Annotated in this window: 60 protein-coding genes and 3 tRNA genes (1 of these 63 running past the window's edge); 44 read left to right on the top strand and 19 right to left on the bottom strand. The window is 73.7% G+C overall.

Annotated features, from left to right (window positions below):
• A protein-coding gene (gene gdhA / locus G3T38_RS17980; protein ID WP_174268167.1) for an NADP-specific glutamate dehydrogenase crosses the window boundary here: on the bottom strand, window positions 1–63 show its 5' portion. Its footprint begins 1269 nt before the window's first position; only the first 63 of its 1332 coding nucleotides appear in the window; it begins with the start codon at window positions 61–63; the stop codon falls past the left edge of the window.
• Between the two features lie 166 nt (window positions 64–229).
• On the opposite strand from gdhA, the gene ilvD reads away from it, so the two are divergent.
• On the top strand, window positions 230–1951 hold the full coding sequence (gene ilvD, locus G3T38_RS17975) for a dihydroxy-acid dehydratase (protein WP_163773840.1): 1722 nt from the start codon (window positions 230–232) through the stop codon (window positions 1949–1951).
• Between the two features lie 552 nt (window positions 1952–2503).
• Here ilvD and G3T38_RS17970 read toward each other — a convergent pair.
• The 4 genes from G3T38_RS17970 to G3T38_RS17955 all read right to left on the bottom strand — a co-directional run bounded on the left by G3T38_RS17970 (window position 2504) and on the right by G3T38_RS17955 (window position 5979).
• A complete protein-coding gene (locus tag G3T38_RS17970; RefSeq protein ID WP_338037749.1) occupies window positions 2504–4021 on the bottom strand; it encodes a DHA2 family efflux MFS transporter permease subunit in 1518 nt (505 codons plus the stop codon).
• Window positions 4009–4566 carry a PadR family transcriptional regulator gene (locus G3T38_RS17965; RefSeq protein WP_338037748.1) on the bottom strand — a complete coding sequence of 186 codons (558 nt, stop codon included), beginning with the start codon at window positions 4564–4566 and terminating at the stop codon, window positions 4009–4011. The genes G3T38_RS17970 and G3T38_RS17965 overlap by 13 nt, the downstream gene beginning before the upstream one ends.
• 77 nt (window positions 4567–4643) lie before the next feature.
• Window positions 4644–5270, bottom strand: a complete 627-nt coding sequence (locus tag G3T38_RS17960) for a class F sortase (RefSeq protein ID WP_163773837.1) — start codon at window positions 5268–5270, stop codon at window positions 4644–4646.
• A complete protein-coding gene (locus tag G3T38_RS17955; protein WP_163773835.1) occupies window positions 5263–5979 on the bottom strand; it encodes a CHRD domain-containing protein in 717 nt (238 codons plus the stop codon). The genes G3T38_RS17960 and G3T38_RS17955 overlap by 8 nt, the downstream gene beginning before the upstream one ends.
• Window positions 5980–6141: 162 nt before the next feature.
• Between G3T38_RS17955 and G3T38_RS17950 the strand changes: the two genes are divergently transcribed.
• Both G3T38_RS17950 and G3T38_RS17945 read left to right on the top strand, forming a co-directional pair.
• Entirely contained in the window at window positions 6142–6663 is a 522-nt protein-coding gene (locus tag G3T38_RS17950) for an RNA polymerase sigma factor (RefSeq protein ID WP_206675923.1), read from the top strand.
• On the top strand, window positions 6660–7331 hold the full coding sequence (locus G3T38_RS17945; protein ID WP_163773831.1) for an anti-sigma factor: 672 nt from the start codon (window positions 6660–6662) through the stop codon (window positions 7329–7331). Before G3T38_RS17950 ends, G3T38_RS17945 begins: the two co-directional genes overlap by 4 nt.
• A 105-nt stretch (window positions 7332–7436) precedes the next feature.
• Here G3T38_RS17945 and G3T38_RS17940 read toward each other — a convergent pair whose 3' ends face one another.
• The gene (locus G3T38_RS17940) at window positions 7437–10619 is read right to left on the bottom strand and encodes a S8 family peptidase (RefSeq protein WP_163773828.1); all 3183 of its coding nucleotides are present in this window, start codon (window positions 10617–10619) and stop codon (window positions 7437–7439) included.
• Between the two features lie 247 nt (window positions 10620–10866).
• Here G3T38_RS17940 and G3T38_RS17935 point away from each other — a divergent pair, with 247 nt between their 5' ends.
• From G3T38_RS17935 to ilvC, 4 genes are all read left to right on the top strand, one after another.
• Window positions 10867–11565, top strand: a complete 699-nt coding sequence (locus G3T38_RS17935; protein ID WP_163773826.1) for a VOC family protein — start codon at window positions 10867–10869, stop codon at window positions 11563–11565.
• A gap of 325 nt (window positions 11566–11890) precedes the next feature.
• A complete protein-coding gene (locus tag G3T38_RS17930) occupies window positions 11891–13657 on the top strand; it encodes an acetolactate synthase large subunit (RefSeq protein WP_163773824.1) in 1767 nt (588 codons plus the stop codon).
• A complete protein-coding gene (ilvN, locus tag G3T38_RS17925) occupies window positions 13657–14196 on the top strand; it encodes an acetolactate synthase small subunit (protein ID WP_163773823.1) in 540 nt (179 codons plus the stop codon). Before G3T38_RS17930 ends, ilvN begins: the two co-directional genes overlap by 1 nt.
• Before the next feature lie 84 nt (window positions 14197–14280).
• The gene (gene ilvC, locus G3T38_RS17920; RefSeq protein WP_163773822.1) at window positions 14281–15306 is read left to right on the top strand and encodes a ketol-acid reductoisomerase; all 1026 of its coding nucleotides are present in this window, start codon (window positions 14281–14283) and stop codon (window positions 15304–15306) included.
• Window positions 15307–15387: 81 nt separating this feature from the next.
• Here the strand turns inward: ilvC and G3T38_RS17915 are convergent, their stop codons facing one another.
• Entirely contained in the window at window positions 15388–16254 is an 867-nt protein-coding gene (locus G3T38_RS17915) for an ABC transporter permease subunit (protein ID WP_163773821.1), read from the bottom strand.
• Window positions 16251–17180: an ABC transporter ATP-binding protein gene (locus tag G3T38_RS17910; RefSeq protein WP_163773820.1), complete on the bottom strand. Its 930-nt coding sequence runs from the start codon at window positions 17178–17180 to the stop codon at window positions 16251–16253. The genes G3T38_RS17915 and G3T38_RS17910 overlap by 4 nt, the downstream gene beginning before the upstream one ends.
• Before the next feature lie 131 nt (window positions 17181–17311).
• On the opposite strand from G3T38_RS17910, the gene G3T38_RS17905 reads away from it, so the two are divergent.
• Window positions 17312–18022 carry a DsbA family protein gene (locus G3T38_RS17905; RefSeq protein ID WP_163773819.1) on the top strand — a complete coding sequence of 237 codons (711 nt, stop codon included), beginning with the start codon at window positions 17312–17314 and terminating at the stop codon, window positions 18020–18022.
• Between the two features lie 21 nt (window positions 18023–18043).
• Here G3T38_RS17905 and G3T38_RS17900 read toward each other — a convergent pair whose 3' ends face one another.
• Window positions 18044–18883, bottom strand: coding sequence for a glycosyltransferase (locus tag G3T38_RS17900; protein WP_163773818.1), 840 nt, complete (start codon window positions 18881–18883; stop codon window positions 18044–18046).
• Window positions 18884–18918: 35 nt separating this feature from the next.
• Window positions 18919–19239 (bottom strand): DUF6907 domain-containing protein, encoded by a 321-nt coding sequence (locus G3T38_RS17895; RefSeq protein WP_163773817.1) that lies wholly within the window; start codon window positions 19237–19239, stop codon window positions 18919–18921.
• A 158-nt stretch (window positions 19240–19397) separates the two neighbouring features.
• Here G3T38_RS17895 and G3T38_RS17890 point away from each other — a divergent pair, with 158 nt between their 5' ends.
• The 7 genes from G3T38_RS17890 (at window position 19398) to G3T38_RS17860 (ending at window position 25689) form a co-directional block, all read left to right on the top strand.
• A complete protein-coding gene (locus tag G3T38_RS17890) occupies window positions 19398–19652 on the top strand; it encodes a helix-turn-helix domain-containing protein (protein ID WP_163773816.1) in 255 nt (84 codons plus the stop codon).
• Window positions 19653–19893: 241 nt separating this feature from the next.
• On the top strand, window positions 19894–20772 hold the full coding sequence (gene efeU / locus G3T38_RS17885) for an iron uptake transporter permease EfeU (protein WP_163773814.1): 879 nt from the start codon (window positions 19894–19896) through the stop codon (window positions 20770–20772).
• Entirely contained in the window at window positions 20769–21959 is a 1191-nt protein-coding gene (gene efeO / locus G3T38_RS21235) for an iron uptake system protein EfeO (RefSeq protein ID WP_163773812.1), read from the top strand. Before efeU ends, efeO begins: the two co-directional genes overlap by 4 nt.
• Window positions 21956–23221: an iron uptake transporter deferrochelatase/peroxidase subunit gene (efeB, locus tag G3T38_RS17875; RefSeq protein WP_163773810.1), complete on the top strand. Its 1266-nt coding sequence runs from the start codon at window positions 21956–21958 to the stop codon at window positions 23219–23221. Before efeO ends, efeB begins: the two co-directional genes overlap by 4 nt.
• Window positions 23222–23861: 640 nt before the next feature.
• Window positions 23862–24308 carry a hypothetical protein gene (locus tag G3T38_RS17870; protein ID WP_163773809.1) on the top strand — a complete coding sequence of 149 codons (447 nt, stop codon included), beginning with the start codon at window positions 23862–23864 and terminating at the stop codon, window positions 24306–24308.
• Window positions 24305–24835, top strand: a complete 531-nt coding sequence (locus G3T38_RS17865; RefSeq protein ID WP_163773807.1) for a hypothetical protein — start codon at window positions 24305–24307, stop codon at window positions 24833–24835. Before G3T38_RS17870 ends, G3T38_RS17865 begins: the two co-directional genes overlap by 4 nt.
• Window positions 24832–25689 carry a hypothetical protein gene (locus G3T38_RS17860; RefSeq protein ID WP_163773805.1) on the top strand — a complete coding sequence of 286 codons (858 nt, stop codon included), beginning with the start codon at window positions 24832–24834 and terminating at the stop codon, window positions 25687–25689. Before G3T38_RS17865 ends, G3T38_RS17860 begins: the two co-directional genes overlap by 4 nt.
• A 55-nt stretch (window positions 25690–25744) precedes the next feature.
• Here G3T38_RS17860 and yczR read toward each other — a convergent pair whose 3' ends face one another.
• Window positions 25745–27241, bottom strand: coding sequence for a MocR-like transcription factor YczR (gene yczR / locus G3T38_RS17855; RefSeq protein WP_338037747.1), 1497 nt, complete (start codon window positions 27239–27241; stop codon window positions 25745–25747).
• A gap of 74 nt (window positions 27242–27315) precedes the next feature.
• Here yczR and yczE point away from each other — a divergent pair, with 74 nt between their 5' ends.
• Window positions 27316–28014 carry a membrane protein YczE gene (gene yczE, locus G3T38_RS17850; RefSeq protein WP_163773801.1) on the top strand — a complete coding sequence of 233 codons (699 nt, stop codon included), beginning with the start codon at window positions 27316–27318 and terminating at the stop codon, window positions 28012–28014.
• On the opposite strand, the gene G3T38_RS17845 is transcribed toward yczE, so the two are convergent.
• Complete coding sequence (locus G3T38_RS17845) at window positions 27988–28554, bottom strand: class I SAM-dependent methyltransferase (protein WP_163773798.1); 567 nt, start codon at window positions 28552–28554, stop codon at window positions 27988–27990. The two genes, yczE and G3T38_RS17845, sit on opposite strands and share 27 nt — an antisense overlap.
• A 444-nt stretch (window positions 28555–28998) precedes the next feature.
• Between G3T38_RS17845 and G3T38_RS22380 the strand changes: the two genes are divergently transcribed.
• The 8 genes from G3T38_RS22380 to G3T38_RS17810 all read left to right on the top strand — a co-directional run bounded on the left by G3T38_RS22380 (window position 28999) and on the right by G3T38_RS17810 (window position 37734).
• Window positions 28999–29124, top strand: a complete 126-nt coding sequence (locus G3T38_RS22380) for a hypothetical protein (protein WP_275940957.1) — start codon at window positions 28999–29001, stop codon at window positions 29122–29124.
• Between the two features lie 11 nt (window positions 29125–29135).
• A complete protein-coding gene (locus tag G3T38_RS17840; protein WP_163773796.1) occupies window positions 29136–30218 on the top strand; it encodes a 3-isopropylmalate dehydrogenase in 1083 nt (360 codons plus the stop codon).
• A 132-nt stretch (window positions 30219–30350) separates the two neighbouring features.
• Complete coding sequence (locus tag G3T38_RS17835; RefSeq protein WP_163773794.1) at window positions 30351–31436, top strand: branched-chain amino acid aminotransferase; 1086 nt, start codon at window positions 30351–30353, stop codon at window positions 31434–31436.
• 11 nt (window positions 31437–31447) lie between these two features.
• Complete coding sequence (locus G3T38_RS17830) at window positions 31448–32980, top strand: M16 family metallopeptidase (RefSeq protein ID WP_163773792.1); 1533 nt, start codon at window positions 31448–31450, stop codon at window positions 32978–32980.
• Window positions 32980–33381 (top strand): MmcQ/YjbR family DNA-binding protein, encoded by a 402-nt coding sequence (locus G3T38_RS17825; RefSeq protein ID WP_163773790.1) that lies wholly within the window; start codon window positions 32980–32982, stop codon window positions 33379–33381. The genes G3T38_RS17830 and G3T38_RS17825 overlap by 1 nt, the downstream gene beginning before the upstream one ends.
• Before the next feature lie 37 nt (window positions 33382–33418).
• Window positions 33419–35233 carry a protein kinase domain-containing protein gene (locus tag G3T38_RS17820; RefSeq protein WP_163773788.1) on the top strand — a complete coding sequence of 605 codons (1815 nt, stop codon included), beginning with the start codon at window positions 33419–33421 and terminating at the stop codon, window positions 35231–35233.
• 223 nt (window positions 35234–35456) lie between these two features.
• Window positions 35457–37082 (top strand): citramalate synthase, encoded by a 1626-nt coding sequence (gene cimA / locus G3T38_RS17815; protein WP_163773786.1) that lies wholly within the window; start codon window positions 35457–35459, stop codon window positions 37080–37082.
• 64 nt (window positions 37083–37146) lie between these two features.
• Window positions 37147–37734, top strand: coding sequence for an NUDIX hydrolase family protein (locus G3T38_RS17810; protein ID WP_163773784.1), 588 nt, complete (start codon window positions 37147–37149; stop codon window positions 37732–37734).
• On the opposite strand, the gene G3T38_RS17805 is transcribed toward G3T38_RS17810, so the two are convergent.
• Window positions 37718–38350 (bottom strand): TetR/AcrR family transcriptional regulator, encoded by a 633-nt coding sequence (locus tag G3T38_RS17805; RefSeq protein WP_338037746.1) that lies wholly within the window; start codon window positions 38348–38350, stop codon window positions 37718–37720. The two genes, G3T38_RS17810 and G3T38_RS17805, sit on opposite strands and share 17 nt — an antisense overlap.
• 117 nt (window positions 38351–38467) lie before the next feature.
• On the opposite strand from G3T38_RS17805, the gene G3T38_RS17800 reads away from it, so the two are divergent.
• Window positions 38468–39016 (top strand): NADPH-dependent FMN reductase, encoded by a 549-nt coding sequence (locus tag G3T38_RS17800; RefSeq protein ID WP_163773782.1) that lies wholly within the window; start codon window positions 38468–38470, stop codon window positions 39014–39016.
• Window positions 39017–39031: 15 nt separating this feature from the next.
• Here G3T38_RS17800 and G3T38_RS17795 read toward each other — a convergent pair whose 3' ends face one another.
• Genes G3T38_RS17795 through G3T38_RS17785 form a run of 3 tightly spaced genes read right to left on the bottom strand, consistent with a single transcriptional unit; the run spans window position 39032 to window position 41026 of the window.
• The gene (locus G3T38_RS17795; protein WP_163773780.1) at window positions 39032–39643 is read right to left on the bottom strand and encodes a CbiQ family ECF transporter T component; all 612 of its coding nucleotides are present in this window, start codon (window positions 39641–39643) and stop codon (window positions 39032–39034) included.
• Entirely contained in the window at window positions 39640–40368 is a 729-nt protein-coding gene (locus G3T38_RS17790; RefSeq protein ID WP_163773778.1) for an ATP-binding cassette domain-containing protein, read from the bottom strand. Before G3T38_RS17790 ends, G3T38_RS17795 begins: the two co-directional genes overlap by 4 nt.
• Window positions 40369–40408: 40 nt before the next feature.
• Window positions 40409–41026 carry a biotin transporter BioY gene (locus G3T38_RS17785; protein WP_163773776.1) on the bottom strand — a complete coding sequence of 206 codons (618 nt, stop codon included), beginning with the start codon at window positions 41024–41026 and terminating at the stop codon, window positions 40409–40411.
• Window positions 41027–41118: 92 nt separating this feature from the next.
• Here G3T38_RS17785 and G3T38_RS17780 point away from each other — a divergent pair, with 92 nt between their 5' ends.
• The 7 genes from G3T38_RS17780 to G3T38_RS17750 all read left to right on the top strand — a co-directional run bounded on the left by G3T38_RS17780 (window position 41119) and on the right by G3T38_RS17750 (window position 44291).
• Window positions 41119–41691, top strand: coding sequence for a TetR family transcriptional regulator (locus G3T38_RS17780; protein ID WP_174268156.1), 573 nt, complete (start codon window positions 41119–41121; stop codon window positions 41689–41691).
• Between the two features lie 146 nt (window positions 41692–41837).
• A tRNA-Thr gene (locus tag G3T38_RS17775) sits at window positions 41838–41910 on the top strand.
• A gap of 56 nt (window positions 41911–41966) precedes the next feature.
• Window positions 41967–42043 (top strand) — tRNA-Met (locus tag G3T38_RS17770).
• Between the two features lie 35 nt (window positions 42044–42078).
• On the top strand, window positions 42079–42249 hold the full coding sequence (gene rpmG / locus G3T38_RS21915) for a 50S ribosomal protein L33 (RefSeq protein ID WP_163773774.1): 171 nt from the start codon (window positions 42079–42081) through the stop codon (window positions 42247–42249).
• Window positions 42250–42395: 146 nt separating this feature from the next.
• The gene (locus tag G3T38_RS17760) at window positions 42396–42800 is read left to right on the top strand and encodes an FAS1-like dehydratase domain-containing protein (protein WP_163773772.1); all 405 of its coding nucleotides are present in this window, start codon (window positions 42396–42398) and stop codon (window positions 42798–42800) included.
• 2 nt (window positions 42801–42802) lie between these two features.
• The gene (locus G3T38_RS17755) at window positions 42803–43225 is read left to right on the top strand and encodes a MaoC/PaaZ C-terminal domain-containing protein (RefSeq protein ID WP_460785318.1); all 423 of its coding nucleotides are present in this window, start codon (window positions 42803–42805) and stop codon (window positions 43223–43225) included.
• Window positions 43218–44291 carry a UDP-N-acetylmuramate dehydrogenase gene (locus G3T38_RS17750; protein WP_420846832.1) on the top strand — a complete coding sequence of 358 codons (1074 nt, stop codon included), beginning with the start codon at window positions 43218–43220 and terminating at the stop codon, window positions 44289–44291. The genes G3T38_RS17755 and G3T38_RS17750 overlap by 8 nt, the downstream gene beginning before the upstream one ends.
• A 25-nt stretch (window positions 44292–44316) precedes the next feature.
• Here the strand turns inward: G3T38_RS17750 and G3T38_RS21230 are convergent, their stop codons facing one another.
• Window positions 44317–44868, bottom strand: coding sequence for a hypothetical protein (locus tag G3T38_RS21230; protein WP_206675922.1), 552 nt, complete (start codon window positions 44866–44868; stop codon window positions 44317–44319).
• Window positions 44865–45911: an adenosine deaminase gene (locus tag G3T38_RS17740; protein WP_163773768.1), complete on the bottom strand. Its 1047-nt coding sequence runs from the start codon at window positions 45909–45911 to the stop codon at window positions 44865–44867. The genes G3T38_RS21230 and G3T38_RS17740 overlap by 4 nt, the downstream gene beginning before the upstream one ends.
• A 157-nt stretch (window positions 45912–46068) precedes the next feature.
• Here G3T38_RS17740 and G3T38_RS17735 point away from each other — a divergent pair.
• The 9 genes from G3T38_RS17735 (at window position 46069) to G3T38_RS22375 (ending at window position 51928) form a co-directional block, all read left to right on the top strand.
• Window positions 46069–46141 (top strand) — tRNA-Trp (locus G3T38_RS17735).
• 68 nt (window positions 46142–46209) lie between these two features.
• A complete protein-coding gene (secE, locus tag G3T38_RS17730) occupies window positions 46210–46476 on the top strand; it encodes a preprotein translocase subunit SecE (RefSeq protein ID WP_163773766.1) in 267 nt (88 codons plus the stop codon).
• Between the two features lie 41 nt (window positions 46477–46517).
• Complete coding sequence (gene nusG, locus G3T38_RS17725) at window positions 46518–47351, top strand: transcription termination/antitermination protein NusG (protein ID WP_163773869.1); 834 nt, start codon at window positions 46518–46520, stop codon at window positions 47349–47351.
• Between the two features lie 111 nt (window positions 47352–47462).
• Window positions 47463–47891 (top strand): 50S ribosomal protein L11, encoded by a 429-nt coding sequence (rplK, locus tag G3T38_RS17720; protein WP_163773764.1) that lies wholly within the window; start codon window positions 47463–47465, stop codon window positions 47889–47891.
• A 104-nt stretch (window positions 47892–47995) separates the two neighbouring features.
• The gene (gene rplA, locus G3T38_RS17715; protein ID WP_163773761.1) at window positions 47996–48709 is read left to right on the top strand and encodes a 50S ribosomal protein L1; all 714 of its coding nucleotides are present in this window, start codon (window positions 47996–47998) and stop codon (window positions 48707–48709) included.
• A 172-nt stretch (window positions 48710–48881) separates the two neighbouring features.
• Window positions 48882–49319, top strand: a complete 438-nt coding sequence (locus G3T38_RS17710; RefSeq protein WP_163773759.1) for a hypothetical protein — start codon at window positions 48882–48884, stop codon at window positions 49317–49319.
• Between the two features lie 7 nt (window positions 49320–49326).
• Entirely contained in the window at window positions 49327–50079 is a 753-nt protein-coding gene (locus G3T38_RS17705; protein ID WP_163773757.1) for an ATP-binding cassette domain-containing protein, read from the top strand.
• Window positions 50076–51368 (top strand): hypothetical protein, encoded by a 1293-nt coding sequence (locus tag G3T38_RS17700; protein WP_163773755.1) that lies wholly within the window; start codon window positions 50076–50078, stop codon window positions 51366–51368. The genes G3T38_RS17705 and G3T38_RS17700 overlap by 4 nt, the downstream gene beginning before the upstream one ends.
• Window positions 51365–51928: a hypothetical protein gene (locus tag G3T38_RS22375; RefSeq protein ID WP_163773752.1), complete on the top strand. Its 564-nt coding sequence runs from the start codon at window positions 51365–51367 to the stop codon at window positions 51926–51928. The genes G3T38_RS17700 and G3T38_RS22375 overlap by 4 nt, the downstream gene beginning before the upstream one ends.
• Window positions 51929–51968: 40 nt before the next feature.
• On the opposite strand, the gene G3T38_RS17690 is transcribed toward G3T38_RS22375, so the two are convergent.
• On the bottom strand, window positions 51969–53297 hold the full coding sequence (locus G3T38_RS17690; RefSeq protein ID WP_206675921.1) for a heparan-alpha-glucosaminide N-acetyltransferase domain-containing protein: 1329 nt from the start codon (window positions 53295–53297) through the stop codon (window positions 51969–51971).
• Between the two features lie 287 nt (window positions 53298–53584).
• Between G3T38_RS17690 and rplJ the strand changes: the two genes are divergently transcribed.
• From rplJ to G3T38_RS22810, 3 genes are all read left to right on the top strand, one after another.
• Entirely contained in the window at window positions 53585–54199 is a 615-nt protein-coding gene (gene rplJ, locus G3T38_RS17685; protein ID WP_163773750.1) for a 50S ribosomal protein L10, read from the top strand.
• 89 nt (window positions 54200–54288) lie between these two features.
• Complete coding sequence (gene rplL / locus G3T38_RS17680; RefSeq protein WP_163773747.1) at window positions 54289–54675, top strand: 50S ribosomal protein L7/L12; 387 nt, start codon at window positions 54289–54291, stop codon at window positions 54673–54675.
• Window positions 54676–54846: 171 nt separating this feature from the next.
• Window positions 54847–54989 (top strand): ATP-binding cassette domain-containing protein (locus tag G3T38_RS22810; protein WP_338037754.1); only part of this gene is annotated, 143 nt, incomplete at its 3' end.

Genomic DNA, 54989 nt, shown 5'->3' with positions numbered 1-54989 from the left:
CTCGAGCTCGCCGGGGTTGCGGCGCAGCACCTCGGTGTAGGCGTCCTGCAGGTGCGGGTCCAGCTCGTCCGTCACGGTTCGTCCTGTCGCTCGTCGTCGCTCGTCGTCGCTCGTCCGGGGTTCGGATCGGGCGTGACGCTAGCGAAACCGCGAAACGACGGTTTCAGCGGGGCGGTCGTCGCGCGGGATGGCCGTACGGCGCGGGAGCGGCCCGGTCTACCCTTGCGCCATGACCGGTGGCACGCCCTCGACCCCCGCCGCGCCTGCGGCGTCCAGCACCCCTGACATCAAGCCGCGTTCCCGCGACGTGACGGACGGGCTCCAGGCGACCGCCGCGCGGGGCATGCTCCGTGCGGTCGGGATGGGGGACGAGGACTGGGTCAAGCCCCAGATCGGCGTCGCGTCGTCCTGGAACGAGATCACGCCCTGCAACCTGCCGCTCGACCGCCTCGCGAAGGCCGTCAAGAACGGCGTGCACGCGGCCGGCGGGTACCCGCTCGAGTTCGGCACCATCTCGGTGTCCGACGGCATCTCGATGGGCCACGAGGGCATGCACTTCTCGCTGGTCTCCCGCGAGGTCATCGCCGACTCGGTGGAGACCGTGATGATGGCCGAGCGCCTCGACGGCTCCGTGCTGCTCGCGGGCTGCGACAAGTCGCTGCCCGGCATGCTCATGGCGGCCGCGCGCCTCGACCTCGCGAGCGTGTTCCTGTACGCCGGCTCGATCATGCCGGGCAAGGTCGACGGGCGCGACGTCACGATCATCGACGCCTTCGAGGCCGTCGGCGCCTGCCTCGCCGGCAAGATCTCCCGCGAGGAGGTCGACAAGGTCGAGCGCGCCATCTGCCCCGGCGAGGGCGCGTGCGGCGGCATGTACACGGCCAACACCATGGCCGCCGTCGCCGAGGCCCTCGGCATGTCGATCCCGGGCTCGGCCGCCCCGCCGGCCGTCGACCGTCGCCGCGACGGGTTCGCCCACAAGTCGGGCGAGGCGGTCGTCGAGATGCTGCGGCGCGGCATCACCGCCCGTCAGATCATGACGAAGGAGGCGTTCGAGAACGCCATCACCGTCGTCATGGCGCTCGGCGGTTCCACCAACGCCGTGCTCCACCTCCTCGCCATCGCCCGCGAGGCCGAGGTCGACCTGACGCTCGACGACTTCAACCGCGTCGGCGACAAGGTCCCGCACCTCGGCGACCTCAAGCCGTTCGGCAAGTACGTGATGTACGACGTCGACCAGAAGGGCGGCATCCCCATGGTGATGAAGGCCCTGCTCGACGCGGGCCTCCTCCACGGCGACTGCCTGACCGTGACCGGCAAGACGATGGCGGAGAACCTGGCCGACATCGCGCCCCCGCAGGTCGACGACGACGTCATCCGCACGATCGACCGCCCGATCCACGCGACCGGCGGCCTGACGATCCTCCACGGCACGCTCGCGCCCGAGGGCGCCGTCGTGAAGTCGGCCGGCTTCGACGAGTCGGTCTTCGAGGGCACCGCCCGGGTGTTCGACGGCGAGAAGGCCGCGATGGCGGCGCTCGCCGCGGGCGAGCTGAAGTCGCGCGACGTCGTCGTCATCCGCTACGAGGGCCCCAAGGGCGGCCCGGGCATGCGCGAGATGCTCGCCATCACCGGCGCCATCAAGGGAGCCGGTCTCGGCAAGGACGTCCTGCTCCTCACCGACGGCCGGTTCTCCGGCGGCACGACCGGCCTCTGCGTCGGCCACGTCGCGCCCGAGGCCGTGGACGGCGGCCCCATCGCCTTCGTCCGCGACGGCGACCCGATCACGCTCGACGTGGCCAACCGCCGCCTCGACGTCGCCATCGACGACGAGGAGCTCGAGCGTCGCAAGGTGGGCTGGGAGCCGCTGCCGCCGAAGTACACGCGCGGCGTCCTGGGCAAGTACGCCCGCACCGTCGGCTCGGCCGCCCACGGCGCGGTCACGGGCTGATCCGCTGCCGACCCGCTCGGCCGCCCCGGAGGAGCACCCCCCGTCCGCGGCCGAGCTCGACGCGCGGCACCCGCTCGCGGCGCACCACGTCCACCACGTGGGCGCCGCGGGCACGCTGGTCCGTCTCGGTGTCGACGCGCTCTGCCGGCCGCCTCCGCGCCCGCCCGCCCGGCTGGCCCGGCCCCTGGCGGCGCCCCGGCCCGGCGGGGTGAGGGGCGGGTGGCACTTTCCCCGGTCGACCGGGGAACACGCCGCTTTGACCATCAACGTTGATGGTCAAAGCGGTCGGTTCGGTGCACGCCGTTCGCTCGGTGGACGCCGTGTCCGCTGAGCGAACGCGCTCGACGGCCTCGTCCGCGAGGCCCCGACATCTGAACCCGGCGGAAGAAAACGCGGATCGGACGCGGCCCGGACGAGGAAAACGCGGACGTCTCAGCGCCCCCGGTCCGCGTTTTCCTCACCCGGGCGGCCGGCCCCGGGCGGCCGCCCCCGGCCGGCCCCGGCCGGCCCCGGACCAGCCGGGGGCCAGCCGGCCGGGCCGGGCACGTCGGACTACCGGGCAGCGCGCTCCGGCGCCGCACCCTCCCGCGCGAACGCCGGCCGCGCGAAGAACAGCACGATCACGATCCCGACGGCCATCGCACCCGCGGGGAGCAGCACGGCCTGGGCCATGGCGTCGGAGAACCGTGCCGCGACCTCGGGCGGCATGGCGCCCGTGCCCGTTCGGATCTCCTCGACCGAGCCGCCGGCGCCGGGGAGGTTCGCCGCGATCCGCGCCTGGATGAGTGCGGCGACGGCGGCGCTGCCCAGGACGGCGCCGATCTGCCGCGTCGTGTTGTAGACGCCCGACCCGGCGCCCGCCGACGACAGTGGCAGGTTGCGGGTGGCGGTGGCCGAGAGGGGTGCCCAGAGGAACGCGCTCCCCGCGCCGAAGAGCGCGAGGGGCAGCAGCACCTGCCACACCGGGCTGTCCGGCGACATCACGCGGCTGAGCCAGGCGAGCGCGACGGCCGAGAACAGGAACCCGACCACGGTGATGGCGCGGGGGTGGACACGGTCGACGAGCCGCCCCACGACCGGGGCGAGGAAGCCCGTCGCGAGGGCCATCGGCACGAGCAGCAGCCCGGTCTCGGTCGGTGACCAGCCGCGGGCGGCCTGTGCCCACAGCGTCACCGGGAAGCTGAACGCCGTCACCGCGAACGAGACGAGGGTGATGCCGCCGTTCGCCAGCGAGAAGTTGCGGTCGCGGAAGAGCCCGAGCGGCACCAGCGGCTCACGCTCGATGCGCGCCTGCCAGACGAGGAAGACGGCGAGCACGACGAGTCCGGCGACGATGAGGAGCGGCACCGAGAGGACGCCGGTGATGGTCCCCCAGTCGTACTTCTCGCCCTCCTGGATCCCGAACACCAGCAGGAACATGCCGACCGCGCTGAGCGCCACCCCGACCCAGTCGAAGGTGTGCGCGTGGGTCGGCAGCGCGGGCACGAGGCGCAGGGCGAGCACGAAGGCGACGATCCCGACCGGCACGTTGATGAAGAAGATCCACTCCCAGCCGGGGCCGTCGACGAGCACCCCGCCGAGGATCGGCCCGACGAGCGTGGCCACGCCGGCGGTCGCGCCCCACAGCGCCATGGCCGGGCCGCGCCGGGTCGCCGGGAAGGTGCGGGTGATGACGGCCATCGTCTGCGGCGTCATCATCGAGGCACCGAAGCCCTGCAGCACCCGCGCGACGATCAGGCCCTCGACGCTCGACGTCAGCCCGCACCACAGCGAGGCGAGCGTGAAGACGCTGAGCCCGACGAGGTAGATGCGCTTGGGCCCGACCCGGTCGCCGAGGCGGCCCGTCACGAGCAGCGGCACGGCGTACGCCAGCAGGTACGCGCTCGTCACCCAGATGACGCTGTTCACGTCGGTGTCGAGGCCGGTCATGATCGCGGGCGTCGCCACCGACACGATCGTCGTGTCCACGAGGATCATGAAGAAGCCGATGACCATCGCCCACAGTGCGGGCCAGGGGTTGGTCTCGGGGGTGTCCGTCGTCGGGGCGGGGGAGGCGGTCACGTCGGCCACGGCAGGTCTCCGTCGGTGAGTCGGGTGATGAGGGTGTCGAGCCAGGCGATCTCGGCGCGGCGCAGGTGGAGCGCCCGGTCGGCCTCGATCCAGTAGGCCTCCCACACGTCGCGCTCCCGCACGGAGGCGATGAGGCCCTCCAGCTCGGCGGCGTCCGTGCGGAGGATGGCGCGCTGGTGGGACAGGTCGGCGACCACGTCGGCGCGCGGCAGGTTGTGCGCCTCGGCGAGGCCGAGCGCGGCCTCGGGGTACGCCGCGGCCGGCGCCCGCAGCAGCTCCCGGAGGCGCGTAGTGAGGGCGCCGCGGCCCGCGTCGGTGATCCGGTACGTCGTGCGCTCGGGTCGGTTGCCGTCGCGCTCGGTGCCCGCGGCCTCTGCGAGCCCGGCGCCCGCGAGGCGCTCGACGGCGTGGTAGAGCGAGCCCGGTCGTACCTTGACGACGCGGTCCTCGTGGCGGTCCAGCAGCGTCTGGAACATCTCGTAGGGGTGCATCGGCCGCTCCGCCAGCAGGGCGAGCGCCGCGACGGCGATCGGTGTGAGCGCCACCGGACCTCCCGTTGTTCCGCACCGAATATTCCGTGCGGAACAATAGGCCGACGGGGTCGAGCGATCAAGCCGTGCGTTCAGGGGCGGGCGAACACCACGTGGTTCTGGGTGTAGCGGCCGGCGGCCCGGTCGTACGGCCCGGTGCACGTGATCAGCCGCAGCTCGTCGCCCGCGGTCGCCCCGAACACGAGCTCGGTCGGGAACCGGTCCTGCGCGACGGCCTCGGCCCGCTCGACGACGTAGGACACGGCCCGGCCGTCGGCGCGGTGGACGACGACGGTGTCGCCGACCTCGAGCGTCGCGAGGTCCGCGAACACCGCTGGCCCGTCGACCCCGTCGACGTGGCCGACGACCACCGTGGGTCCCCGCTCCCCGGGGCGGCCTCCGCCGACGTACCAGCCCACGTCGTCCGGGTCGACCGGCACCTCGAGCTCGCCGTCACCGCCGATGCCCAGGTCGACCGGCGCGGCGTCGACCCCGATCGCCGGGATCTCGACGCGCACCGGGCGCGCGTCGTCCTCCGTGGAGGACGACGGGACCGACGAGGTCGTCGCGTCCGACGAGGGTGCTGCGGACGGGGCCGCGGAGGTCACCGAGGACGGGGCCGAGGACGGGGCAGCGCCCCCGCCCCCGCCGCAGCCGGCGAGGGCCAGCGCGGCGAGGACGAGGGCGAGCGACCGGTACGGCGCGGCGCGCTCAGGCACGCCGGCGTGCGACCACGAGCCCCCCGCCCGCGGCCGCGACGGCGATGCCCGCGAGCCCGGCGACGGCCAGCGCCGTACCGGTCCCGTCGGTCCCGGCCTCCGCCACCGTGCCCCCCAGGCCGGTGTCGACGCCGCCGACGGGGATCTCCTGCAGCTGACCGCGCACGGCGCCCGCCGTGAACGCGGCCGTGTGGGTGTCGGCCGAGAACGACGTCGGGTCGGCCTCGAGGTCGGCCAGCGTGAAGCCGGTGCCCGTGTCGTTGCCGTCGTCGCCCTCGATGCCGGTCGTGAACGGCCCCTGCAGGCAGCCGCTGGACGTCCGGGTGTCGCCCTCGCCCTCCGGGTTCGGGAACGCGATCCGCGGAGGCCCGCCCTGCCCGGCCGGCGCGGCGTGGATGTGCGTCGCCGTGCGGGCGGGGCTCTGGTACTCGCCCGTCACGCCCGTGAGCGTGATGTCGTAGCAGATGACGTCCTCGTCGGAGTTCACCATGAAGGTGAAGGTGCCGGTCGCCCCCTCCTCGCCCGGGACGGACGCCCCCTCGGGGTCGATGATCGTGTCCGGGGTGGCCATCACGGTGTAGGCGCTCGTGAACGACGCGGGCCGGGGCACCTCCTCGTCGGCGGCTGCGGGCGCGGCAGCCGCGGCCAGTCCCAGCGGGGCAGCCACGGCGAGGGCGGCGAGACGGATGGGCGTGCGGGTCGTGCTCATGCGTGCTCCTTCGTCGGGGGCGCCCACGCAGCGCCCGTCACGAGGGGGTACGTCGCCCGGCCCGGCCCCGTTCACCGGCATCGAGAATTTCTCGGTACGGCGCTGAACGGGCCCCGCTCGCGCGTCGTACCCCCTGTCATGACCACGGCTAGGGTCGGTGCGATGTCCGACCTCGACCTCGCGGAGGCGCACCGGCTGCACGCGGGCGAGCTGCTGGGCTTCGCCGTCAACGCGCTGCGCGACCGCGGCGCGGCGGAGGAGTGCGTGCAGGACACGTTCACGCGGGCCTGGCAGGCGCGCGCCACCTACGACGCCACGCGCGCCTCCCTCCGCACCTGGCTGTTCGCGATCGCCCGGAACGCGGTGGTCGACCACCTGCGCGTCCGGGAGCGGCGCCAGCGCCGGGCCGCGGCGGCGGCTGCGGAGGCGGGGCTCGAGGCGCGGGTGGTGCCGCTCCACCGGGCGCCGGAGTCGGCGGTCGTCGAGGACCGTCTCGAGCTGGCCTGGGCGCTCGCCCAGCTCAGCCCCGCGCACCGCCGCGTCGTGGTCGCGGTCCGGTTGGAGGGGCTCACCTACGATGCCCTGTCCGCCCGGGACGGGGTGCCGGTCGCGACGCTGCGGACGCGGATGTACCACGCCCTGCGCGCGCTCCGCGCGCTGCTGGAACCGGAGGGGGAGCAATGAGCACATCGTCCGAGCGCCGCGCCGAGCTGGTCGCCGGTGCGGTCACCGGTCACCTCGACGAGGCGGAGCAGGCGGAGCTGGACGCGCTGGTCCGCGACGACCCGTCGGTCGCGCTCGAGATCGAGGAGCTGCGGGCGGTGTCCGAGCGGATCGGCGCTCTCGGAGCGTGGGAGGAGCCGCTGCCGTCTTCTGCTGTCGGTGCTCCGCGACGGCGGCGGACCCTGATCGCTGCTGCGGCGGCCCTCGTGGCGGGCGTCGGCCTCGGCACGGCCGGGACCCTCGTCGTGCAGCAGACGGGCGACGAGCCCGCGCGGACCGCGACCACCGGGCCGCCCGGGACCCTCGGCGTGGCCGAGCCCGTGCGGTTCGAGCCCGCCACCGGCGCCCCGGCTGCCGCCGCCGAGGTGCGCGCGGAGGTCATCCCGCACACCTGGGGCACGGAGGCGGTGCTCGACGTCGAGGGCCTCGCCGTGGGGGAGACCTACGACGTGCGGTTCCTCGATGCCGAGGGCTCGCCGGTCAGCGCGGGAGCCTTCCTCGGTTCCGCGGTGGAGATCCACTGCAGCCTCAACGCCGCGGTCCTCCGGGAGGACGTCGTGACGCTGCAGATCGTGGGCCCGGACGGCGAGCTGGTGCGGTCGGCGGACCTGCCGACCGTCGCCGGCTGAGCCGGTCTCGAGGAGCTCCCGAGCAGCTCTAGCAGCTCCCGGAACGGCCGACGGCCGCCGCCCCCGAGGGGGACGGCGGCCGCCGGTGGTGGTGCGGGTGGGGCGTCAGTCCACCGCGGGAACCGGGACGATCTCTCCGCGGCGGCCCGGCGCACCGTAGAGGTGCAGGACCAGGGCGTCGGCACCGCCGGCGCCGAGCAGGTCGATCGTGGCCCCGTCGGTGTCCTCGAACAGCGGACCCTCGGTGCGGATGCGGGGGTTGCCCGCGTCGTACTCCACCTCGCCGGTCGCGTCCGTGGTGCCGCCGACCGCCGCGTCGTACACGCCCGCCACGTAGGTGATGGGCGCGCTCGCCGTGCCGCTGGTCGGCAGGCCGATGGCCGCCTTGCGGACGGGGAGCAGGACCACGTCGGTGTCGAAAACGTTCGTGTCGACGTCGGCGTCGAAGAAGTTCACCGGCTGCTGGTCGACCGTGTCACCGGACTCCAGGTCGACGGTGACCGAGTAGAGGACGTCCGAGTCCGGGAAGAACTGGAGGTACGTCTCGTAGTCGGGGGTGCCGTCGCCGTTCACGTCGTAGTCGACGAACGGGATGCTCAGGCGACCCATCGTCGCCCAGTCGCCCCAGGTGTCGATGCCGAACCAGAGGTGGGTGCTCGACGAACCGGCACCGACGGACTGGAGGTCCATGCCGCGGTCCGAGCCCTGGTCGACGCAGCCGACCGTCTGCGTGCCCGTGCAGATCGGCATCTGGCCGCTGCGCGCGCCCAGCTCGAGCACGGAGACCACGGAGCGCTGGCGCGCCGTGCCCTCGCCCTGGTCGACGCCGTTGCCGCTCAGCACCAGCTGCTGGTTGGCGACCGACGCGGTCGTCGTGGAGTTGACCCGCGCGACGCCGTGGACCGGGACGCGCAGCGCCGGCTTGTTCGGGGCCGTGATGGTCAGGCGACCGGAGGCGGCCGAGACGAACTGGCGCGGGGTGGAGAGCTGCTCGACGTCCATCGTCGGGTCGATCTGGCGCTGGACGGCGCTCGGCGTGACGGTCATGGTGAGGGTGACCGACCGCTCCGAGCGGGCGGGGACGGTCACCGAGGTGGCCGACAGGCCGTAGCGGACGCCCGGCTGGTTCGTCGAGCCCTGCCAGCCCAGCTTGTAGGTGACCGAGGCGGACGAGTTGTTGCGCACCGTCACCGTCTTGGAACGGGTCGCGTTGGCCGAGCCGGCGGCGACGTTGACCACGCCGAACGTGGCGGAGACGGGGTTGTTGGTGCCGCTCGTCCAGGCCAGCGTGGTGGTCTCCGTCGCCGAGCGGGCGTCGATGCGACCGGCGCCGACGCGGGCCGGGCCGTACTTGGCGCCCGTGCGGCCCTCGTCGGTGAACAGGTCGTTGGTCGCGGTGTTCATGATCGCGGCCTTGACCTGCAGCGGCGTCCACTCGGGGTGCTTGGCGACGACCAGCGCGGCGACACCGGCCGTGACGGGCGCGGCCATCGACGTGCCCGAGAGCGAGGCGCTCCGGCTGCCCGTGCCGACGGCGGCCGAGCTGATGGTGTCACCGGGGGCGGCGACGTCCGGCTTCACGCCGTTGAAGGTGCCGTGGCCACCGCGGGAGGTGAAGCCCGAGACGGTGTCGGTGATGGCGTCGTCGTAGGTCGAGATGCTCTGCGCGAGGTCGCCGTCGAAGGTGATCACCAGGGTGCCCGCGGCGGCCGCGGAGCGGAGCCGCTCCGTCTCGGTGCCCGTGAGCTGGATGACCGGGATGTCCGGGTCGCCGGAGATGCCGGCGCCGAAGACGTCGAGCTCGCTGGTGAAGATCGCGCCGATCGCTCCCGCGGCCTTGGCGTTCGCGGCGCGGGCGATGGAGCCGCACCGCCGCGTGGCGTCGACGTCGTCCCACTCGAGCCAGGCGATCTTGCCGTCGACCTTGGCGGCGTCCGCCGCCGAGAACGCGTCACAGCCGTCGGCGTTGCTGCCGGGGACGGCCGCGACCGTGCCGGACACCGGCGGCTCCGAGGCGAAGTCGTAGGCCTGGGAGAACTGGCCGGCGGCGGGGCCGGCGAGGTTCGACGGGGCGGTCACGTTCACCGCGTCGCGGCGCTGCATCGAGTCGACGCTGCTCGCCACGGCGAGGGAGCTCGTCGCGCTGCCCGGGGAGCCGCCGGCGTCGGTGAGGTCGCCCTCGTTGCCGTTGGAGGCGACCGTGAGGACGCCGTGACGGGTCAGCGCGTCGATGACCGCGTTCTGCGGGTCGTCGGCCGGCACGAAGGCCGAGCCGAGCGACAGGTTGATGATGTCGAGGCGGTCGGAGAAGTCGCCGTCGCCGTTGGGGTCGAGCGCGTAGTCGAGCGCGGCGATGACCTCGTTGGTGCTGCCGCCGCAGCCGAACACGCGCAGCGCGTAGATCTCGGACTCGGGCGCCATGCCCGGGCCGATCTCGAGGGCGCGGAGGGTCTTGGGGCCGACCGAGGCGTAGTTGCCGGCGAAGGTGCCGCCGCCGGGCAGCACGCCGTACCCGCCCGCGCTGCCGGCCACGTGCGTGCCGTGGCCCTCGCAGTCGAGGGGGTTGGGGTCGGGCGCGGGGACCGGGTCGTAGGTCGGCGACGTGGGGTCGGCGTTGTAGTCGTCGCCCACGAAGTCGTAGCCGCCGGCGATCTTGGCCTGGCCGCGCGCGGGGAGCGCCTCGCGCCAGCCGTCCTCGGTGGAGGCCGCGTTGGCGGCCTCGAAGGCCTCGACCGTGCCGGGGCCGCCGAAGGTGGAGTGGGTGTAGTCGACGCCGGTGTCGATGACGCCGATCTTGACGCCCTTGCCGGTGTTGGCGCCGAGGTTCCAGACCGTGTTGGCCCGGACGAGCGCCGCAGCGCTGGAGTTGTCGAGCGTGCGCTCCGCGATGCGGGAGACCTTCGCGACGCCGGGCTCGGCGGCGAGGGCCTCGATGGCGGCAGGGGTGCCGGTGATGGACACGCCGGGCACCGCGTTGCTCACGGTGAAGGACGACGTCGCTCCCGAGTCGGCGGCCTGCGCGACGTCGACGAGCTGGTCGGCGGTCGCCTCGACCTGCGCGCGGCGCTGGGTGGCCTGCGTGCGGGCGGAGCTGCCCGAGCGCTGGGCGGCCACGTCGGCCGCGCCCGAACCCGTGATCTGCACGAAGACGGTCTGGCGGGCGTCGGTGTCGAGGTCGACACCGGGGGCGATCTTGGCCCGCTCGACCGACGGCGGCGTGGCCTCCGGGATCGGCAGGGGCGCGTCGCCGTCGCCGGGGGCGGCTGACGCGGGGGAGATGGTGAGCATGGAGGCGCCGAGCGTGGCGACGGCAAGGCCGACCCACCGACGTGGTGGTGTGAGGTGCACCCGAGATCTCGCTTTCCGAGCCCGACCCGACGCGTCCACGGGCCCGATCCCGCGGCCGGAAGACGTCCGGCGGTGCGAGCACTGTAGGTCCGAAAGGCGCTGTCGACCACGGGTCGCGACGAGGAATTTTCCAGACCGTGACCTACCTCCTCCGGTGGTGTCGGTGCCGGGTGCTGTGATGGGGGTCATGACCGAGAGCAGCAGTGCCGACCCCCGCGCCCTCCTGAGCGGCGACGACGTCCTCGCCGCGGACCTCCCCGACTGGCGCCTGCTGCTGCGGTCGCTGCACGCCCGCTTCGAGGTGGGGTACGACGCTGCCCTGGCCCTCGTCGCCGCGATCGGTGCCCACGCGGCGGAGGTCGACCACCACCCCGACATCGAGCTGCGCCACGGCTCGGTCCGTGTCGTGACGCAGAGCCACGACGTCGGCGGGGTGACCGCCCGCGACGTGGCGCTGGCCCGCCGGGTGTCGGAGCTGGCGCGCGAGCACGGCGCCCGGCCGGCGCCGGAGGAGGTCCAGGCCCTGGAGATCGCGCTCGACACCCCCGACCTCGCCCGGATCAAGCCGTTCTGGCGGGCGGTGCTGGGGCTCTCCGACGACCCGCGCGACGGCGACGAGCTGGCCGACGCGCGGGGCACGGGCCTCCCGGGGTTCTGGTTCCAGTCCAGCGAGCCGACCGAGGAGGACCGGTCCGGCGAGCCGGCGGGGCGCATGCGGTTCCACCTCGACATCACGGTGCCGCACGACGTCGCCCTCGACCGGGTGGAGGCCGCGCTGGCGGCCGGCGGCCGACTCGTCACGGCCGAGCACGCGCGCTCCTTCTGGGTGCTGGCCGACGCCGAGGGCAACAAGGCTTGCGTGTGCACGTGGCAGGACCGCGGCTGACGGCCGCGGTGGACCGTCATCTGGGACGGGCGTACCAGGATGTGGGACCGGATGGCAGACTGGTTGACGTCGTCCGGTCCTGACGGCGACCGTAGGCGCATGCGCATTCTTCTTGTACGCACGCGACGCGTGGACTGAGCCCGGAACCACTCCGAGCGCGTCCCCGCGTCACCCCTCGTCGCCATCAGGCCCGAGGGGTTTTTTGTTGGGCCGAGCCAGGTGGCGGACACTGTCCCCGCCGGTCCCGGGCCGACGAGCCGCAGTGCACGACCGATCGAGACCGCCCCCGCGACGACGCGGGAGCAGACAGGGAAGAACCGAGCCGATGAGTGAGCAGAGCGAGGCGTCCACGCCGACCGTGACCGGGGCGCAGAGCCTCGTCAAGTCGCTGGAGAGCGCCGGGGTCGACACGATCTTCGGCATCCCGGGCGGAGCGATCCTCCCGGCCTACGACCCCCTGATGGACTCCACGCAGATCCGCCACATCCTGGTGCGCCACGAGCAGGCGGGCGGGCACGCCGCGCAGGGGTACGCCGCGGCGACCGGCCGCGTCGGCGTCTGCATGGCCACCTCGGGTCCGGGGGCGACGAACCTCGTCACGCCGCTGGCCGACGCCCACATGGACTCGGTGCCGCTCGTCGCGGTCACGGGCCAGGTCGGCGCGTCCATGATCGGCACGGACGCCTTCCAGGAGGCGGACATCCGCGGCATCACGATGCCGATCACCAAGCACAACTTCCTCGTCACCGACCCCGCCGACATCCCGGTCAAGATCGCCGAGGCGTTCCACATCGCCTCGACCGGCCGCCCCGGCCCGGTGCTCGTCGACATCGCCAAGTCGGCGCTGCAGGCCTCGACGACGTTCCGCTGGCCCACCGAGCTCAACCTCCCCGGCTACCGCCCGGTGACGCGCCCCCACGGCAAGCAGATCCGTGAGGCCGTCAAGCTGATCCTCGAGTCCCGCAAGCCGGTGCTCTACGTCGGCGGTGGCGTGATCCGCTCGGGCGCCTCCCGCGAGCTCCGCCTGCTCGCGGAGTTCACGGGCATGCCCGTCGTCACGACCCTGATGGCGCTCGGCGCGTTCCCCGACAGCCACCCGCAGCACATGGGCATGCCCGGCATGCACGGCACGGTGGCCGCGGTCGCGGCGCTCCAGAAGAGCGACCTCATCATCAGCCTCGGCGCGCGCTTCGACGACCGCGTCACGGGCAACCTCGACTCGTTCGCCCCCCACGCGAAGGTCATCCACGCCGACATCGACCCGGCCGAGATCGGCAAGAACCGTCCCGTCGACGTGCCGATCGTCGGCGACGCCCGGGAGGTCATCGACGAGCTGCTCGCCCTGCTGACGTCGCAGGCCGACGCCGGGCACACCGGCGACTACGAGGGCTGGGTCGCCTTCCTCTCCGGGGTCAAGGGCCGCTACCCGCTGGGGTACGACGCGCCCCCGGACGGCGCCCTCGCGCCGCAGTACGTGCTCGAGCGGCTCAGCGACATCGCCGGCCCCGACTCCGTCTACTGCTCGGGCGTCGGGCAGCACCAGATGTGGTCGGCGCACTACGTGCAGTACGAGCACCCGCGCACGTGGATCAACTCCGGCGGTCTCGGCACGATGGGCTTCTCGGTCCCTGCGGCCATGGGCGCCAAGGTCGGCCGCCCGGACGCGACCGTCTGGTCCATCGACGGCGACGGCTGCTTCCAGATGACCAACCAGGAGCTGGCGACCTGCGCGATCGAGGGCATCCCGATCAAGGTCGCGGTCGTCAACAACGAGTCGCTCGGGATGGTGCGCCAGTGGCAGTCGCTCTTCTACGAGGGCCGCTACTCCAACACCGACCTGCACTCGAAGCGCATCCCCGACTTCGTGAAGCTGGCGGACGCCTACGGCTGCGTCGGCCTCTCCTGCGAGACGCCGGACCAGGTCGACGCGACCATCGAGAAGGCCATGGAGATCAACGACGTCCCCGTCGTCGTCGACTTCCGCGTGCACCGCGACGCCATGGTGTGGCCGATGGTGGCCGCCGGGTCCAGCAACGACGACATCAAGTACGCGCGGGACCTCGCGCCCACCTTCGACGAGGACGATCTGTGATGAGCGACAAGCACACTCTCTCGGTCCTGGTGGAGAACAAGCCCGGCGTGCTCGCGCGCATCGCGGCGCTGTTCAGCCGCCGCGGCTACAACATCGACAGCCTCGCGGTGGGCCCGACGGAGCACCCGGAGATCTCCCGCATGACGATCGTCGTCGACGTCGAGACGTCGCCGATGGAGCAGGTCGTCAAGCAGCTCAACAAGCTGGTCGAGGTCATCAAGATCGTCGAGCTCGACCCGACCAACTCGGTCAACCGGGAGCTCGTCATGGTCAAGGTCCGGGCCGACGCGGAGACGCGCGGCCAGGTGCTCGACACCGTGCAGCTCTTCCGCGCCAAGGTCATCGACGTCGCCCCCGACGCCGTGACCATCCAGATCACGGGCAACTCCGGCAAGATCGCCGACTTCCTGCGCGTGCTCGAGCCCTACGGCATCCGTGAGCTCGTGCAGTCGGGCATGGTCGCGATCGGCCGCGGCTCGCGTTCCATCACCGAGCGCACCGCGCGCCCGGTGCCCGTCCCGGTCCCGGCGGCCGGCTGACGCCACCCTCGGGGGCGCGGGTCCCCACTCGCGCTCGCCAGCGACGTACCACTCGAGAAGTCAACCCAGAAGGAGTAGCCCCCAGTGGCTGAGATCTACTACGACGACGACGCCGACCTGTCCCTGATCCAGGGCAAGAACGTGGCCGTCATCGGCTACGGCAGCCAGGGGCACGCCCACGCCCTCAACCTGCGCGACTCCGGCGTCGACGTCCGCGTCGGCCTGGCCGCGGGCTCGAAGAGCCGCGCCAAGGCGGAGGAGGAGGGCCTGCGGGTCCTCGACGTCGCCGCGGCGGTCGAGGAGGCCGACGTCGTCGTCATCCTCACGCCCGACCAGGTGCAGCGCCACGTCTACGCCGAGTCCATCCAGCCCCACCTCGCCGCGGGCGACACGCTGGTCTTCGGCCACGGCTTCAACATCCGCTACGGCTACATCACCGCGCCCGAGGGCGTGGACGTGATCCTCGTGGCCCCGAAGGCGCCGGGCCACACGGTGCGCCGCGAGTACGTCGCGGGCCGCGGCATCCCGGACATCATCGCCGTCGAGCAGGACGCCTCGGGCGCGGCCTGGGACCTGGCGAAGTCCTACGCGAAGGCCATCGGCGGCACGCGCGCGGGCGTCATCAAGACCACCTTCACCGAGGAGACCGAGACCGACCTGTTCGGTGAGCAGGCCGTGCTCTGCGGTGGCGTCTCGCACCTCGTGCAGGCGGGCTTCGAGACCCTGACGGAGGCGGGCTACCAGCCGGAGATCGCCTACTTCGAGGTGCTCCACGAGCTCAAGCTGATCGTCGACCTCATGTGGGAGGGCGGCATCGCGAAGCAGCGGTGGAGCGTCTCCGACACGGCGGAGTACGGCGACTACGTCTCCGGTCCGCGCGTCGTCGACGCCGGCACGAAGGAGCGGATGCAGGGCATCCTCGCCGACATCCAGGACGGCACCTTCGCCAAGCGCTTCATCGGCGACCAGGACAACGGCGGCGAGGAGTTCCAGCGCCTGCGCGAGGAGGAGGCCGGCCACCCGATCGAGAAGACGGGCAAGGAGCTGCGCGCCCACTTCTCGTGGCAGCAGGCCGACGCCGACTACACGGAGGGCTCGGCCGCGCGCTGACCCCCTGAGCGGTACGACGAGGCCCCCGGGACCGAGCGGTCCCGGGGGCCTCGTGCGTCCGGTGGGTCTCCGGTCGGGGCCTCACTTCACCTCGGAGCGCCGCAGCAGGAGCAGGCCGACGGCGAGCGGGAGGACCAGCCAGGGCACGGAGGCCGTCGCCAGGTGCGCCCACTCCTGGCCGGTCGGCCAGTCCTCGAACAGCGCCGTCTGCGCGTAGTTGAAGTCCAGCCACGGCTGCAGGTCCGCCCACCAGTCCTGGTAGGCGGCCAGGGTGTAGCTGAGGGTGCTCAGCACGAACGAGTAGACGAAGTACCCGACGATCGCTGCCGGGGAGCTGCGCAGCAGCACGCCGAGCATGAAGCCGACGGCCATGCCGAGCAGGTTGGCGATGACGATCGAGGTGAACTGGGCGACGGTCACGTCCCACACGGGGTCGATGCCCGCGATGGCGGAGCCGACCAGGGTCCCGACCGCACCGACGCCGAGGGCGACCACCATGGAGACCACGCCCACGACGACGGCCACCGCCGCCTTCGCCCCGATGACGCGACCGCGCTGCGGCACCATCGTGAACGTGGTGAGCCCGCTGCGCTGGCTCCACTCGCTGGTCACGGAGAGGATGGCGAGCACCGGCAGGATGATCGCCATGGGTGTGCCGATCGCGCCGGCGAACTGGCCGTAGTCGAGGTCGGCCTGCGGTGCGAACGCGATGACCGCGCCGGTCGCCACGAGCGCGAGCAGCACGATGCTCGCGCACAGCCACAGTCCCGCCCGCGTGTCGAAGGTCTTGCGGGCCTCGACGACCACGAGGCGACCGAACGAGATGCGGCGCAGGTCGGGCCGCGCCGCCCGTCCCGGGCGGGCCGGTCCGGCCGGTCGGACCGGGTGGGTCGAGGTGGTGGTGGGGGCGCCCGTCGGAGCGGCCCCGGCGTCGACGGTCGTGCTCATGCCGCCATCCCTCCGGCCGTCGCGACGCGGGTCTCCCGCTGGGTGTCGGCGGTGAGCTGGAGGAACATGTCCTCCAGCCCGGTGCCGCCCGCGGGCTGGAGCCGGGCGAGCGGTACCCCGGCCTGGTGCGCCAGGCGCCCGACCTCGGGTGCGTCCGCCTCGACGCGCAGCGACCCGTCGTCCTGGCGGGTCACGGCCAGTCCGGCTCCGGCGCAGGCCCGCACGAGCGTGGCCGCGTCCGCCGTCTCCACGGGAGCCACGACGGTGCCGGCGCGCTCGAGGAGCGACGCCTTGGTGCCCTCGGCGACGATCCGGCCCCGGCCGATGACGACGAGGTCGTCGGCGATGACCTCGATCTCGTGGAGCAGGTGGCTGGAGAGGAGGACGGTGCCGCCGTCTGCCGCGAACCCGCGCAGCAGGTCGCGCATCCACCGGATGCCGGCCGGGTCGAGCCCGTTCGCCGGCTCGTCGAGCACGAGCACCTCGGGCTCGCCGACCAGGGCGACCGCGATGCCCAGCCGCTGACGCATCCCCAGGGAGTAGTTGCGCACCCGGCGGTCGGCCTCGTCCTCCGTGAGGGAGACCAGGTCGAGCATGGCCGTGGCCCGGCTGCGGGGCAGGCCGGCGGTCATGGCGGCGATGGTGAGGATCTCGCGCCCGGTGCGTCCCGCGTGCTGGGCGGAGGCATCGAGGAGCACGCCGACCTCGCGCGGCGGGTTCGGCAGGTCGGCGTACGCCGCGCCGCAGATCCGCGCGGTGCCCGAGGTCGGGGGTGTGAGGCCCACCATCATCCGCATGGTCGTGGACTTCCCGGCGCCGTTGGGGCCGAGGAATCCGGTGACACGACCGGGGCGGGCGGTGAGGCTCACGTCGTCGACGGCGCGGTGCGCGCCGTACGTCTTGGTCAGTCCGTTGACGTCGATCATGGTCCTGAGCCTCGCCCGGCCCGACGGGCGGGCGCATCGGGGTCGGACCCTGGGGCGACCCTGGCCCACCCCCGGGACGGCACTGGGCGGGGGCGGGGAATGCAGCCGTCCTCCTCGGGGTTGGGGGCGGCGTGCGTATCGAGATCTGGTCTGACGTCGTGTGTCCCTGGTGCTTCATCGGCAAGCGTCGGATGGAGTCCGCCCTGGCGGCCTTCCCCCACGCCGACGAGGTCGAGGTGGTCTACCGCTCCTTCGAGCTGGACCCCTCGGCGCCGCGGAACGGCACGGAGCGCACCGTGGACGCGCTGACCCGGAAGTACGGCCCCCAGGCACCGCAGATGATGGCCCAGGTCGACGGCATCGCCCGCGAGGAGGGCCTGGACTTCCACCAGGACCGCACGGTGCACGGCAACACGGTCGACGCCCACCGGCTGCTCCACCTCGCCCTCGCCGAGGGCGGTCCGGCCCGACAGGTCGAGGTCAAGGAGGCGTTCCTGTCGGCGTACTTCGAGCACGCGCGGAACCTCTCCGACCCGGCCGAGCTGCGCGCCGTCGCCGTCGAGGCGGGCATGGCCCCCGAGCGCGTCGACCAGGTGCTGGCGAGCGACGAGTACGCCGACGCGGTCGCCGCCGACGTGCAGCAGGCGCGCGCGTTCGGGGCCACGGGGGTGCCGTTCTTCGTGGTCGACCGCGCCTTCGGGCTCTCGGGCGCGCAGTCGGTCGAGGTGTTCACGCAGGTGCTCGAGCGGGCCTGGGCCCAGTCGCACCCTGCGCTCGTGCAGGTCGGTGGCGACGACGCGGAGGCGTGCGGTCCGGACGGTTGCGCCGTGCCGCAGGCCTGACGCTCGCCGGCCCCGCTCCGGTCACCCCGGGCGGGACGGCGTCAGGCGGCTGCGCAGCACCCGCCAGGCCCACCGGAGGCGCGCGGGTCGTGCGACGAGGCGGCGGACCACGCGGGCGACGTCGCGGATGCGGGCGAGGAGGAGCGCGAGCGCGCCGATCGGGCGGGCGTCGAGACGGACGTCGAAGCGCTCCAGCGCGGTGGGGGAGACCCGGATGCCGTGGACGGCGTTGACGAGGTTGTCCCCGTGGATGTGCTGGATCCACATCGGTGGCCCCTCCAGCTGCCGCACCGGGGCGACCTCGCCGGCCCGGGGGTGCCGCACGGCGTAGACGGTGGTGGCGTCTGCCCGCCGCTCGGTGCGGGTGAGGAACGCGTTCGACGGATCGCGCAGGCGGTGGACCGTGCCCTCCGCCGTCACCTGGAGGCCCGAGGCGAAGTTCAGGAACTCCTCGGTCGGCCGGAGCGCCGCGCGCGTGCGGGCGACGAAGTCCCGGGCGAGCGCGTCGTCGTTGTCGAGCCGCGTGGTCGCCACCCAGGGCCCGTCGCTGTGGCGACGGACGTGCTCGGCGTAGACCGACATCGGCACCTCGCCGGGCAGCCAGACGGGCTCGAACGTCCCGTCCCCCAGCTCGTGCGCGAGGTCGCGCAGCCAGGTCGGGCTGCTGCTGTCGAAGAAGACGAGCCAGCCGGTGGGCGGCTCGGTCTGGCCGACGACGGAGGGCAGGCAGACCCGGGTGAAGTGACGGACCCGCTCCCGCAGCCAGGGGTCGCCCGCGGTGCGCCCCCGGCGCTTCACGTTGAACCTCGTCAGCAGGAGCAGGTCGATGGGCGCGGCGAGGCGGGAATGGGGCTCGATCACCCGAGCACCATATATAAATGCGCATCACCAGATGGTCATCGCGGCGCGATCCGCGTCAGCAGCCGCCCCAGGTCGCGCGCCGTCGCGAGGGTGACCGTCAGGCGGTGGCGTGCGCCCTCCGCCTCGCTGACCTCGACCCAGGTCGTCGCGCCACCGACCGGCCGCATCACCTGCACCACGAGGTGGGCGGGTTCCTCCTCGAACTCGGTCGGCACGGCCCCGTGGGCGATGAAGCCGGCCAGGGTCGCGCTCGCGCCGCGGTGCACGCGGTCGTCGGGATGGTCCTCCTGGCGGTGCTCCGCCGCGCACCAGTGCGGGCAGGGCTCCCTGAGCCAGGTCGGTCGTTCGTCGTGCATCGGCAACCCCCGTCGTCGGACTGCTCGGAACCTAGGCGCCACCACCGACGACCTCGCCCGCGCGGCAGGGCGTCCTCCACAGGTCCGCGGTGTGATTCCGAGATTCACATATATTGATGGTCGTAGCGAGGTGGCCGCGCGGCGATGGTGGAGAGGTGATGGAAGACGAGTGGAAGACGTTCTCCCGCGAGGTGGGCGTCCGGCTGCAGCAGGCGCGCCAGCGCAAGGGCCTCAGCCAGGAGCGGGTGGCCCACCTGGCCGGTGTCGCGGGGTTCACCTACCAGAAGTTCGAGAAGGGCGAGTCGCGCCCCGGGGTCGCCATGAACCCTCGCCTGCAGACGCTGCTCGCGGTCTGCGAGGTGCTCGAGATCGACGTGGCGACCCTGTTGGAGGGCGCGCCCCGGCTGACCTGAGCGCGCGCGCCCCGGGGAGCTGGTCGGTCGGACGTGGTCATGCGAAGGCTGCTCCTGGCGTCGACGGCGGTCCGGGTCCTGCGGAGCCGTCACCATTTATAGATGGACACCAAAGGGTGGTCAAGCACCTGTGGCGTGTCCCGCACGACCACGACCTCGGTCGGTGGGTGCGACGGATCTTGGCAAATTCTTGCCGGTCAGGTGAGGCGAACCTAAGTCCGCAGGTCTAGAGTCAGCGCTCGTGCTTGCCAGCTACCTCATCGGTCTGCGCGAGGGACTCGAGGCCGCGCTCGTCGTGAGCGTCCTCGTGGCCTACCTCGTCAAGACCGGCCGTGCCTCCCTGCTCTGGAAGATCTGGGCGGGCGTCGGCCTCGCCGTGGCCGTCAGCCTCGCGTTCGGGGCGGTCCTCACCTTCGGGCCCCGGGGCCTCACCTTCGAGGCGCAGGAGGCGATCGGCGGCAGCCTCTCGATCGTCGCCGTCTGCTTCGTGACCTGGATGATCTTCTGGATGGCGGGCAACGCCCGCTCCCTCGCCGGTGAGCTGCGCGGCCAGATCGACTCCGCGGCGGGCGGGAACCCGCTGGCCCTCGTCGTCATCGCCGTCCTCGCCGTCGGTCGGGAGGGGCTCGAGACGGCCCTCATCGTCTGGTCGACCACCCGCTCGGTCACGGGGACGGGCACCGTCGACGGTCTGCCGACGTGGGAACCCCTCGCGGGTGTGGCGCTGGGCCTCGCGACCGCCGTGGTGCTGGGCGTGCTCATCTACCGGGGCGCCGTCACGCTCAACCTGACCGTCTTCTTCACGTGGACGGGCGCCTTCCTCGTGCTCGTCGCCGGCGGTGTGCTCGCCTACGGCGTCCACGACCTCCAGGAGGCGCGCTTCCTGCCCGGTCTCCACAGCCTCGCGTGGGACGTCACGAGCTGGTACGACGCCAGCTCCGTCTACGCCGCCGTCCTCAAGGGCATCTTCAACTTCTCGCCGCAGACGACGTGGCTCGAGGCGACCGTCTGGGTCCTCTACGTCGTCCCGGTGATGTTCCTCTTCCTCCGCGCCGTCCGTCGGCGCCCGACCGGTGCCGTCCGCCCGGCCGACCCCACTCCCACGAAGGAAACCGCATGATCCGCCTCCTCTCGACCCGTCGCGGCCGTGCGCCGCTGGCCGTGCTCGCCCTCGCGCCGCTCGCGCTCGCAGCCGCCTGCACCGAGAACGCCGACCCGGGCGACAGCGGGGACCCCCGGGTGCTGGCCGTGGCCTCCTCCGCCGACGGCTGCGAGCTCTCCTCGACCGAGGCGCCGGCGGGCACGCTCACCTTCGACGTGACCAACGCGGGTGACGACGTCACCGAGTTCTACCTGCTCGACTCGGACGGCCTGCGCATCCTGGGCGAGGTCGAGAACGTCGCGCCCAACACCAGCGCGAAGCTGACCGTCAACGTCGCGGCCGGTGACTACGTGACGGCCTGCAAGCCGGGCATGGTCGGGGACGGCATCCGCGGCGACTTCACGGTCGCCGCCTCCGACGACGGCTCCGCACCCTCCGCCTCGGACGCCGAGCTCGTGGAGCAGGCGCAGACCAACTACGCGGCGTACGTCGAGGACCAGGCCGACCAGCTGCTCACCGGCACCACCGAGTTCGCGGCCCTCGTGAAGGCGCGGGACGACGAGGCCGCGCGTGCCCTGTACCCGCAGGCCCGGCAGCACTGGGAGCGGATCGAGACCGTGGCCGAGTCGTTCGGCACGCTCGACCCCGAGATGGACCTGCGCGAGGCGGACCTCGAGCCCGGCCAGGAGTGGACCGGCTGGCACGTCCTGGAGAAGGACCTCTGGCCCGAGGACGCCACGGACTACACCCCGCTCACCGACGAGCAGCGCGCCACGCTCGCGGACAAGCTGGTCGCCGACACCGAGACCCTGGTCGAGCTCGTGAACGCGCCCGACATGACCTACCCGATCGACTTCATCGCCAACGGATCCCGGGGCCTGCTCGACGAGGTCGCGACCGGCAAGATCACCGGTGAGGAGGAGGCCTGGTCGCACACCGACCTGTGGGACTTCCAGGCCAACGTCGACGGGGCACGGGTGGCCTACGAGGGCGTGCGCCCGATCGTGCTCGAGAACGACGCCGACCTGGCGGCCGAGCTCGACGAGGAGTTCGCCGACCTCCAGACGCTGCTCGACGCCCAGCGGGAGGGCGACGGCTTCGTCTCCTACGACACCGTGGGCGAGGACCAGCGCGGCGAGCTGTCCGACGCGGTCAACGCCCTGTCCGAGCCGCTCTCGCGGCTGACTGCCGCCGTCGTCGCGTGAGCGGCGGCCTCTCGCGGCGCGGGCTCCTCGGCGGGGGGCTCGCGGCGGGGGGCGTCGCGCTGGCCGCCGGTGGGTACGCCGCGGCTCGCCTCGGCGAGGACGCGGCGGCCGGCGGGGGCGAGCCCGCGTCGTACCCCTTCCGGGGCCAGCGCCAGGCCGGGATCGTCACCGCGGCGCAGGACCGCCTGCACTTCGCGGCGTTCGACGTCGTCACCGACGACCGTGACGAGCTGGTCGAGCTCCTGCGCCTCTGGACGGACGCGGCCGAGCGCATGGTGCAGGGGCAGTCCGCGGGGCCGGTCGGCGCCGTCAACGGTGCCCAGAACCTGCCGCCGGACGACACGGGGGAGGCCCTCGACCTGCCGCCGTCCCGGCTCACGCTGACGATCGGGTTCGGGCCCGGGCTCTTCGAGCACCCCGAGCTCGGCGACCGGTTCGGGTTGTCCGACCGTCGGCCCGAGGCGCTCGCGGACCTGCCGCACTTCCCGGCGGACGTGCTCGACCCGGCGCGCTCGGGGGGCGACCTCTGCGTGCAGGCGTGCGCCGACGACCCGCAGGTCGCCGTGCACGCCGTGCGCAACCTGGCGCGGATCGGGTTCGGGACCGTCTCGGTGCGGTGGTCCCAGCTCGGCTTCGGGCGCACGTCGACGACCACGACGAGCCAGTCGACGCCGCGGAACCTGTTCGGGTTCAAGGACGGCACGATGAACGTCCGCGCGGAGGAGACCGCTGCGCTCGACGAGCACGTGTGGGTGGGGGCCGACGACGACGCCGCGGGCGGTTGGCTCGCCGGTGGCAGCTACCTCGTCGCGCGGCGCATCGCCATGACCATCGAGGTCTGGGACCGGCAGCAGCTGGGCGAGCAGGAGCAGTCGATCGGTCGCTTCAAGGGCTCCGGCGGGCCGCTGTCCGGCGGCGCGGAGGACGCACAGCCCGACTTCGACCTGCAGGGCAGCGACGGCCCGATCATGCCCGTGGACTCCCATGTCGCGGTGGTGCACCCCGACCGCTTCGGCGGTGCCAGGATGCTCCGGCGCGGCTACAACTTCGTCGACGGCAGCACCGACGTGGGTGGCCTGGACGCGGGCCTGTTCTTCATCGCGTTCGTGCGCGACCCCCGCACGCACTTCATCCCGCTCCAGACCGAGATGGCGCGCAACGACCGGCTGATGGAGTACCTGCGCTTCACCTCCTCCGCACTGTTCGCCGTGCCCCCGGGGGTGCGCGAGGGCGAGTTCGTCGGGCAGGCGCTCTTCGCCTGAGTTGTTGCCAGCCCACGGCTGGGCTCGTGGGGGCTCGTGCGACTCCCGGCTCGCCCTGGGGGCCGGAAGAGTGCGGTTGGTGCGCTCCCGGCGGCGCGCGGCCTGCACCAGGCGCACATTTCGCCTCCGTCGGACGCGGTGGGTGCTGCTCGGGGCTGGTGCCGGGGTTGGCCAGTGGGGGGTCGTGGGAGCTCGTCCCGGCTCGTGCGGGCTCGATCCGGGGGCTCCCGGCTCGCCCCGGGGGCCGGAAGAGTGCGGTTGGTGCGCTTCCGGCGGCGCGCGGCCCGCACCAGGCGCACATTTCGCCCCCGACGGACGCGGTGGGTGCTGCTCGGGGCCGGTGCCGGGGCTGGCCGGTGGGGGCTCGTGCGAGCTCGTCCCGGCTCGTGCGGGCTCGATCCGGGGGCTCCCGGCTCGCCCTGGGGGCCGGAAGAGTGCGGTTGGTGCGCTCCCGGCGGCGCGCGGCCCGCACCAGGCGCACATTTCGCCTCCGACGGCCGCGGCGGGCACTCCGCACAGCCGACCCCGGGCTCCCCCCGTTATCCACAGGTCGGCCGGGGACGGCTTCCGCCGAGGCCCCGTTCCCGCCACCCTGGAACGGCGGCCGGAGAGCGGTCGCCCGAGATGACCAGGGGGAGACATGAGGAGTGAGGGACTGCAGTTCCGTGGTGCCGACGAGGCCCTGGACGCCGTCGACGCGATCGTCGCGGGCGCGGCGGCCGAGGCTCGTCGCGCGGAGCAGTACGCGGCGGCCGTGGACGCGTTGCGCGTGCACGGCCGCCCGGCCGACGGCAGCGACGTGACCGTCACGCTCGACCACGCCGGCGGCCTGATGGACCTGGCCGTCGGGGAGCGGGTCGCCGCGCAGGGCGGCGCGGCGGTGGCGAGGTCGGTGCTCGCGGCCAACGCGACGGCACGACGTCGACTGCCCGCGATGCTCGGCGGGCTGGCGCGGGAGGCGTTCGGTGCCGACTCCCGCACGACGGCCCACGTCGCTGAGCACGCCGCGCGCATGTTCGGGTCCCCGGCTGGCCGTGTCGCCACGGACGAGCACCGTGACGCGGCTGCGGCGGGGGTGCTGCGATGAGCGTCCTGGGCATGGATCCCGGCGCCCTGCGGCTCCACGCCGCCCGGGTCGACGTGCTGGCCGGCGAGCCCCGCTCGGCCCTCGAGGCGGCGCGGGCCACCGCGGCCGACCACGACGCGTTCGGCGTGCTCTGCTCCTTCCTCGTCCCCGTCCTGGCGGGCACGCAGACGACGGGGATCGCCGCGTGCGCGACGACGGTCGGGTCGCTGGCGACGGCGGCGACCGAGGTCCGGGCGGTCGCGACGGGCGTCGAGGTCACGGACGTCACCGTCGCGGCGACGGCGACCGGGATCGGCCGCGTCGTCGACGCGGTCCGCGACCGGGCCTGGCCGGCAGCGGTCGGCGCGGGCGAGGCGGTCGTCGACGCCACCCGCGAGGCGGGCGAGGAGGCTGCGCGGTGGGGCGTCCGGCAGACGGCCGGCGTCATCGCCGGGACGGCCCGGTGGATCGAGCGGCTCGAAGAGGCGGGTCCCTCCGCTCCGCTGCCCGTCGGGGTGCCGGTGCCCGGGGCGGGGGTGGCCCCGTGAGTGTCGAGGTGGTGGAGGAGGACGACACCCGCACGTGGCACACCGGCGGGGCCGTCGTCGACACCCTGGCGTCCACGGCGGAGGCCCTCGAGCGGGGCGACTGGGCCGAGGCCGGCCTGCTGACGCTGTGCAGCGTCTCCGAGGTGGGCGACCTGCTCAGCGACCCCGTCGGGGCGCTGGTGGGCGCGGGCATCGGCTTCCTCCTCGAGCGCATCGAGCCCCTGCACCAGTTCCTCGACCACCTCGCCGGCAACCCCGACGCGGTGCTGGCGCAGGCGGCGACCTGGGACGCGGTGGCGCGGGGGCTCGCAGCGACGGCGGCGGACTACGAGGGCGAGGTGACGACCGTGACGGCGGACTGGGAGGGGGCGGCGGCAGCGGCGTACTCGACCTACGGGCGCGCCCGCAGCCTCGCCGTGCACGCGTGCTCGGTGGCCGCCACGGGCGTGGCCGCCTCCGTGCAGCTCGCCAGCTCGCTCGTCGCCGGTGTGCGGCAGGTGGTGCGCGAGACCATCGCGGAGATCGTCGCCTGGCTCCTGCCCATGGCGCCGGTGCTGATCTCCGGCGTGGGCACCGGACCCACCCTGGTCAGCCTGGGCATGCGGGTGCGCTCGGCCGTCCAGCGCATCGGCGAGCTCGCCCAGCGCCTGATCGCCTCGGTGCGCGGTCTCGGCGAGCGGCTGCAGGAGGTCGGTGCGCACCTCGACGAGGTCGCCGCCGCGGTCACCGAGGGCGGTCGGGCGCTCCAGGTCGTGGCCGCGCCCGCCAGCCGGGTCGAGACGGTGGTGGCCGGCGGGGTCCGCCATGCGGCGGGGTACGACGACGCGCCGTACGGGGTGGGGGTGCCGGCCTGAACGGTGCCCGGGTGGGACGGGAGGGACGGGGCGGGGTGGAGCGGTGCGCCTCGGCTCAGGCCACCAGCACCGTGCCCTCGCCGCCGCGCCGCGCGCCCGTGTCCTCGTCGGCGCCACCGGTGACGCGGTCCCACGCCGCGGCGAGACGCTGGACGGCGAGGTCGAGCTCGTGGGGCGGCCGCGTCCACGGCAGGCGCACGAAGTGGTCGAGGCCGCCCCCGGTCGCGAACTGCGGTCCGGCGGCGATGGCCACGCCGAGGCGTTCCGCCTCGTCGGCGAGGCGGCTGGCGACGGGGACCGGCAGCTCGCACCACAGCACGAGACCGCCGCGCGGCACCTCGAAGCGCCACGCGGGGAGGTGGCGTCGCAGCGCGGCGACGAGGTGGTCCCGCTGGGCTCGCATGCGCTCCCGCTGGGCGTCCTCCGCGGTGGGGTCCGCGAGCAGGCGGGCCAGCACGAGCTGCTCCAGCACGGGGGCGCCGAGGTCGAGGCCCAGGCGGGCCTCGACCGTCGCGGCCACGGATGCGCTGGGCAGCCGCATCCAGCCGAGGCGGAGCCCGCCCCACAGCACCTTGCTGGCGCTGCCGACGCTGACGGCGTCAGGGGCGAAGGTGGCGAACGCCGGCGGCAGGTCGGCGGCAGCGAGGTCGAGCCGGAGGTGGCGCAGCGACTCGTCGACGAGGGGCACCACGTGGGCCCGGCGCAGGGTCTCGGCGAGGCGCTCCCGGTCGGCGGTGCCGAGGAGGTGACCGGTGGGGTTCTGGAAGTCGGGGATGACGTAGGCGACCCGCGGTGCCGCCTGGCGGACGGCCGCGACGTAGGCGTCGAGGTCCCAACCCTCCCGTCCCACGGGGGCGGTGGCGATCCGGGCGCCGGCCCGCCGCAGGGCGTGCACCGCGTTGGGGTAGACCGGGTTGTCCACGAGCGCCCGGTCGCCGGTGCGCAGCAGCGCCGTGGCGGCGATGGCGGTCCCGGCCAGGGCGCCCGCCGTGACGACGACCTGGTCCGGCGTGGTCGGCAGTCCGTCGGCCTCGTAGCGCGCCGCGATCGCCTCGGCGAGCTGGGGCAACGCCGTCGGGAAGTACCCGTGTCCGCCGAGGTAGCCCGGCAGCTCGTCCGCCGCCGCGGCGTACGCCTCCGCGATCCCCGGTGGCGCCGGGCAGGCGGCGCAGACGAGGTCGACGAGGTCGTCGTCCCCCGAGACACCGAGACCACCGGCGTCACCGCGTCCGTCGGCTCGCGGCACGGCGCGGGTCGGTCGCGGCGTCAGCGCCCGGTCCCGGGCGCGTGCGGGCCCGCCCGGCACCTGGGCGAAGGTGCCGGCGCCGCGGCGGGCGGCGGCGTACCCCTGCTCGACGAGGAGGGCGTAGGCCCGCGTCACCGTGGTGCGCGAGACGGCGAGCACGCCCGTGAGGTCGCGCTCGCTCGGCAACCGCGCGCCGTAGGGCACGCGTCCGTCGCCGATCGCGAGGCGCAGGGCGGCGGCGAGCCCCTCGTACGCCGGCGAGCGGTCGAATCCCGCGACGAGAGTGGCTACGCGTGAGGCGGTCACGGTGGGGCTCATGCAGGCCACCATCCCAGAAGTGGCTATAGAAGTGAAGGCCAATGATCGAGCAGAGTGCAGGCATGAGCACGCCCCTCGCCTCCCGGACCCTCCAGGACCTCGGCCCCGTCGCGCAGCTGCGCGCCGGGCACCTGCCACGCCGGCTCGTGCAGATGACCGTCGGGCTCGTCTGCTACGGCGTGTCGCTGGGGCTCATGGTCGGCGGCGCGGTCGGGCTGGCGCCGTGGGACGTCCTCCACTCCGGCATCGCCACGCACGTGCCGCTGACCCTGGGCCAGGTGCTGATCCTGGCCAGCTTCGTGGTGCTGCTGGCCTGGATCCCGTTGCGGGAGCGACCGGGCCTGGCGACCCTCGCCAACCCGTTCGTCCTCGGCCTCAGCGCCGACGCCACGATCGCCCTGGTCGGCCAGGTGGACGGCCTGCTCGACCGGGTCGCCCTCATGGTGGGCGGCGTGCTGCTGTGCGGGTTCGCGTCGGCGCTCTACATCGGCGCCCAGCTCGGCCGGGGGCCGCGAGACGGGCTGATGACCGGGCTCGCGCGGCGGACCGGGCTCTCCCTGCGGCTGGTCCGCACCGGCCTCGAGGTGGCGGTCGTGCTCGGTGGCCTCGCCCTCGGGGGGATCGTCGGGGTGGGCACGCTGCTCTACGCGCTGGCCATCGGTCCGCTGACCCAGGCGATGCTCCCGCTCTTCACCGTCGACCTGCGGGCACCGCGGGCCGTGGTGCCCGGTGCGTCAGCGCCGGGTCGCGACGACGGCTGAGGCGTCGGAGGCCACCATCACCTCGACCGCGGTGAACCGCTCGTCGGTGAGCCACTGCTCGCGCAGGACGTCGACGCGGCCGTAGGTGATGGGCGGCCACATCTCGCACGGCACGAAGTCGTCGAGCACGACGATCCCGCCGGGCTCCACGAGGTCGGCGATCTTGTCGACCGCCACCGAGGCCGGGTCCCCGGAGTCGAGGAACAGCAGCGAGAAGGGTCCCTTCCCGCCGAGGGTCGACCAGTCGGCGGCCAGCACCTCGACCTGGGGGTCGTCGACGAAGATCTCGGCGGCCGCGTCGGCGAGCCGCTCGTCGAGCTCGGCGGTCAGGATGTGTGCGTCGCCCTGCATGCCGCTGCGCAGCCAGGCCGTGCCGACCCCGCAGCCGGTGCCGAACTCGGCCATGACGCCGCTGCGGGTCGCCGCGAGCATCGCGAGCAGCCGCCCCGTCTCGTTGCGGCAGAAGGAGACGTAGCCCGCCCGCCGCGACACGTCGAAGGCTCGGGTGACGACGTCGGGCAGCTCGGGCGGGGCACTCACGGGAACGAGTCTGCCATTCCGGTCATCCCGTCTCAGATGGTGAGCGGTTCGCCGCAGGGTCTCCCGCCGGCTGCGGGTGCGGCGTACCTTCGACCCACTATGCGGAGCGTGATCGTACTTATCGTTCGCCGCGGCGAGGCCCACTGAAGGTGAGGCCACCTCGCCGCGGTGTTCGGCGTTGTGCTCCCTCCGGCCTCATCGGATCCCCGCATCCGCTCCTCGCTCCCACCCCTGAGCCAGCGCACGCGATGCGGGCACGACGCCCCGCGGCGGCGCACGGCACCTCACGCGTGATCCGCTGAACCGCTCGAGTCCTCCTGGTGATCCCGGTCCGGACGCAGCCCCGCCGAGGGGCGTCGCACACGCAGCGCAGCTGCAACCCGCACCGACCGACACTCATCACCCCCGGCGACCGCCCGGTCCCGGCGACCAGAGGAGACGACCATGTACGACATGTATCCCGAGTGGGGACCCGCCAGCCACGACCCGCAGAACCCCCACAGCCGTGAGGCCCTGCAGGCGTCGCTCGACCTGCGGGACACCCGCGGCGACCGTCCCGACGACAACTAGGCTCACCCGCCATGACCGACTCCTCCACGACGTCCGCCGCTCCCGGCTCGCTGAAGCTCGCCGTCATCCCCGGCGACGGCATCGGCCAGGAGGTGACCGCCGAGGCCCTCAAGGTGCTCGAGGTCGCCGCCCCGGCCGGTGTGAAGTTCGAGCCCACCCGCTACGACCTGGGTGCGGAGCGCTACCTCGCGACCGGCGAGGTGCTCCCGGACGGAGTGCTGGAGGAGATCCGCGCGCACGACGCGATCCTGCTCGGAGCCGTCGGCGGCAAGCCCGGTGACCCCAACCTGCCGCCCGGTCTCCTCGAGCGTGGTCTGCTGCTGCGCCTGCGGTTCGAGCTCGACCACTACGTGAACCTCCGACCCTCGCGGATCTTCCCCGGCGTGACCTCGCCGCTGGCCGCCCCGGGCGACGTCGACTTCGTCGTCGTCCGCGAAGGCACCGAGGGTCCCTACACGGGCAACGGCGGCGCCATCCGCGTCGGCACGCCCGCCGAGACCGCCACCGAGGTCTCGATCACCACCGCGTTCGGTGTCGAGCGCGTCGTCCGCGACGCCTTCGCCCGGGCCGAGCGCCGCCCGCGCAAGAAGCTCACGCTCATCCACAAGACGAACGTGCTGACCTACGGCGGCGCGGTGTGGAGCCGCATCGTGAAGGAGGTCGGCGCCGAGCACCCCGACGTGACCGTCGACTACCTGCACATCGACGCCGCCACCATCTTCATGACGACCGACCCGTCGCGCTTCGACGTGATCGTCACCGACAACCTGTTCGGCGACATCATCACGGACCTCGCCGCTGCCGTGACCGGCGGCATCGGCCTGGCCGCGTCCGGCAACGTGAACCCGGACCGCACCACCCCGTCCATGTTCGAGCCCGTCCACGGCTCCGCGCCCGACATCGCGGGCCAGCAGAAGGCCGACCCCACGGCGGCGATCCTGTCCGCCGCGCTGCTGCTCGACCACCTCGGGCACCACGCCGCTGCCGCGACGATCGAGGAGGCCGTGATCGCGGACCTCGCCGGTCGCGCGGGCGCCGAGCCGCGCCGTACGGCTGCGGTCGGCGACGCCATCGCCGCACGAGTAGCCGGGTGAGCCCCGCTCCCTGACGACTCGTCACGACGCCGGGCACCCCGCGGGTGTGCCCGGCGTCGTCGCATTTCCCGGCGCCCACCGACCTGCCACCGACCTGCCACGACCCCCGAGGAGTGGACTACCGTGCCCCCCATGCAGATCAGCACCACCCCCAACCCGACCCCCGTCGACGACGCGCGTCTCGCCGAGATCCTGGCGGCGCCGGGGTTCGGCACCTACTTCACCGACCACATGCTCACGGTGGAGTGGACGCCCGAGGAGGGGTGGCACGCGGGCCGCATCACGCCCTACGGCCCGCTCACGCTCGACCCCGCCACGGCGGTGCTGCACTACGCCCAGGAGATCTTCGAGGGCATGAAGGCCTACCGCCACGCGGACGGCTCCGTGTGGCTGTTCCGGCCCGAGGCCAACGCGGAGCGCATGGCCCGCTCCTCGGCGCGCCTCGCGCTGCCGGTGCTCGACCCCGCCGACTTCGTCGCGACGGTCGACGCACTGGTGCGGGCCGACGAGCGCTGGGTGCCGGACGCCGAGGGGGAGAAGAGCCTCTACCTGCGGCCGTTCATGTTCGCCTCGGAGACGTTCCTCGGGGTGCGGCCCTCGCAGCACGTCACCTACATGGTCATCGCCTCACCGGCGGGGGCCTACTTCAAGGGCGGCGTGAAGCCCGTCAGCCTGTGGCTGACGGAGGAGTACACCCGCGCCGGCCGGGGCGGCATGGGGGCGGCGAAGACGGGCGGCAACTACGCCAGCTCCCTCGTCGCCCAGCAGGAGGCCTCGGCGCACGGCTGCGACCAGGTGGTCTTCCTCGACGCGCAGGAGGGGCGGTACGTCGAGGAGCTCGGCGGCATGAACATGTACTTCGTGCACGCCGACGGCAGCATCTCCACGCCGGAGACGGGCACCATCCTCGAGGGCATCACCCGCAGCTCCATCATCGAGCTCGCCGGCAAGCTGGGCCACCAGGTCCGCGAGCGGAAGTTCACGATCGACGAGTGGCGCGACGGTGTGACCAGCGGCGACATCGTCGAGGTCTTCGCCTGCGGCACGGCCGCGGTGGTCACCCCCGTCGGGTCGCTGAAGTGGGCCGGTGGCGATGTGCCGTCCGCCACGGGTGACGCGGAGGGCGGCCCGGTCACGACGATGATCCGCCAGGCGCTCGTGGACATCCAGTACGGCCGCGCCGAGGACACGTTCGGCTGGATGCACCGCGTCGTCTGACGCGACCGACGATGGAGCCCTGGCCCCTCGCCGTCCCGGGTCCGTTCGACGGCGAGCGCGGCGGGGTCCGTGCCCGCTGGCTCGACCTGCCCGGCACGGTGGTCGGCACCTGGACCTTCGGTGTCGGCGCAGCGGACGAGCCGCCGCACCTCGCGGGCATCACGCACCTCGCCGAGCACCTGCTCTTCCGCACGATCGGGGACGTCGGTCACCGGGCCAACGGCGCCACCGGCCCCGACACCGTCACCTTCTACACGGGCGGCACGCCGCAGGAGGTCGCCACCTTCCTCGAGGCCGTCGCCGGTGCGGTGCGGGACTGCCGGTTCACGCCCGAGGACCTCGTCCGCGAGCTCCACGTGATCCGTGCGGAGCGACCCGGCGGCGACGCGGCCGATCCCGGGCTCCTCACCTACCGCTACGGGCTCGGCGGCCTCGGTGTGACGGGCGCCGGTTGGCCGGCGCTCCCGTCGATCACGGTCGGCGAGGTGCGGGACTGGGTGCGGCACTGGTTCGTCGCGGGCAACGCCGTGCTGACCTCGACGGCACCCCTGCCCGTGGACCTCGCGGGCGGCCTGCCCGCGGGGCAGCGCCCGCGTCGTGCCGTCCCGGAGCCGCTGGTGCGGGTGCCGACCCTGGTCGAGTCGCCGAAGAACGGGGTGGCCGCGTCGTTGCTGGTGCCGAGCGCGCACGCGGTGGTGCTCCTGGAGTGCCTCGAGCGCGAGCTGCACGACGAGCTGCGCGGCGCGCGGGCCCTCGTCTACACCGTGAACGGCCACGTGACTCCCGTCGGTGCCGCCGAGGCGCAGCTCGACCTGGTGCTGGACCCCGTCGTCGACGACGTCGCGGCCACTGTCGACGGCGTCGTCGCCACGCTGCGCCGCCTGGCCGGGGAGGGGATCCGCGCCGACGTGCTGACGGAGGCCGTGGCGACGATCGCCGCCCGCCGTCGCTGGTGGTCCGACCCGGTCGACCAGCTCGACGCCTGGGCGGAGGCGACGCTCATGGGGCGCGACGCCCCCCGGACCCCTGACGCCGAGGTCGAGCACGCCCGCAGCGCCACGGCGGAGGGCCTGTCCCGCACCCTCGCGGCGGCGCTGCGGACGCTGGTCGTGGCGCACGAGCAGGGCCCGGACCTGACGTCCCGAGCCTCGGCCCTGGGTCTCGAGGTCGACGACGGGCTGCCGTGGCAGGTGGCCCCGCGGACGCACGTCGTCCCGCGGTCGGTGCGGTGGCACCGGGGCAGGGGAGAGGCCCGTGGTGCCCGCATGGCCGTCGACGGCGCCGACCTGTGGGGGCGGGTCGGTGGCGACCTGCGGTGGCTGCCGCTCGCGGACCTGGTCGTCGTCGCCCGGGACGCCTCCGGTGCGGTCCAGCTCGTCGACCGGAGGGGCCGGGGGTGGGGCATCGACCCGGCGGAGTGGCGGCGGGGCGACGAGCTCGTCGGCGCGGTGCTGGCCGGCGCCTCGCGCGCCGTGGTGCGCGACGCGACGTGGCCCGACCGGGGCCGGGCCGCGTTCGCGCGCGGGTCGGAGGGTCGTTCCTAGTGCCGCACCCGATCATGTTCGACGACGCCGACCCGTGGCTCGGGCGGCTGCGCGAGGTCGCGCTGGCCTACCCGCGGGCGGAGGAGGTCGTCTCCCACGGCCGTCCGACCTTCCGCGTCGGGAAGATCTTCTGCCTCTTCGGCAGCGAGGAGAAGCTCGCCGACGGGTCGCGCCGCCCGCACCCGGCGGCGGTCGTGGTGAAGGCCGAGCCGTCCGAGCTGGCGGCCTGGGACGAGGACGGACGGTTCTTCCTCCCGCGCTACTGGGCCTCGTCCGGCTGGCGGGGGATCGACCTCGACACCGGCCGGATCGACCTCGACGAGGTGGCCGAGCTGGTGGACGCGTCGTACCGGCTGGTCGCCCCGAAGGGCGCGCTCGCCGAGCTGGACGCGCGCGGCTGAGCGGTTCGCGGCGCGCGGCGCGGGTACATTCGCTGCCGTGCCGACCACCGCCTCCGACCCGCAGCGCCCGCCCGCCGGGCTGCGCGTGGGGGAGTACCGGCTGCTGACCCGCCTCGGCGAGGGCGGCATGGGGGTCGTGCACCTGGCCCAGAAACCCGGGGGTCCGCGGGTCGCGCTCAAGGTGCTGCGGCCCCACGTCGTGGGTGACGACGAGGCCCGGGCGCGGCTCGCGCGCGAGGTGAACTCGCTGAGCCGCGTGCGCAGCCGTCGGGTGGCCGAGATCATGGACGCCGACCCCTGGGCGGAGATCCCCTTCGTCGCGACGCGCTACGTGCCCGGCCTCAGCCTCCACGACCACGTGCAGGAGGAGGGTGCGATCGACGAGCGCGACATCGTGCACGTCGCCTCCGAGCTGTGCGCCGCCCTCGACGCGGTGCACCGCGTCGGCGTGCTGCACCGCGACGTCAAGCCGTCGAACGTGCTCATGGAGGGCCGCAACCCGATCCTCATCGACTTCGGGCTCGCCCGCGTGGCGGACGACCCGCGCCTGACCCACACGGGCTGGCTGCTCGGCACCCCGGGCTACCTCGCGCCGGAGATCCTGCACGGCGAGGACGCCTCGCCGGCCGCCGACGTGCACGCGCTGGCCTCGACCATCGCCTTCGCCGCCCTGGGGCGCGCTCCGTTCGGGCGCGGCCCGGCGATGGCGGTCATGGACCGGGTACGCCGCGGGGAGCACGACCTCGAGGGCGTGCCGGCCCGGCTGCGCGGGCCCCTCGAGCGCGCCCTCGACCCGGACCCCCGCCGGCGCCCCACCCTGACCGAGCTCCGCGCCTGGATCGACCCGGACAGCCTCGACGGCGCGACCCGGGCCCGTGCGGCGCTGGTGGGTGCAGCGGGGTCGGAGGGGGCGGACCAGGTGGACCAGGTGGACCAGGCCGGCGCGGCCACCGCCGTGCTCCCGACCATCGACGACACGCCCGCCGCCGCGCCCCCGGCCGCTGCGCCGCTGGAGGGCGGCACCCGGATCATGCCGCCGGAGCGCGAGCCCTACCAGCAGCCGCCCCCGCCGCCGCGACCCGTGGCGCCCCCGGTGCGGCAGCCGGTGCGGCAGCCGGTGCAGCAGCCGGTGCAGCAGCCCTACCCGCCGGCCCGCCCGGTGCCGCAGCAGGTCCCGCAGCAGGTCCCGCAGCGCGCGGCGTACCCGCCGCCGTGGCAGGAGCCGACACCGCGCCGGGGCGCGGGCGCGCGCTTCCGCTCGGGCGTGCTCGTCCTGCTCCTCGGCGGTGCCGTCACCGCCGCGGGCATGCTCGCGCCGTGGGTGACGGCGGGTGTCGTGGCGGCGCTCGTCTGCGTGCTCCGCGCCCTGTCGCTCGGTGCGAGCACGCGGCGCGAGCGTCGGGAGCGCCGCGGACGGGCGCACTGGAGCGACGGGCCCCTGGCGGTGGTGGGGTTCCCGTGGTTCTTCCTGCTCTCGTTCCTGGGCTCGGTCGCGCTCGTGCTCTGGGGGGTGCTGCTCGCGCTCAGCGCGGGGCTCCTGGCCCTCGCGCTGGGCCTCACCACCACGGTCTGCCTGGCGATCGGCGCCGGCGTGCTCGCGGTCGCGCTGTGGACCGGGCCCGGCAGCTCCCGGCTGCGGGGACCCGTGCACGCCGTCGTCGACCCCGTGGCCGACTCCGCGCTGCTGTGGCTGGTGTTCGCCGCGCTCCTCGCGGCGGTCGCCGGCGGGACGGCGCTCGCCGCCGACGCCCAGGGCGTGTCCTGGGCCCCCGCCCAGGACGCCCCCGACGCGCCGCCCGCCCCGGACGCGCTCTGGGACGACGTGCGCGACGCCGTGCTCTTCTGGCGCTGACACGCCCCGTGGACGCTGGCGCGGATCGCGCGGGCCGTGCCACACTGGCCCGGTGCACCGTGCTGTCGTCGCTGGTCTGATCGGCATTACGTAGCGCGTCCGGAGCTCCGGGCGCGCCGACCTCTCGTTCACCCGAGGGGTTTTTTTGTGCCCGGGACCCGCCGGGACGGTGCGTCGGAGTCCGTCCTCACCCCCGTCGTACTCCCGATGAGAAGGATCCCCGATGAGCCTCGCCGAGCAGCCCCTCGACCTCCAGGGTGCGTTCCACGTCTACGACACGACGCTCCGTGACGGCGCGCAGCAGGAGGGGCTCAACCTCTCCGTCGGCGACAAGCTCGCCATCGCGCGGCTGATCGACGAGCTGGGGGTGGGGTACGTCGAGGGCGGGTGGCCCGGCGCGAACCCGAAGGACACCGAGTTCTTCCGCCGGGCCCGCACCGAGCTCGACCTCAAGCACGCGCGCCTGGCGGCCTTCGGGTCGACGCGCCGCGCCGGCGTCGCGGCCGCCGACGACCCGCTGGTCGCGGCCCTGCGCGACTCGGGGGCGGGCACGGCCTGCCTCGTCGCCAAGTCGCACGACCGCCACGTCGAGCTGGCGCTGCGCACGACGTTGGCGGAGAACCTCGCGATGGTGCGCGACACGGTGGCCCACCTGCGGTCCGAGGGGCTCGAGGTCTTCGTCGACGCGGAGCACTTCTTCGACGGCTTCCGCCGCAACCGCTCCTACGCCCTCGACGTGCTCGGGGCGGCGTTCGAGGCGGGCGCGGAGCTGGTGGCGCTGTGCGACACCAACGGCGGCATGCTGCCGCCGTGGGTGGGCGAGATCGTCGCGGACGTCGTCGCGACGACCGGGGGCCGGGTCGGCATCCACGCCCACAACGACACGGGCTGCGCGGTCGCGAACTCGGTCGCCGCGGTGCAGGCCGGTGCGACGCACGTGCAGGGCTGCATCAACGGGTACGGCGAGCGCACCGGCAACGCCGACCTGGTCGCCGTGGTCGCCGCGCTGGAGCTGAAGCTGGAGCGCCCGGTGCTGCCGGCGGGTGCGCTCGCCGAGGCCACCCGCATCGCGCACGCCGTCGCCGAGGTGACGAACGTCCCGCCCGCGTCCCGCCAGCCGTACGTCGGCACGTCCGCCTTCGCCCACAAGGCGGGTCTGCACGCGAGCGCGATCAAGGTCGACCCCGACCTCTACCAGCACATGGACCCCGCCGGCGTGGGCAACGACATGCGCCTGCTGGTCTCCGACATGGCCGGCCGCGCCTCGATCGAGCTGAAGGGCCGGGAGCTCGGCTACGACCTGTCGGTCGACAGCCCCGAGGGCAAGGAGCTGGTCACCCGCGTCACCGAGCGCGTGAAGATCCTCGAGTCGCGCGGCTACACCTTCGAGGCGGCCGACGCCTCCTTCGAGCTCCTGCTGGTCGAGGAGGTCAGCGGTCGCCGGCCGGCCTACGTGGACGTCGAGTCGTGGCGCGTCATCACGGAGAGCCGGTCCGGGGGAGAGGCGCTGTCCGAGGCGACGGTGAAGCTGCACGCCGACGGGACGCGCATCGTGGTGACGGGCGAGGGCAACGGCCCGGTGAACGCCCTCGACCAGGCGCTGCGGACCGCGATGGGACAGGCCTACCCGGAGGTCGGTCGGTTCCGCCTCATCGACTACAAGGTGCGGATCCTCGACCAGGGGCTGGGCACCGACGCCATCACCCGCGTGCTCATCGAGACCAGCGACGGCGAGTCCTCGTGGGTCACGGTGGGGGTCGGTGCCAACGTCGTCGAGGCCTCGTGGGGGGCGCTGCTCGACGGCGTGACCTTCGGGCTGCACCGCGGGGGCGTGCGCCCGGTCGGGTGAGCCGGGGCGTGTCGCAGCCCCGCCTGCGCGCGCGGGTCCACCAGGGGGCTGGCAGGATGCGCGCATGACCCTCTTCGGTGCCCACGAACCCGAGCGAGAGCCCAACCCCGAGGTCTTCGGCGTCGACGCGCAGGCGTCGCCCGGGTGGCTCTCGCAGGAGGGCCTGGCGGAGACCCGTGGGCGCGTGCCGATCCTCTACGTCGAGGCCGTCCCCGTGCGGGTCGACCACCTGGGCCAGGTGGAGAAGGTCGGTCTGCTCCTGCGCGGCTCGATGGACGGTCGCATGTCGCGCAGCTTCGTCTCCGGGCGCGTGCTGCTCGGCGAGACGGTGCGGCGCGCCCTGCTGCGCAACCTCGAGAAGGACCTGGGGCCGGCGGCGTTCCCGCGCATCCCGGCGAGCCCGGTGCCGTTCACGGTGGCCGAGTACCTCCCGCTCCCGGGCGTGACCCCCCTCCACGACCCGCGCCAGCACGCGGTGTCGCTGGTCTACGTCGTGTCGGTGACCGGCGACTGCCAGCCGCGCCAGGACGCGCTGGAGCTGACGTGGCTGACGCCGGCGGAGGCCTCGGCCCCCGAGGTGCTCGCCGACATGGAGGGCGGCCGGGGCGTGCTGCTCACGCAGGCGCTCGCCCACCTCAACGCGTTGGGCTGACCCCCACGACGCGGCTGGCCACGTCGATCCAGGCGGCCGTGAGCCGCTCCAGGGGCAGGTGCTGCACCTCGAGCTGGGCGCGCAGCAGCGGCACCTCCAGCGGCGCGAGCACGGCGGCGGCGAGCAGGGGCAGGTCGCCCTCGACGCCGAGCTCGGCGAGCAGGTGGCGCACGTGCAGCAGGCCGAAGCTGTACGCCGCGTGCGAGCGCCCGCCGCCCGCGGCCTCGAGCAGGTCGATGCGCTGGACGCTCTCCTGGAAGCGGGCGACCCCGAACGCGATGAGCCGCTCGTAGGGCGGAGCGCCGGGACCCAGCGGTGGCTCGCCCCGCATGACGCGCGCCTGGAACTCGGCCTCCGACCCGTCGAGCACCGCGGCCATGAGGCCGGCGCGGTTGCCGAAGCGCCGGAAGATCGTGCCCTTGCCGACGCACGCCTCGGCGGCGAGCCGGTCCATCGTCACGGCGGAGGCGCCCTCCTCGGCGACCATCCGCGCCGCGGTGCAGAGCAGCGCGTCCCGGTTGCGCGCCGCGTCCGACCGCACGCGCGGCGTGCCCGCCATGGGCAGGAGCGCCAGGGCGGGGTCGGGGTGCCCGGTGGGCGCGGAGTGCGGGGTCACGGGGCCAAGGGTAGACGACAGGGCGTGATGCGGACTATGGTCCGGAATGCAATCGGACCGTGGTCCGTTCACTGTGTCCGACCGTACCCACCGACTCCGCGTCCCCCTGGAGGAACCATGACCACCCCCGTCCGCGTCGCCGCCCTCGTCGGCAGCGTCCGCACCGGCTCCGTCAACCGCCGCCTCGCCGAGGCCCTGCGCGACCGCGCCCCCGAGGGCGTCGAGGTCGAGATCGTCGACGGCCTCGCCGACCTGCCGTTCTACGACGACGACGTCGACGCCGCCGGTGCCCCGGAGGCGGTGCAGCGCGTCCGCGAGCGCATCGCCGCCGCCGACCGCGTGCTCTTCGTGACCCCGGAGTACAACGGCCGCATGCCCGCGGTCCTCGCCAACGTCATCGACTGGGCCTCGCGGCCCTACGCCGCCGGCGCCATCAAGGACAAGCCGTTCGCCGTCGTGGGCGCGTCCTTCGGCCGGTACGGCGGCGTGTGGGCCCACGACGAGGCGCGCAAGTCCGCCGTGATCGCCGGCGGGCTCGTCGTCGAGAAGGGGCTGTCCGCCACGCCGACCACGCCGGACCTGTCCGGCGACGACCAGCTCGTCGCCGACGCGCTGGCCGTGCTGACCGAGCTGGTCGAGAACGCGCCCGAGGTCGCCGCGGCCTGAGCCGGGCGCCCGCCCTCAGTCGCCGAGACCGCGGGCCTGGAGCGCGTCGCCCGTCTCCTGGGCGCGGCTGACGACCCGCACCACGAACGGCGTCAGATAGCTGCGCGGATGCCGTCCGAGCCCCCGGGCCCGGGCGGCATCGCGCGTCTCCAGCGCGAGCTCGACCATGCCCGGCAGGGCGGCGATGGCGAGCGCGAACGCGAGCGAGACCCGCTCCGGTGCGACGCCGACGCGGCGGAACGGGCCGAGCCAGCGCACGAGGGCGTCGAGCATGGCGTTGACGGGCGTGCTCGCCGTCAGGCAGAGGGCGAGCACGGCGAGCGCGACGAGGTCGACCAGCGTCTCGATCGCCTTGTCCCGCCCGTAGAACCACCACTGGAAGGCGCCCACGACCAGCGCGGCGATCAGCACGGGGCGCGTGCTGCGCACCAGCAGGCGCAGGCTGACCCCCGTGAGGAGCGCCAGCCCCAGCGCGAGCGCCAGGAACACGAAGGACGCCGGCATGCTGCGGACCGCGACGATGGTGACGCTGGCGACCGCCAGGCCCACCACCTTCGGCCCCGGGGGCAGGCGGTGCAGCGGCGTCGTCCCCGGCTGGTAGAGCCCGACGGCGATCCCGCGGCTCACCGGCCCGACCCGCCCGCGCCGGCCGGGCCGCCCGCCTCGACGGACGCGACGTACGCCGCGATCGAGGCCTCCGCGGGGCCGTCGGCCACGACGGCACCGTCCGCCACCACGAGCACGCGCTCGCAGCGGGCGGCGAGCTCGAGGTCGTGGGTCACCAGCACCAGCTGGACGTCGAGGTCGAACAGGGTCGCCGCGACCAGGCGGGTGTTGCGGAGGTCGAGCAGGGTGGTCGGCTCGTCGGTGACGAGCACGTCCGGTTCCGTGGCGAGCACGCCGGCGAGGGCGAGCAGCTGGCGTTGCCCGCCGGAGAGCGCGTGCACGCTGACGTCGGCCAGGTGGGCCAGCCCGAAGCGGTCGAGCACGTCGATCGCCGCCGCCCGCCGGGTCGCGCGGTCGCGGACCGTGCGCCGCAGCGACAGCTCGACGTCCTCGACGCAGGTCGGCATCACGAGCTGCGCCGAGGGGTCCGTGAAGCAGAACCCGACGCGGCGCCGCACCGCCGCGCCGCGACGGGCGACGTCGACGTCGTCGAGGAGCACCCGCCCCGTGGTGGGCGTGACGAGGCCGTTGAGGAGCCGGACGAGCGTCGACTTGCCCGACCCGTTGCCCCCGACGACGCCGATGCGCCGCTCGGCGAGCTCGAGCGTCGTCGGCGCGAGGATGGTGCGCTCGGCGGGCGGGCCCGGCACCGTGACGCCCGCGGCGTCGAGCCGGATCAACGCCACCGCGCTCGCTCCCTCGTCAGCCTCGTCGTCGGACCGTTCGTCAGCGGCCGCGGAGGAGGCGCGGGAAGGCCCGGTGCACCTCGGCGGCGATGAGCGCGACCAGCGTCGTCTTCAGCAGGTCGCCGAGCCAGTAGAGCACGTCGATCTTGAGGGCCGCGGTGAAGGTCATGTCGAGGTGGACCATGAGCCCGACGATGCCCATCGGGTGGATGACGAGGACGCTCGCGGTGAGCGAGCACGCGAACACGACGAGGGCGCGGGTCTTGCCGGCGTTGCCCGCGGCGTACTTCACCATGAGGCCGCCGACGAGCGCCGCCAGCGGGAAGGACAGCAGGTAGCCCGCGCTGGGCTGCGACAGCACGCCGACGCCGGCGGTGTGCTCGGCGAAGACGGGCAGCCCCACGAAGCCGAGGCCCAGGTAGAGCAGCACGGCCAGGAGGCCGCGGACGGGGCCGAGCAGGCAGCCGGCGAGCATCACGCCGAACGTCTGGAGCGTGACCGGGACGCCGGCGCCGCCGACGGGGATCGCGCCGAGGTAGGTGAGGGCCGAGATGAGCGCGGCGAACGCCGCGATGAGCGCGAGGTCGGTCGCGGAGACCCGCGGGGACCGGGTGGGCTCGTGGGTCGCGTCGGCGTTCGTCGCGGCGTCGGTCGTCATGGCGTGCTCCTGGGCTCCTGACCCGGCCCGTGGCCAGGTGAACGGCGTTCAGGTTAGGGTCGACCCGCAGTCCGGTCAACCGAGGGGGAGAGATGGCAGCAGTGCGCTACCACCGCGAGACGGTCGTGGCCCGCGCGGTCGAGGTGCTCGACCGGTTCGGACTCGCCGACCTCTCGATGCGTCGTCTCGGCACGGAGCTGGGGGTGCAGCCGAGCGCGCTCTACCACCACTTCCCGAGCAAGCAGGCGCTCCTGGCGGCGGTCGCCGACGAGATCCTGGCGCGCACGCACCTGCCCGCCGACCCCGGAGCGCCCTGGGACGAGCAGGTGGCCGGCATCTGTGCCTGGGTCCGCGACGCCACGCTGGCCTACCGCGACGGGGCGGAGCTCGTGGCCACCGTGTGGTCGTTCGGCCTCGGGGCGTCGACGCCGTACGAGGCCCTCGTCGCCGCGCTGCACCTCGCCCCCTCCGCGGAGCGGGGGGACCTGCCGGAGATCGGCGCGCGCACGCTGCTCCACTTCGTGTTCGGGCACGCCACCGACGAGCAGGCCCAGCTCCAGGCGGCGAGCGCCGGGGCGATCGACGACCTGCCCCGGGGCGGCGCCGACTTCGCCGTCGGCCTCGGGATCATCCTCGACGGCCTGCGGGCGCGGGTGCGGGCGTAGCGCTCCCGGCACCGCCGAGGAGTGCTGCGGACCCCCTGTCGAGGGGGCGGGAGGGACGCCGTAAGGTTGCCCCGCAGCCACGGAGGAGGCGGGTTCCGGCCCGATTTCTCGTGCGTGTCGAGGATGTGTATGCTTCCTCGTCGCTTGCCCCTTTAGCTCAGTCGGCAGAGCGTCTCCATGGTAAGGAGAAGGTCTACGGTTCGATTCCGTAAAGGGGCTCGGGGAAACGGGCCCGGCACCGGTCGTCAGACCGGGGTCGGGCCCGCTCCCGGAATGGCGGGGTAGCTCAGACGGTTAGAGCGCACGACTCATAATCGTGAGGTCGCGGGTTCGATACCCGCCCCCGCTACCAGCACGACTCGCAGCATCCAACGACAAGGAATCACCGTGGCCAGCAAGAGCTCTGACGTTCGCCCGAAGATCACGCTCGCCTGCGTGGACTGCAAGGAGCGCAACTACATCACCAAGAAGAACCGCCGCAACGACCCCGACCGCATGGAGCTGGCGAAGTTCTGCCCGCGCTGCCGGACGCACACGGCGCACCGCGAGACCCGCTGACGCGGACCGCACCCAGCACGGCCGAACGGCCCACCCGAGCGTGTCGGGTGGGCCGTTCGTCTTTCCGGTGGGGTCGTGCGCCCGAGCGGACCCCAGCCACCCGGCCGACCCCGGCCGACGCACCGGTAACCGCTAGCGTTCGTTTCATGAGCCTCGACAGCACGCTGGTGGGACGGACGTTCCCCGCGACGCCGCCCTACCGGGTGAGCCACGAGAAGGTCACCGAGTTCGCGCGGGCCACCGGCACGCCGTACGCCGCGGACGGTCCCGTGCCGGCGACCTTCCCGATCGTGCTCGCGTTCGCCGCCATGAACGACTTCCTCGACGCCGTGGGCGTCGACCTGAGCCGGATCGTGCACGGCGAGCAGAAGTTCGCCTACGAGCGCCCGATCCGCACCGGGGACGTGCTGACGACGGCCCTGACCGTGGCGTCCCTGCGCCAGATCGGCGGCAACGACATCATCGGCACCCGCAGCGACGTCACCGACGCCGACGGCGCCCTGGTCTGCTCGACCAGCGCCGTCCTCGTCCACCGAGGAGGCACCGCGTGAGCATCCCGAGCGGCATCGAGGCGGGCACCGTCCTGGAGACCCGCACCTACCCGGTCACCCGGGCCACCCTCGTGCGGTACGCCGGCGCGAGCGGTGACTTCAACCCCATCCACTGGTCGGACCGCGTGGCGACGGCCGTCGGCCTGCCCGGCGTCATCGCCCACGGCATGCTCACGCAGGCGCTGGCCGCCCGTGCCGTGGCGGAGTGGACCGCGGACTGGTCCGACGGCGCGCCGGCGCAGGTCGTCGAGCTCGGCGCCAAGTTCACCAACCCCGTCGTCGTGCCCGACGACGACACCGGCATCGAGCTGGTGGTGGCGGGCACCGTGAAGGCCGTCGACGGCGACCTGGTCACGCTCGCGCTCGAGGTCACCGCCGGCGGCACGAAGGTGCTCGGCAACCCCCGGGCGGTCGTGCGTGCCTGACGAACGGGCAGCGGTGGTGCGGCTGGCCGACCTCACGACGCTGCGGCTGGGCGGGCCCGCGGGCCGGTACGTCGCGGCGACGACCGAGGCGGACCTCGTCGCCGCCGTGGCGGGGGCCGACGCGGCGGGCGAACCGCTCCTGCTCGTGGCGGGCGGCTCGAACCTCGTGGTCGCCGACGCGGGCTTCCCCGGCACCGTCGTGCACGTGGCGACCACCGGCGTGCACGCCGACCACGGCTCCGACGACCCCACCTGCGGTGGTGTGCTCGTCACGGTCGCCGCGGGCGAGCCGTGGGACCCGTTCGTCGCCCGGACCGTCGAGCGCGGCTGGGTGGGGGTGGAGGCGCTCTCCGGCATCCCGGGGGCGGTGGGGTCGACACCGATCCAGAACGTCGGCGCCTACGGCCAGGAGGTCGCCGACACGATCGCGAGCGTCCGCACCTGGGACCGCGCGGCGGGCGCGCAGCGCACCTTCGCGGCGGTCGACTGCGGCTTCGGCTACCGGCACAGCCGGTTCAAGGCCGAGCCCGACCGGTACGTCGTGCTCGAGGTGACCTTCCAGCTCGGCGTCGGTGGCCCCGAGGCGCTCGGGGCGCCCGTCCGGTACGCCGAGCTCGCGCGCACGCTCGGCGTCGCGGTGGGGGAGCGGGCGCCGCTCGCGGACGTGCGGGAGGCGGTCCTCGGGTTGCGGGCGGGCAAGGGCATGGTGCTGGACGCCGACGACCACGACACCTGGAGCGCGGGCTCGTTCTTCACGAACCCGGTGCTGGACGGCGACGCCGCCGCGACGCTGCCGCCCGACGCGCCTCGGTTCCCGCAGCCGGACGGCTCCGTGAAGACGAGCGCCGCGTGGCTGATCGACCACGCGGGGTTCGGCAAGGGGTACGCCCTCGCCGCCGACGCCGCCGTCAGCCTGTCGACGAAGCACCCGCTCGCCCTGACGAACCGCGGGGGAGCGACGACCGAGGAGCTGCTGGCGCTCGCCCGTGCCGTGCGCGACGGGGTCGAGCGCGCCTACGGCGTGCGGCTGGTCAACGAGCCGGTCACCGTCGGCTGCGCGCTCTGAGCGGACCGCTCCCGGCGCAGTCGGATCAGGGGGACGTCGACGCGGTCGCGAAGATCGCCACGATGATGCCGGCCAGTGCCAGCAGGCCGAGCCCGAGCAGCACGGTGCCGACGATGCCCATGATCTTGCCGGCGCGCGCCGCGGACGCCCCGCCGACCCGGCCCTCGGACGCCTCGATCTCCTTGAGGGCGCCGGACCCGATCGCCCAGGCGAACGGCGAGAGCAGGAAGCCGACGCCCGCGAAGGACAGGCCGGCGAACAGGCCGACCGCGCCGAGGATCATCGCGGTCATCGCCTTCGGGTGGTCCGGTGCCGGCAGCAGGTGGGCCGGGATGGGGGTCGGCGACGGCTGGTACGGCGCGGGTCCGCCCCCGTACGCGCCGTACGGCTGCTGCCCGTAGGGCTGTCCGTACGGCTGCTGGCCCTGGGCCTGGCCGGCCTGCGGGAACGGCGTCTGCGGGTAGTCCTGGGCGTAGGGCTGCTGCTGCGCCGGGGGAGGGCCCCACGAGCCCGCACCGGGGGTCGGCTCGGGGTCGGGGTTCTTGTCCAGCGACGGGCGCTGCGGTTCGTCGGTCACGGCGTCCAGTGTTCCACGGGGGAGTCGAGCCATGCGTCGACATCGGCGAGACACGCGGCGCGCAGGTGCTCGGGCATCCGGGCGGCTCGGAACGACATCCGGGCGAGCTCGGCGAGGGTCGCGTCGTCGAGGCCGTGCGCGGCCCGCATCGTGGCGTACTGCCCGGCCAGCCGGGAGCCGAAGAGGAGCGGGTCGTCGGCCCCCAGAGCGACGGTCGCACCGGCGGCGAGCAGGGTGGGGAGCGGCACCGAGGTGAGGTCCCCGAACACGCCGAGCGAGACGTTCGAGGTCGGGCAGACCTCCAACGCCACCCCGGCGGCGACGACACGGTCGAGCACCCGCGGGTCGTCGGCGGAGCGCACGCCGTGGCCGATGCGGTCCGCCCCGAGGTGGTCGAGCACCTGGGTGACGGAGTCGGGGCCCAGGAGCTCGCCGCCGTGCGGCACGAGGGCGAGGTCCGCGCGCCGGGCGATCTCGAAGGCGCGGGCGAAGTCGGACGTGGTGCCCCGCCGCTCGTCGTTCGACAACCCGAACCCGACCACGCCGCGCCCGGCGTACTGCGCCGCGAGGCGTGCCAGCGCCCGGGCGTCGAGGGGGTGGCGGGTGCGGTTCGCGGCGACCACGACCGCCATGCCGAGCCCGGTGGTCCGGGACGCGTCGGCCACGGCGTCGAGCACGAGGTCGGTGAAGGCGGTCATCCCGCCGAAGCGCGCGCCGTACCCGCTGGGGTCGACCTGGATCTCCAGCCACCGACCCCCGTCGCGCACGTCGTCCTCGGCGGCCTCGCGCACGAGCCGCCGGACGTCCTCGGGCGTGCGGAGCACCGACCGGGCCACGTCGTACAAGCGCTGGAAGCGGAACCAACCCTTCTCGTCGTCGGCCGCGAGGCGCGGGGGCCAGTCGCTGACGAGCGCGTCCGGCAGGCGGATCCCGTCGCGGGCCGCCAGCTCGAGCAGCGTGCCGTGCCGCATGGACCCCGTGAAGTGCAGGTGCAGGTGCGCCTTCGGCAGCGCGTCCAGGGGGCGGGGTACGACGTCGGCCATGGGGACACCGTAGTGTCGGCACCTCGGCGCAGCGGCCGGGCGTGGTGCGGAGCATTTGGACGTTGATCCACACCTACCCGTACACTCGTCGGCTGGTGGTCCACCCCGTGGTGGAGCGCGCCCGGGTTCCGGGATCGTTCACGGGACGGAGCGCCGAAGGGCACTAGCTCAACTGGCAGAGCATCGGTCTCCAAAACCGAAGGTTGGGGGTTCAAGTCCCTCGTGCCCTGCGAGACAGATCCCGTGGTGCCGATCATCGGCACCACGGGCCTCGATCAAGCGACGAAGGGTGGACAGCGTGTCGGACTCCCGCGCGGTGCGGAGCTCGAAGGACGACGACGCCCCCGGTGGTGAGGACAAGGCCGTTCGCACCGGTCCCCTGACCTTCTACAAGCAGGTCGTCGCCGAGCTCCGCAAGGTGGTCTGGCCCACCCAGTCGCAGCTCGTCACCTACTTCGCCGTCGTGCTCGTGTTCGTGGTCGTGATGATCGCGATCGTGTCGCTGCTCGACCTGGCGTTCGGCAAGCTCGCGTTCGAGGTCTTCACGACCACGAGCGGCGACTGACGGCCTCGCCGCCCGTCCCCCGACCAGCAGTCCAGCAGATGATGGAGCACAACGTGCCGGAGCAGTACGACGCCCTCGACGCCGAGGAGACCTCGGCCGACCTCACGGAGACGGCCGACGACGCCCTCGAGGCGGACGCCGTCGACGAGGAGTCCGAGGAGTCGTCCGACACGTCCGTCGAGGACCCGGAGGGCTCGGAGGAGCCCGGGGAGCCGTCCGCCGAGGAGGCCGAGGAGGCCGCCGAGGAGGAGGACCCGCTCGAGCAGTTCCGTCGCGAGCTGTGGGCGAAGCCGGGCGACTGGTACGTCGTGCACACGTACGCGGGCATGGAGAACCGGGTCAAGGCCAACCTGGAGAACCGTGCCGTCTCCCTCAACATGGAGGACTACATCCACGAGATCGTGGTCCCCACCGAGGAGGTCGCGGAGATCAAGAACGGGCAGCGCAAGCTCGTCCGTCGCACGGTCCTCCCCGGCTACGTCCTCGTCCGCATGGACCTCACCGACGAGTCGTGGTCGGCCGTGCGCCACACGCCGTCGGTGACCGGGTTCGTCGGTCACAGCAACTCGCCGGTGCCGCTGAGCCTCTCCGAGGTGGAGAGCATGCTCGCGCCCGCCGTCGAGGCCAAGGCCGTCGCCGACGCGCAGGCCGCGGGCCAGCCCGCGCCGGCCGGCACCACCGCGGCCAAGACCCCGGTCGAGGTCGCCGACTTCGGCGTGGCCGACTCGGTCATGGTCGTGGACGGCCCGTTCGCGACGCTGCACGCGACGATCACCGAGATCAACGCCGAGTCGCAGAGGGTCAAGGCCCTCGTCGAGATCTTCGGCCGGGAGACCCCGGTCGAGCTGAGCTTCAGCCAGATCCAGAAGGTCTGACCCGGAGTCGACCTGCTGGTTCCGGCCGGAGCCCGCAACACAGGTGGCAGAGCGCGTCCTCGCTGAGGGCGCGCTCGTCATGACCACGAGAACAGAAAGAGGATCCAGGACATGCCTCCGAAGAAGAAGATCGCTGCGCTCGTCAAGGTGCAGCTGCAGGCCGGTGCCGCGACGCCGGCCCCGCCGGTCGGTACCGCGCTCGGCCCGCACGGTGTGAACATCATGGAGTTCTGCAAGGCGTACAACGCCCAGACGGAGTCCATGCGCGGCAACGTCGTCCCCGTCGAGATCACGATCTACGAGGACCGGTCGTTCACCTTCATCACGAAGACGCCGCCGGCCGCCGAGCTGATCAAGAAGGCCGCGGGCGTCAAGAAGGGCTCGAGCGTCCCCCACAAGGACAAGGTCGCGCACCTGTCCAAGGACCAGGTCCGCGAGATCGCCACGACCAAGCTGCCCGACCTCAACGCGAACGACATCGACGCCGCGATGAAGATCGTCGAGGGCACGGCTCGCTCGATGGGCATCACGACCGACTGACCACGCCGTCGCGCTGCCCCGCGGGCAGCACCCGGCCCCCACCGCACCCGTGGCAGAGCCGCGCTGGCTCACACGACCACACCTGGCAGGAAAGAGAACCAGACATGCAGCGCAGCAAGACCTACCGCGCGGCCACCGAGGCGTTCGACGCCGACGAGCTGCACAGCCCCCTCAAGGCCATCACCGTCGCCAAGTCGGTCAGCAAGAAGAAGTTCGACGAGACCGTCGACGTGGTCATGCGCCTCGGCGTCGACCCCCGCAAGGCCGACCAGATGGTGCGCGGCACCGTCAACCTCCCCCACGGCACGGGCAAGACCGCCCGCGTCCTCGTGTTCGCGAACGCGGACAAGGCCGAGGCGGCCCGTGAGGCCGGTGCCGACCACGTCGGTGGCGACGAGCTGATCGAGAAGGTCAACGGCGGCTGGCTCGACTTCGACGCCGTCGTCGCGACGCCGGACATGATGGGCAAGGTCGGTCGCCTCGGCCGCGTGCTCGGTCCCCGCGGCCTCATGCCGAACCCGAAGACGGGCACCGTGACGCCCGACGTGGCCAAGGCCGTCACCGACATCAAGGGCGGCAAGATCGAGTTCCGCGTCGACCGCCACTCGAACCTGCACTTCATCATCGGCAAGGCGTCCTTCACCGAGCAGCAGCTCGCGGAGAACTACGCCTCCGCGCTCGAGGAGGTGCTGCGGCTCAAGCCGTCGGCGTCCAAGGGCCGCTACATCAAGAAGGTCACGTTCTCGACGACCATGGGCCCCGGCATCCAGGTCGACCCGAACCGGGTCAAGAACGTCGCGGTGGACGACGAGGCCTGAGCCTCCTCCCACCCCGCTGGCACGAGCCGGCACTCGCGCCTCCGGGCGCGGGTGCCGGCTCGTCGGCATTTCGCGAAGAAGTTGTGGAGGATGACCACCTATAGATGGGAATCTGCGGTAGGGTCGACCTGTTCGATCCATCCACACCTCGGGGGTAACCACCATGAACAGGTTGACGCGTCTCGTCCTGACCATCTGCGCCGCCATCGCCATCGTCGGAGCCGCGCAGCCGGCGATGGGCGCCTACTGGGGGAGCAAGAGCTCCCCGCTGAAGAGCCCCGGCGGTGGTCAGGGCTACGGCAACTTCTACGACAACCGCGGCATCTACGCGGCCAACTCCTCCCACCGCCGGGACAGCAACGGCGGAGGCGGGATCTACGTGGAGACGCAGTTCTACTTCTTCTACGACGGCGGGGCGGGCCCGGGCTACCAGTCCGGTGGCCGTGGCCAGACGGAGCGCACCGGCTCGCGTGACTGGCAGTACAAGACGGTGACGCGCAACCTGCACCCGGAGGGCACCTCGGCACGCGGCGTCATCAAGGTCTGCGAGGACCGCAACTGGGCTCCCGACGGCTGTTCGGAGGCGTCCACCCGCACCTTCAACTACTGAGGTCGGGGTGCAGCTGGTCGTCGGCGAGGGGATCCTGGTCGCCCACCAGGGACGGCCGGTGCTCGACGGGGTCACCCTCTCCGTCGGCACCGGCATCACCGGTCTCCTCGGTGTCAACGGCGCGGGCAAGTCGACCCTGCTGCGGGCGCTCGCGGGGGTCGCCGCTCCGCGCGGCGGCAACGTGCGGATCGGGGGTCACGACCCCTATGCCGCCTCCTCCCGCCCCTCGGCGCTCCGCCTGCTGGGCTACGTGCCGCAGCACCTCGAGGCCCCGCCGGCCTTCTCGGTCGCGGACTACCTCCTGCACCTGTGCTGGCTCAAGGCGGTGCCCCGCCGCGACCGGCCCGACGCCGTCGGCCGGGCGCTGGCAGCGGTCGACCTCACCGATCGTGCCTCCGCGCGGCTGAGCACCCTGTCGGGCGGCATGCGACAGCGTGCGTCCATCGCGCAGGCGCTGCTCACCGACCCGCAGGTGCTGCTCCTGGACGAGCCCACCACCGGCCTCGACCCGCACCAGCGGGCCGAGCTGCGGGCCCTCGTGCAGCGGCTGGGTGCCGACCGGGCGGTCCTCCTCGCGACGCACATCGTCGAGGACGTGGAGTACGTGGCCCATCACCTCGTCGTGCTCCACGGGGGCCGCGTGCGCTTCGACGGCCCGACGGCGGAGCTCGCCGCGACCGTCGGCGACGGTGGCGGTGGCGCAGGAACAGTCGGAGGGCGGCTGGAGCGCGGGTTCCTCGGTCTGGTGGTGGGCGCGTGATCCCGGCGCTCCGCCGGTGCGCCGCGGCGCGGCTGCTGCCGCTGCTGCTCGTCGTGGCCGCCGGTGTCGTCCTCTCGCGGGGCACGCCGTGGCTCGGCGAGCCGTCCTGGACGGTGGCCCGCATCGCGGGCAGCGTCATCATCCTGGGGCCGGTGGTCGCCGGGCTCGCCGCCATGGACGCGGCCCGCTGGAACGAGGAGCAGCTCACCGCCACGTTGCGTGCGCTGCCCCGGAGCGCGGTCGCGCGGTGGCACGTGGTGCTGGCCAACGCCGCCGTCGGTGTCGCCGTCCTGCTCGTCGTGCAGGCGGCGGGCTACGCGGCGAACGTGGCCGTGGGGGTGGGGTACGTCGCGTCGCCCGGCTCCGCTCTCCTCCTGGTGCTCGGTGGGGGCGCCGTGCTCGTGGGGTCGGCGGCGGTCGGCGCGCTCGTGGGCCTCCTCTGGGGGTCGGTGCTGGCGGCACCGCTGGCCGCGGCCGGGCTCTACGGCCTCGCGCTGCTCGCCCTCAGCCTGGACGTCCCGGCGCTCTTCGCGGTCATCGGTGGCGCGAACGGCATGGTCGGGCTGCGCGCCGCGACGTCGGCCTTCGTCGCCCTGGTGGGCTTCCACCTGTTCCTGACGGTGGCGGTGCTCGCGGCGTACACGCTGCGGGACGGCGTCGTGCGTCGCCGCGTCGCCGGACCGGTGCTCGGCGCCGGCACCGCGGGCGCGGTGGCGGTGGCGGCGGTCCTCGTCGTCACCGACCCCGACCAGGTCGTGATCGACGACCGTCCGGTGGCGTGGACGTGTGCCGGCACGGAGCCCCGGGTGTGCCTCCCGCGGGAGAGTCCCCGCCAGCTCGACTGGCTCGCCGCGGAGATGCACGAGCTGGCGGAGCCCCTGGTGGCGGCGGGGGCGACGGTGCCCGCGACGTACCGGCTGGAGGTGCCGGGGCAGCGTCGTGACCTCGCCGAGGGCAGCTTCGCGCCGCTCGACACCGGTCGGCTCACCCGCCCCGCGGGGGATCCGCAGGAGGTGGCGGTCTACCTGAGCACCCCGGCACCCTGCGCGGCCTACTCCGATCCCTCGGGGCCGCCGCCGGCGATCGTCCACGAGACGCGCGAAGTGCTGCGGGTCTGGCTCCTGGTGCGCAACGGCCTCGCCGATCCCGCGGACTTCCGCACGGCGGGGTTCGGGCCGTGGCTCGCGGCCCCGCTGGAGGAGCAGGAGTCGTGGGTCCGCACGACCTACGAGCAGCTGCGCTCCTGCGAGCTCGACCGGCTCACCCCGCCGGTCGCCCCGGCGGGGTGAGGGCGTCGGCGCTCGGCCTGTTCGCCCGGCGGTGGTCCGTGCTGCCGGCGACCGGGGCCGCCGGCGTCCTGGTCGTGGCGGTCCTCGTCTGGGCCGACGCCCTCGTGCCGCTGCCGGTGGCGGACGCACGGCTGCCGCTGTGGACCTACCTCCCGGCCGTGAGCGCCCTCGCGGCCGGGGGAGTGGTGGCCGCCCCGCTGACCGACGCCGAGCGGGCGACCCCGCGCGGCGGGCGGCGGGTGCAGCTGCTCCGGGCGTCGGTCGCGGTGGTCGTCGCCCACGGCGGACTGCTGGGCGCGGTGCTGGTCATCGACCCGCGCCACGTCGCGCTCGCCACGGCCGGCTTCACCGGTCTCCTGCTCGTCGCCGCGGCGGTCGTCGGGCGCTACTGCTGGTTGCCGGTGCTCCTCGCGGCCGTGGGGCACGTGCTCGTGCTCGCCTCCACCGGGCCCGGACGGGCACTCGCCGACCTGGGGCAGCGTCCCCTCGCGCTCCTCGCGGCCCAGCTCCTCGTCGTCCTGGGGGTGGGGACGTACGTGCTGCGCACGGGCCGCCGATGACGGTCGGCGGTGGCGGTCGGCGGAGCGTCGGGGCGTCGGGTCAGGCGTGCCGTGCCGTCGCGCGTGCGACCCGGGCGACGAGCCGCTCGAGCGGGCCGCGACCGAGCAGCAGCGCCCAGACCGTGCAGCCGACCACGAGGCCGAGCGACAGCCAGCCCCAGACGGCGTTGCTCTCGAGGTAGCCGTCGGTCCCGGCGATGACGCGGATGGCGAGCACGTGCGCGGCGTACGCCGTGAGCGGCATCGAGCCGAGCGCGGCGAGGGGGAGGAACGGCCAGCGGACGACCCGCCGCACCACCAGGAGGAGCAGCCCGATGATCCCGACGGCGAGGCCGCCGGACCCGAGGACCTCGAGGGTTCCCCCGGAGTGCGGGTCGTCCGAGCCGAGCGCGACGAGCACGGCGGTGCCGACGTGCGCGTCGCGCACCTGGGCGAGGTACCCCGGCGCCTCCTCCGCGACGGAGGCGGAGGCACCGTCGTCGAGGTCCGTCGGCTCGGGGTCGGGGTCGTAGCAGTAGGCGCCGTAGGCGTCGACGTCGCAGACCAGGCCGTCGAGGTCGACGTCCTCACCCGGGACACCCGACTCGTAGTCGTCGGGGAGGGAGTACGACGACGATCCCGACTCCTCCTCCGCCCACGACCGCTCCTGCAGCCGGTCGAGGGCGGGTCCGACGGCGGTCGCGGTGCCGTAGCCGATCGCGGAGACCGCCGCCCCGACGGCCAGTGCCAGCAGGGCCGTGCGGAGCCGCGTGAGGTCGCAGCGACCGAGCGCCATGCCGGCGAGCAGGAAGGCCAGCCACACCGTGATCGGGTAGACGCCGAAGAGCGCGAGGTCGATGCCGGGCCCGTAGGCGCCGATGGCCACCGCGTGCAGCGCCGCGAGCAGCGGGGGCCCGGCGACCGCGAGCGCCAGCGCGGCCGCCAGGAGGCGCGAGGCGCGCCAGCGCAGGAAGGGGAGCGCCGCGACGTACAGCAGCCCGTAGAGGGTGAGGATCACCGCCACCCCGGTGCCGAGGAGCTCCACCACGAGCCCCACGACGAAGATCGCCGCACCGCGGCCCACGAGCGAGAGCCGCAGCGCGGGCAGGTCCGCGGGCTCGGGCCGGTGGGTGCGGCCCGTCAGGAGGGCGACGGAGACGCCCGCGAGCACCGCGAAGAGCACCGAGGACCTGCCGTGGACGAGCCCGTCCCAGCTGGACGGGTCGGTCCACGACGGCTCGCCCGTCGACCCGACGTGGGCGCCGACCATGCCCAGCACGGCGATCGCCCGTGCCACGTCGACGGCCGTGAGGCGTGGGGGACGCACGAGGGTGCGGGCGCGGTGCAGCGGGGTGGGCAGGTCGCGGAGCCGGTGGTGCAGGATCGTCACCGGCGCACGCTAGCGGCCGGGCGACCCGCGCGGCGCCCGATTTGGTCGCGCGTCGGCCGCCCCGTAGTGTGCTCCTCGCAACCAGAGACCGCCGGTTGTCGTGCCGCGCCCGTCAGGGCGGGGGCGACCGAAGGGTTCCGCGTCAGCGGACGGCCAGCGCAGGAAGCGGAGAGTAGACCGACGTGCAGCGCACGTCATGTCCACGCCCCGGTCCCTGTGCCCGGGGCGTTCGTCATTTCACGGGCCTCTCGCGGACGGTCTCACGACCGTAGTTCGGAAGGAGACCCATGGCGCGGCCAGAGAAGGCAGCAGCCGTCGCGGAGATCGTTGACTCGTTCAACGATGCCGCCGGTGCTGTGCTGACCGAGTACCGCGGTCTCACCGTGAAGGAGCTGCAGAACCTGCGGCGCTCCCTCGGCGAGAACGCCAACTACGCCGTGGTCAAGAACACGCTGGCCAAGATCGCTGCCCACGAGGTGGGCATCGAGGGCTTCGACGACCTCCTGAACGGCCCCACCGCCATCGCCTTCATCACGGGCGACGTCGTCGAGGCCGCGAAGGGTCTGCGTGACTTTGCCAAGGCGAACCCCGCCCTGATCATCAAGGGCGGTGTCCTGGACGGCAACGCCCTCGACGCTGCCGAGATCGCCAAGCTGGCCGATCTCGAGTCGCGCGAGGTCCTGCTCGCCAAGGTGGCCGGTGCCCTCACCGCCACGATGGCCCAGGCGCTCTACGCGTTCAACGCCCTCCCCTCGCAGACCGCTCGCCTCGCGGGCGCGCTGCAGGAGAAGGCGGCGAACGACCCCTCGATCCTCGCAGGTGGTGCCGGTGAGCCGGCTGCAGCCGCTGCTGAGGAGGTCCCCGCGGCCGAGGCCGACGAGGACACCCCCGCCGAGGCCTGAGCTCCCGCTCAGCACCGACGCAACCACCACCTGAAGAAACCCCGGCCCGCCGGTCGAGCACCACGGGCCAGAGAAGGAAGGACGCCACCATGGCGAAGCTCAGCACCGAGGAGCTCCTCGACGCGTTCAAGGAGCTCACGCTCATCGAGCTCTCCGAGTTCGTGAAGCAGTTCGAGGAGACGTTCGGCGTCACCGCCGCCGCTCCGGTCGCCGTTGCCGCCCCGGGCGGCGCGGGCGCCGCCCCGGCCGAGGCCGAGGCCGAGAAGGACGAGTTCGACGTCGTCCTCGAGTCCGCCGGTGACAAGAAGATCAACGTCATCAAGGAGGTGCGCGCCCTGACCTCCCTCGGCCTGAAGGAGGCCAAGGAGCTCGTCGAGGCGGCCCCCAAGGCCGTCCTCGAGGGCGTTGCGAAGGACGCGGCGGAGAAGGCCAAGGAGGCCCTCGAGGGCGCCGGCGCCACCGTCACGCTCAAGTGACCTCTGCTCGGGCGCACGCCTGAGCCGTCGGTACGCCGACACAGCCGCGAAGGGCGGCCATCCTGCGGGATGGTCGCCCTTCGTGCATGCCGGGGGTGACCCGCGTAACATCTCCGCACGTCGCTAGTTGACCCACCAGTAGGTCCGGCGGGACGCGAGGGAGAAGTGCGGATGGGTGTCGAGATCAAGGTCGACGGGCTGACCAAGTCGTTCGGCAAGCAGGTGATCTGGCGGGACGTGTCGCTCACGGTGCCGGCCGGGGAGATCTGCGTGATGCTGGGCCCCTCGGGCACGGGCAAGTCGGTGTTCCTGAA

Source organism: Nocardioides zeae (assembly GCF_010686755.1).
In the GTDB taxonomy this organism is placed as follows: Bacteria; Actinomycetota; Actinomycetes; order Propionibacteriales; family Nocardioidaceae; genus Nocardioides; species Nocardioides zeae.
Note: the sequence above shows the minus strand (reverse complement) of the source record. Positions and strands in the feature narration are given on the sequence as shown.

Excerpts from the sequence above, each read along its gene's own strand:
- nusG (WP_163773869.1), top strand. The coding sequence starts at position 46,518 with ATGGAGCACAACGTGCCGGAGCAGTACGACGCCCTCGACGCCGAGGAG.
- rplJ (WP_163773750.1), top strand. The coding sequence starts at position 53,585 with ATGGCGCGGCCAGAGAAGGCAGCAGCCGTCGCGGAGATCGTTGACTCG.
- G3T38_RS17835 (WP_163773794.1), top strand. The coding sequence starts at position 30,351 with ATGCAGATCAGCACCACCCCCAACCCGACCCCCGTCGACGACGCGCGT.
- G3T38_RS17930 (WP_163773824.1), top strand. The coding sequence starts at position 11,891 with ATGAGTGAGCAGAGCGAGGCGTCCACGCCGACCGTGACCGGGGCGCAG.
- efeO (WP_163773812.1), top strand. The coding sequence starts at position 20,769 with ATGATCCGCCTCCTCTCGACCCGTCGCGGCCGTGCGCCGCTGGCCGTG.
- G3T38_RS22380 (WP_275940957.1), top strand. The coding sequence starts at position 28,999 with ATGTACGACATGTATCCCGAGTGGGGACCCGCCAGCCACGACCCGCAG.
- G3T38_RS17800 (WP_163773782.1), top strand. The coding sequence starts at position 38,468 with ATGACCACCCCCGTCCGCGTCGCCGCCCTCGTCGGCAGCGTCCGCACC.
- G3T38_RS17910 (WP_163773820.1), bottom strand. The coding sequence starts at position 17,180 with ATGATCGACGTCAACGGACTGACCAAGACGTACGGCGCGCACCGCGCC.
- G3T38_RS17870 (WP_163773809.1), top strand. The coding sequence starts at position 23,862 with ATGAGGAGTGAGGGACTGCAGTTCCGTGGTGCCGACGAGGCCCTGGAC.
- ilvD (WP_163773840.1), top strand. The coding sequence starts at position 230 with ATGACCGGTGGCACGCCCTCGACCCCCGCCGCGCCTGCGGCGTCCAGC.
- G3T38_RS17935 (WP_163773826.1), top strand. The coding sequence starts at position 10,867 with ATGACCGAGAGCAGCAGTGCCGACCCCCGCGCCCTCCTGAGCGGCGAC.
- rplK (WP_163773764.1), top strand. The coding sequence starts at position 47,463 with ATGCCTCCGAAGAAGAAGATCGCTGCGCTCGTCAAGGTGCAGCTGCAG.
- G3T38_RS17780 (WP_174268156.1), top strand. The coding sequence starts at position 41,119 with ATGGCAGCAGTGCGCTACCACCGCGAGACGGTCGTGGCCCGCGCGGTC.
- G3T38_RS17760 (WP_163773772.1), top strand. The coding sequence starts at position 42,396 with ATGAGCCTCGACAGCACGCTGGTGGGACGGACGTTCCCCGCGACGCCG.
- G3T38_RS17955 (WP_163773835.1), bottom strand. The coding sequence starts at position 5,979 with ATGAGCACGACCCGCACGCCCATCCGTCTCGCCGCCCTCGCCGTGGCT.
- G3T38_RS17895 (WP_163773817.1), bottom strand. The coding sequence starts at position 19,239 with ATGCACGACGAACGACCGACCTGGCTCAGGGAGCCCTGCCCGCACTGG.
- G3T38_RS17830 (WP_163773792.1), top strand. The coding sequence starts at position 31,448 with ATGGAGCCCTGGCCCCTCGCCGTCCCGGGTCCGTTCGACGGCGAGCGC.
- yczE (WP_163773801.1), top strand. The coding sequence starts at position 27,316 with ATGAGCACGCCCCTCGCCTCCCGGACCCTCCAGGACCTCGGCCCCGTC.
- cimA (WP_163773786.1), top strand. The coding sequence starts at position 35,457 with ATGAGCCTCGCCGAGCAGCCCCTCGACCTCCAGGGTGCGTTCCACGTC.
- ilvN (WP_163773823.1), top strand. The coding sequence starts at position 13,657 with ATGAGCGACAAGCACACTCTCTCGGTCCTGGTGGAGAACAAGCCCGGC.
- G3T38_RS17915 (WP_163773821.1), bottom strand. The coding sequence starts at position 16,254 with ATGAGCACGACCGTCGACGCCGGGGCCGCTCCGACGGGCGCCCCCACC.
- rplA (WP_163773761.1), top strand. The coding sequence starts at position 47,996 with ATGCAGCGCAGCAAGACCTACCGCGCGGCCACCGAGGCGTTCGACGCC.
- G3T38_RS17940 (WP_163773828.1), bottom strand. The coding sequence starts at position 10,619 with ATGCTCACCATCTCCCCCGCGTCAGCCGCCCCCGGCGACGGCGACGCG.
- G3T38_RS17890 (WP_163773816.1), top strand. The coding sequence starts at position 19,398 with ATGGAAGACGAGTGGAAGACGTTCTCCCGCGAGGTGGGCGTCCGGCTG.
- G3T38_RS17945 (WP_163773831.1), top strand. The coding sequence starts at position 6,660 with ATGAGCACATCGTCCGAGCGCCGCGCCGAGCTGGTCGCCGGTGCGGTC.
- G3T38_RS17840 (WP_163773796.1), top strand. The coding sequence starts at position 29,136 with ATGACCGACTCCTCCACGACGTCCGCCGCTCCCGGCTCGCTGAAGCTC.
- G3T38_RS17810 (WP_163773784.1), top strand. The coding sequence starts at position 37,147 with ATGACCCTCTTCGGTGCCCACGAACCCGAGCGAGAGCCCAACCCCGAG.
- G3T38_RS17950 (WP_206675923.1), top strand. The coding sequence starts at position 6,142 with ATGTCCGACCTCGACCTCGCGGAGGCGCACCGGCTGCACGCGGGCGAG.
- rplL (WP_163773747.1), top strand. The coding sequence starts at position 54,289 with ATGGCGAAGCTCAGCACCGAGGAGCTCCTCGACGCGTTCAAGGAGCTC.
- G3T38_RS17740 (WP_163773768.1), bottom strand. The coding sequence starts at position 45,911 with ATGGCCGACGTCGTACCCCGCCCCCTGGACGCGCTGCCGAAGGCGCAC.
- G3T38_RS17865 (WP_163773807.1), top strand. The coding sequence starts at position 24,305 with ATGAGCGTCCTGGGCATGGATCCCGGCGCCCTGCGGCTCCACGCCGCC.
- G3T38_RS17785 (WP_163773776.1), bottom strand. The coding sequence starts at position 41,026 with ATGACGACCGACGCCGCGACGAACGCCGACGCGACCCACGAGCCCACC.